Annotated in this window: 49 protein-coding genes and 1 pseudogene (1 of these 50 running past the window's edge); 10 read left to right on the top strand and 40 right to left on the bottom strand. The window is 38.2% G+C overall.

Features of this window, described 5'->3' with window-relative positions; all coding sequences use genetic code 11:
• From Q0590_RS23305 to Q0590_RS23285, 5 genes are all read right to left on the bottom strand, one after another.
• Nucleotides 1-1,590 carry the 5' portion of an efflux RND transporter permease subunit gene (locus Q0590_RS23305; RefSeq protein WP_302040024.1) on the bottom strand. The gene continues 1,494 nt to the left of window position 1, outside the view, so only the first 1,590 of its 3,084 coding nucleotides appear in the window; its start codon is at nt 1,588-1,590; its stop codon lies beyond the left edge, outside the window.
• A gap of 21 nt (nt 1,591-1,611) precedes the next feature.
• On the bottom strand, nt 1,612-2,676 hold the full coding sequence (locus Q0590_RS23300; RefSeq protein WP_302040023.1) for an efflux RND transporter periplasmic adaptor subunit: 1,065 nt from the start codon (nt 2,674-2,676) through the stop codon (nt 1,612-1,614).
• A 141-nt stretch (nt 2,677-2,817) separates the two neighbouring features.
• Nucleotides 2,818-4,215: a hypothetical protein gene (locus Q0590_RS23295; protein ID WP_302040022.1), complete on the bottom strand. Its 1,398-nt coding sequence runs from the start codon at nt 4,213-4,215 to the stop codon at nt 2,818-2,820.
• A 74-nt stretch (nt 4,216-4,289) separates the two neighbouring features.
• Nucleotides 4,290-4,502 (bottom strand): heavy-metal-associated domain-containing protein, encoded by a 213-nt coding sequence (locus tag Q0590_RS23290; protein ID WP_302040021.1) that lies wholly within the window; start codon nt 4,500-4,502, stop codon nt 4,290-4,292.
• Nucleotides 4,503-4,531: 29 nt separating this feature from the next.
• Nucleotides 4,532-4,738 carry a heavy-metal-associated domain-containing protein gene (locus Q0590_RS23285; RefSeq protein ID WP_302040020.1) on the bottom strand — a complete coding sequence of 69 codons (207 nt, stop codon included), beginning with the start codon at nt 4,736-4,738 and terminating at the stop codon, nt 4,532-4,534.
• A gap of 233 nt (nt 4,739-4,971) precedes the next feature.
• Here Q0590_RS23285 and Q0590_RS23280 point away from each other — a divergent pair, with 233 nt between their 5' ends.
• The gene (locus tag Q0590_RS23280; RefSeq protein WP_302040019.1) at nt 4,972-6,030 is read left to right on the top strand and encodes a class I fructose-bisphosphate aldolase; all 1,059 of its coding nucleotides are present in this window, start codon (nt 4,972-4,974) and stop codon (nt 6,028-6,030) included.
• A 273-nt stretch (nt 6,031-6,303) separates the two neighbouring features.
• Here the strand turns inward: Q0590_RS23280 and Q0590_RS23275 are convergent, their stop codons facing one another.
• The 15 genes from Q0590_RS23275 to Q0590_RS23205 form a co-directional block, all read right to left on the bottom strand.
• The gene (locus Q0590_RS23275; RefSeq protein ID WP_302040018.1) at nt 6,304-6,873 is read right to left on the bottom strand and encodes a MarC family protein; all 570 of its coding nucleotides are present in this window, start codon (nt 6,871-6,873) and stop codon (nt 6,304-6,306) included.
• Nucleotides 6,874-6,999: 126 nt separating this feature from the next.
• On the bottom strand, nt 7,000-7,695 hold the full coding sequence (locus Q0590_RS23270; protein ID WP_302040017.1) for a DUF8832 domain-containing protein: 696 nt from the start codon (nt 7,693-7,695) through the stop codon (nt 7,000-7,002).
• A 97-nt stretch (nt 7,696-7,792) separates the two neighbouring features.
• Complete coding sequence (locus Q0590_RS23265; protein ID WP_302040016.1) at nt 7,793-10,063, bottom strand: heavy metal translocating P-type ATPase; 2,271 nt, start codon at nt 10,061-10,063, stop codon at nt 7,793-7,795.
• A 221-nt stretch (nt 10,064-10,284) separates the two neighbouring features.
• A complete protein-coding gene (locus Q0590_RS23260) occupies nt 10,285-10,839 on the bottom strand; it encodes a helix-turn-helix domain-containing protein (RefSeq protein ID WP_302040015.1) in 555 nt (184 codons plus the stop codon).
• Between the two features lie 88 nt (nt 10,840-10,927).
• The gene (locus Q0590_RS23255; RefSeq protein ID WP_302040014.1) at nt 10,928-11,500 is read right to left on the bottom strand and encodes an AraC family transcriptional regulator; all 573 of its coding nucleotides are present in this window, start codon (nt 11,498-11,500) and stop codon (nt 10,928-10,930) included.
• A 58-nt stretch (nt 11,501-11,558) separates the two neighbouring features.
• Nucleotides 11,559-13,592 carry a copper-translocating P-type ATPase gene (locus Q0590_RS23250; protein WP_436714349.1) on the bottom strand — a complete coding sequence of 678 codons (2,034 nt, stop codon included), beginning with the start codon at nt 13,590-13,592 and terminating at the stop codon, nt 11,559-11,561.
• A gap of 492 nt (nt 13,593-14,084) precedes the next feature.
• A complete protein-coding gene (locus tag Q0590_RS23245) occupies nt 14,085-14,999 on the bottom strand; it encodes an alpha/beta fold hydrolase (RefSeq protein WP_302040013.1) in 915 nt (304 codons plus the stop codon).
• Between the two features lie 347 nt (nt 15,000-15,346).
• A complete protein-coding gene (locus tag Q0590_RS23240) occupies nt 15,347-15,805 on the bottom strand; it encodes a hypothetical protein (protein WP_302040012.1) in 459 nt (152 codons plus the stop codon).
• 11 nt (nt 15,806-15,816) lie between these two features.
• Complete coding sequence (locus Q0590_RS23235; protein WP_302040011.1) at nt 15,817-16,365, bottom strand: DUF3347 domain-containing protein; 549 nt, start codon at nt 16,363-16,365, stop codon at nt 15,817-15,819.
• Nucleotides 16,366-16,420: 55 nt separating this feature from the next.
• The gene (locus tag Q0590_RS23230; RefSeq protein ID WP_302040010.1) at nt 16,421-16,630 is read right to left on the bottom strand and encodes a heavy-metal-associated domain-containing protein; all 210 of its coding nucleotides are present in this window, start codon (nt 16,628-16,630) and stop codon (nt 16,421-16,423) included.
• A 183-nt stretch (nt 16,631-16,813) separates the two neighbouring features.
• Nucleotides 16,814-17,146 (bottom strand): thioredoxin, encoded by a 333-nt coding sequence (gene trxA / locus Q0590_RS23225; protein ID WP_302040009.1) that lies wholly within the window; start codon nt 17,144-17,146, stop codon nt 16,814-16,816.
• Between the two features lie 353 nt (nt 17,147-17,499).
• Nucleotides 17,500-17,940, bottom strand: coding sequence for a DinB family protein (locus tag Q0590_RS23220; protein WP_302040008.1), 441 nt, complete (start codon nt 17,938-17,940; stop codon nt 17,500-17,502).
• A gap of 216 nt (nt 17,941-18,156) precedes the next feature.
• Nucleotides 18,157-19,032 carry an RNA polymerase sigma factor gene (locus Q0590_RS23215; protein ID WP_302040007.1) on the bottom strand — a complete coding sequence of 292 codons (876 nt, stop codon included), beginning with the start codon at nt 19,030-19,032 and terminating at the stop codon, nt 18,157-18,159.
• Between the two features lie 142 nt (nt 19,033-19,174).
• Nucleotides 19,175-19,951, bottom strand: a complete 777-nt coding sequence (locus tag Q0590_RS23210; RefSeq protein WP_302040006.1) for an SDR family NAD(P)-dependent oxidoreductase — start codon at nt 19,949-19,951, stop codon at nt 19,175-19,177.
• Between the two features lie 137 nt (nt 19,952-20,088).
• Entirely contained in the window at nt 20,089-20,760 is a 672-nt protein-coding gene (locus Q0590_RS23205) for a YHS domain-containing protein (RefSeq protein ID WP_302040005.1), read from the bottom strand.
• A gap of 1,291 nt (nt 20,761-22,051) precedes the next feature.
• Here Q0590_RS23205 and Q0590_RS23200 point away from each other — a divergent pair.
• The 4 genes from Q0590_RS23200 to Q0590_RS23185 all read left to right on the top strand — a co-directional run bounded on the left by Q0590_RS23200 (nt 22,052) and on the right by Q0590_RS23185 (nt 26,146).
• A complete protein-coding gene (locus tag Q0590_RS23200; protein ID WP_302040004.1) occupies nt 22,052-22,831 on the top strand; it encodes an alpha/beta fold hydrolase in 780 nt (259 codons plus the stop codon).
• 132 nt (nt 22,832-22,963) lie between these two features.
• The gene (locus Q0590_RS23195) at nt 22,964-24,097 is read left to right on the top strand and encodes a right-handed parallel beta-helix repeat-containing protein (protein ID WP_302040003.1); all 1,134 of its coding nucleotides are present in this window, start codon (nt 22,964-22,966) and stop codon (nt 24,095-24,097) included.
• 248 nt (nt 24,098-24,345) lie between these two features.
• Nucleotides 24,346-25,314, top strand: coding sequence for a zinc-binding alcohol dehydrogenase family protein (locus Q0590_RS23190; protein WP_302040002.1), 969 nt, complete (start codon nt 24,346-24,348; stop codon nt 25,312-25,314).
• Nucleotides 25,315-25,366: 52 nt separating this feature from the next.
• The gene (locus Q0590_RS23185) at nt 25,367-26,146 is read left to right on the top strand and encodes an alpha/beta fold hydrolase (RefSeq protein ID WP_302040001.1); all 780 of its coding nucleotides are present in this window, start codon (nt 25,367-25,369) and stop codon (nt 26,144-26,146) included.
• Between the two features lie 6 nt (nt 26,147-26,152).
• On the opposite strand, the gene Q0590_RS23180 is transcribed toward Q0590_RS23185, so the two are convergent.
• The 12 genes from Q0590_RS23180 to Q0590_RS23125 form a co-directional block, all read right to left on the bottom strand.
• A complete protein-coding gene (locus tag Q0590_RS23180; RefSeq protein WP_302040000.1) occupies nt 26,153-26,827 on the bottom strand; it encodes an alpha/beta hydrolase in 675 nt (224 codons plus the stop codon).
• Nucleotides 26,828-26,898: 71 nt separating this feature from the next.
• Nucleotides 26,899-27,732, bottom strand: coding sequence for a 4,5-DOPA-extradiol-dioxygenase (ygiD, locus tag Q0590_RS23175; RefSeq protein ID WP_302040102.1), 834 nt, complete (start codon nt 27,730-27,732; stop codon nt 26,899-26,901).
• Nucleotides 27,733-27,873: 141 nt separating this feature from the next.
• Nucleotides 27,874-28,530, bottom strand: coding sequence for an NADPH-dependent F420 reductase (locus Q0590_RS23170; RefSeq protein ID WP_302039999.1), 657 nt, complete (start codon nt 28,528-28,530; stop codon nt 27,874-27,876).
• Between the two features lie 135 nt (nt 28,531-28,665).
• The gene (locus Q0590_RS23165) at nt 28,666-29,247 is read right to left on the bottom strand and encodes a Crp/Fnr family transcriptional regulator (RefSeq protein WP_302039998.1); all 582 of its coding nucleotides are present in this window, start codon (nt 29,245-29,247) and stop codon (nt 28,666-28,668) included.
• An 82-nt stretch (nt 29,248-29,329) separates the two neighbouring features.
• Nucleotides 29,330-29,914, bottom strand: coding sequence for a 3-keto-alpha-glucoside-1,2-lyase-like domain-containing protein (locus Q0590_RS23160; RefSeq protein WP_302039997.1), 585 nt, complete (start codon nt 29,912-29,914; stop codon nt 29,330-29,332).
• Nucleotides 29,915-30,147: 233 nt separating this feature from the next.
• Nucleotides 30,148-30,720: a PPC domain-containing DNA-binding protein gene (locus Q0590_RS23155; RefSeq protein WP_302039996.1), complete on the bottom strand. Its 573-nt coding sequence runs from the start codon at nt 30,718-30,720 to the stop codon at nt 30,148-30,150.
• Between the two features lie 62 nt (nt 30,721-30,782).
• A complete protein-coding gene (locus Q0590_RS23150) occupies nt 30,783-31,139 on the bottom strand; it encodes a nuclear transport factor 2 family protein (protein ID WP_302039995.1) in 357 nt (118 codons plus the stop codon).
• Nucleotides 31,140-31,195: 56 nt separating this feature from the next.
• Nucleotides 31,196-31,726: a DinB family protein gene (locus tag Q0590_RS23145; RefSeq protein ID WP_302039994.1), complete on the bottom strand. Its 531-nt coding sequence runs from the start codon at nt 31,724-31,726 to the stop codon at nt 31,196-31,198.
• Nucleotides 31,727-31,748: 22 nt separating this feature from the next.
• The gene (locus tag Q0590_RS23140) at nt 31,749-32,423 is read right to left on the bottom strand and encodes an NADPH-dependent F420 reductase (protein ID WP_302039993.1); all 675 of its coding nucleotides are present in this window, start codon (nt 32,421-32,423) and stop codon (nt 31,749-31,751) included.
• Between the two features lie 121 nt (nt 32,424-32,544).
• A complete protein-coding gene (locus tag Q0590_RS23135) occupies nt 32,545-33,117 on the bottom strand; it encodes a Crp/Fnr family transcriptional regulator (RefSeq protein WP_302039992.1) in 573 nt (190 codons plus the stop codon).
• 332 nt (nt 33,118-33,449) lie between these two features.
• Entirely contained in the window at nt 33,450-34,355 is a 906-nt protein-coding gene (locus tag Q0590_RS23130; protein ID WP_302039991.1) for a YybH family protein, read from the bottom strand.
• A 38-nt stretch (nt 34,356-34,393) separates the two neighbouring features.
• Nucleotides 34,394-34,885: a YybH family protein gene (locus Q0590_RS23125; RefSeq protein ID WP_302039990.1), complete on the bottom strand. Its 492-nt coding sequence runs from the start codon at nt 34,883-34,885 to the stop codon at nt 34,394-34,396.
• A 290-nt stretch (nt 34,886-35,175) separates the two neighbouring features.
• Here Q0590_RS23125 and Q0590_RS23120 point away from each other — a divergent pair, with 290 nt between their 5' ends.
• Nucleotides 35,176-35,739: a recombinase family protein gene (locus Q0590_RS23120; RefSeq protein ID WP_302039989.1), complete on the top strand. Its 564-nt coding sequence runs from the start codon at nt 35,176-35,178 to the stop codon at nt 35,737-35,739.
• Nucleotides 35,740-35,919: 180 nt separating this feature from the next.
• Here the strand turns inward: Q0590_RS23120 and Q0590_RS23115 are convergent, their stop codons facing one another.
• The 8 genes and pseudogenes from Q0590_RS23115 to Q0590_RS37780 all read right to left on the bottom strand — a co-directional run.
• Entirely contained in the window at nt 35,920-36,627 is a 708-nt protein-coding gene (locus Q0590_RS23115) for a hypothetical protein (protein ID WP_302039988.1), read from the bottom strand.
• Nucleotides 36,584-42,856, bottom strand: a complete 6,273-nt coding sequence (locus Q0590_RS23110; protein ID WP_302039987.1) for a P-loop domain-containing protein — start codon at nt 42,854-42,856, stop codon at nt 36,584-36,586. The genes Q0590_RS23115 and Q0590_RS23110 overlap by 44 nt, the downstream gene beginning before the upstream one ends.
• 798 nt (nt 42,857-43,654) lie before the next feature.
• Entirely contained in the window at nt 43,655-46,066 is a 2,412-nt protein-coding gene (locus tag Q0590_RS23105; RefSeq protein WP_302039986.1) for a TonB-dependent receptor plug domain-containing protein, read from the bottom strand.
• A 193-nt stretch (nt 46,067-46,259) separates the two neighbouring features.
• Complete coding sequence (locus Q0590_RS23100; RefSeq protein ID WP_302039985.1) at nt 46,260-46,568, bottom strand: integrase core domain-containing protein; 309 nt, start codon at nt 46,566-46,568, stop codon at nt 46,260-46,262.
• Nucleotides 46,569-46,598: 30 nt separating this feature from the next.
• Nucleotides 46,599-47,921, bottom strand: a complete 1,323-nt coding sequence (locus Q0590_RS23095) for a hypothetical protein (RefSeq protein WP_302039984.1) — start codon at nt 47,919-47,921, stop codon at nt 46,599-46,601.
• A 669-nt stretch (nt 47,922-48,590) separates the two neighbouring features.
• Nucleotides 48,591-50,450, bottom strand: a complete 1,860-nt coding sequence (locus tag Q0590_RS23090) for a hypothetical protein (protein WP_302039983.1) — start codon at nt 50,448-50,450, stop codon at nt 48,591-48,593.
• A 646-nt stretch (nt 50,451-51,096) separates the two neighbouring features.
• A complete protein-coding gene (locus Q0590_RS23085) occupies nt 51,097-54,399 on the bottom strand; it encodes a WD40/YVTN/BNR-like repeat-containing protein (RefSeq protein WP_302039982.1) in 3,303 nt (1,100 codons plus the stop codon).
• A 746-nt stretch (nt 54,400-55,145) separates the two neighbouring features.
• Nucleotides 55,146-55,315: pseudogene (locus Q0590_RS37780) on the bottom strand (IS3 family transposase); the annotation flags it as partial.
• Nucleotides 55,316-55,429: 114 nt separating this feature from the next.
• On the opposite strand from Q0590_RS37780, the gene Q0590_RS23080 reads away from it, so the two are divergent.
• From Q0590_RS23080 to Q0590_RS23065, 4 genes are all read left to right on the top strand, one after another.
• The gene (locus Q0590_RS23080) at nt 55,430-55,855 is read left to right on the top strand and encodes a hypothetical protein (RefSeq protein ID WP_302039981.1); all 426 of its coding nucleotides are present in this window, start codon (nt 55,430-55,432) and stop codon (nt 55,853-55,855) included.
• A gap of 318 nt (nt 55,856-56,173) precedes the next feature.
• On the top strand, nt 56,174-56,536 hold the full coding sequence (locus Q0590_RS23075) for a hypothetical protein (protein ID WP_302039980.1): 363 nt from the start codon (nt 56,174-56,176) through the stop codon (nt 56,534-56,536).
• 43 nt (nt 56,537-56,579) lie between these two features.
• Nucleotides 56,580-56,861 carry a transposase gene (locus Q0590_RS23070; RefSeq protein ID WP_302039979.1) on the top strand — a complete coding sequence of 94 codons (282 nt, stop codon included), beginning with the start codon at nt 56,580-56,582 and terminating at the stop codon, nt 56,859-56,861.
• Nucleotides 56,861-57,631 (top strand): IS3 family transposase, encoded by a 771-nt coding sequence (locus tag Q0590_RS23065; protein WP_302039978.1) that lies wholly within the window; start codon nt 56,861-56,863, stop codon nt 57,629-57,631. The genes Q0590_RS23070 and Q0590_RS23065 overlap by 1 nt, the downstream gene beginning before the upstream one ends.
• Nucleotides 57,632-57,671: the final 40 nt, after the last annotated feature.

The raw sequence follows: 57,671 nt of genomic DNA, 5'->3' as shown, positions 1-57,671 counted from the left end.
AAGCCATCTGGCTTGCAGAAAAAGAGATAAAAGGGCTGCATAGCCATTATTTAATTTAATAAAGAAAGGTTCTGTTACTCTATAAAGCCAGTTTGGTTTATTCTGTTTCCTTAGCAAATAGGCACTCAGCATGGGAGAAAGCGTAAGGGCTACAAAGGCTGAAACCAGTACAGATCCTGATACAACAATAGCAAATTCTTTGAATAATTGTCCGCTGATACCCCCCATGAAAATGATTGGCAGAAAAACAGCAGCAAGTGTAATGGTAGTGGAGATAACAGCAAAATAAATTTCTTTTGAACCTTTTAAAGCTGCCTCTACCGGGCTCATGCCTTTCTCAATCTTTTCGTAGATGTTTTCCAGCACTACAATGGCATCATCTACCACAAGGCCTATGGCTAGTACTAAACCGAGTAATGTAAGTACATTGATTGAAAAACCGGCCATGTACATAATGAAGAAGGCAGATAAGATCGATACCGGAATGGCAAGTACCGGAATAAGCGTGGAACGCCAATCTCTGAGGAAAATAAAGATAATGAGCACGACTAAGCCAAAAGCAATCAGCAGTGTTTCTTCCACTTCTTTGATAGAGTTGCGCACTGGCTTTGTAAAATCAACGCCCACGATTAGTCTAAAATCAGAAGGTATTTCTTTTTTTAATAATTCTAAGCGGTTGTAAAACTCGTCTACTACTTCTATAGCATTGGCTCCCCGCTGAATTTCAATGGCCACACCCACACCTATTCTATTAATATTATTTGTATTATTTACAATCGCATTACGTTCATTGAACTCTCCTAACTCAGCATATCCTATATCTTTCAGACGGATGATGTTCATGCCGCTTCCCTTGATAATCATATTATTGAAATCTTCTGGGGAAGTAAGGCGGCCAAGGGTCCGTACGCTAAGCTCTGTGTTATTTCCTTCAACTCTGCCAGAGGGCAAATCTATATTTTCTCTTAGCAGTGCTGTACGAATGTCTTCTGGGGTGAGGCTGTAAGCAGCCAGTTTCACTGGGTCAAAGCGCAGGCGCATGGCATATTTATGCTCACCTACAATATTTACCCGGCTTACGCCAGGAATGGACTGCATCCGCTCTTTTACTACTGTAGAAGCAATGTGGCTTACTTCTTTGATATCTTTACTGTCACTTTCCACCTCTAAGAAAGCGACAATGTTATCTACTGAACTTGCTTTTTCTACGATAGGTGGATCTACATCTACAGGCAGTTGATTGCGCGATTTGGCTACTTTATCCCGTATATCATTGAGTGCATCCTCTAAATCGGCATCTCTATTAAACTCAATAGAAATGGCACTTACTTGTTCTCTGGAGACAGAGGAAATGGTGCGCACATTACTTGCTTCGGCTAGGGCTTCTTCTAATGGTTTAGTGATTTTAGAAGCAATTACATCGGGGCTTGCACCTGGGTAAATCGTAGTAACTGAAATGACAGGCGCTTCAGTTAAGGGGAATTCGCGGACACCTAAGTAATTGTAGCCCACTAACCCTAACAGTACAATAACAGCGGAGAAAACACCTGCCAGTACTGGTTTTTTAATACTTAATTCTGATAAGTTCATCGTAATATAGTTTTAGGGTTATTATTGTGCACTCACAATCTGAACAGGTACACCATCTCCGGCGCGTAAGACATTTGACACCATGATGGTATCGCCGGATGAGAGCCCCTCTAGAATCATTGCTTCGCTTTCTGTTCTATTTTGCACTTTTACTGCCTGTGCCCTGGCTGTTCCATTTTTGATAGTGAACACAGTATATCCTTGTGGGGACGGAATTAAGGCTTCTGACGGAATCATTATAGCCTGAGCATCTGCTGAAATAGTTGGAAATGATACTTTTGCGGAAAGTCCTGCTCTTAATTCATTTTGCGGATTATTTGCGATGGCTTCAACAAGCAGGCTACGGCTGCCAGCATCTACATGGGGTTCAGTGGCAGTAATTTGGGCAGTATAGCTCTCCTCTGAGAAATCTGTTTTGAAAGTGATTTTAGTGCCCTCTTTTGCTTTGCCAATGTATTTTTCAGGGATGGCAAAATGTATTTTTACCTTGCTGACATCCTGTAAGTTGGTTAATACCATATTTGGACCAACAAGTGTTCCTTCATGCACTTTAGAAATACCGATACGGCCAGCGAATGGGGCTCTGATTTCTGTTTTTGAAAGCTCTACTTGCAAAAGTTCTTCTTCCGCTTGTAAAGCTTGAAGAGTGCTTAGTACCTGGTCATATTCTTGCTCTCTGACAGCCTGTGTCTTTAGAAGTTCTGACAGCCTCTTTTCATCCGTCCGGGCTAATACTAATTGTGCTTCTATCTTTTTTAACTTAGCCTTTAAATCAGCATCATCTAGTTTGTAGAGCAATTGACCCTTTTGTATATAGGTTCCATCTTTAAATGTAATTGATATTACCTTTCTTGGAATTTCACTGACAATCTCTACTTGTCTATTAGCGACAATGGTTCCTACGATTAATTCATCCTGCTGGTAGGATGAGGCTTGTACTACCTTTACATCTACTGGTAGTTTCTGCATGGGAGCCTGAGTAGCTCCGCTGTTAGTTTCTGCTTCACTTGTCTCACAAGAGGAAAGAAGCATGGTGAGTAAAATAGTGGCTAGTATTATTTGCGACCACATAAGTATTTTTTTCATAGTTGTAGGGATTTAAGTATGAATTGCTTCATTTGTATTCAATTTTTCAAACAGAGAGGGCAAACCTCTTCCACTCTCTTGATCAGGCATTTTTTAAAGCCTGATCAAGAAACAGTTTATTGTGTATGTAGGAAAGTAAGATTAGCGGCTTGCTCCTGAGCTCATTAAGCCTGGATAGAAGCGAATATAGGTTTCAAAGGAAAGCGGATTTTTGCCGTATAAGTTTTGCAGCTTGTTATCCACACCATACCAGGTGCCCTGTACCCCTACGGAAAGATGGGTGTTAACTACCTTAAAGAGGTTCTGATTGATGCCTACCGTGATGGCATTCACAGGGAAAACTGCTCCATGCCCAAATGTTTCTTCATCTAATAACAACTCTTCTGCTGATTTCTCTACCCATTCATATTTTCCATAAATGGCTGTATTGTTTAAGGTAAGGGCACTTTCTACTAAAGCGGAATGCTGCGGTTCATGATGGCCTTTTACGGCTTTGTTATAGCCCCATACAGCGGCTGAGTTTAAGAAAGTTTTAGCTCCCAGTTTTTTAGCATGAATCACTGAAGCAGTGGTTTTATTGACATCTTCTCTTTCACCTATTTCATGTACATCTTTCACCCAGGCTTGAGATACTTGTAAAGCCCACTCGGGTGTTGGGTTATAAGATAATCTTGCAGACCAAGAATCAAATCTGGGTTTGTCAAAGCCAAATCTTTCCTCATTGGGCTCTCTTCCAGTGAAATTAGAACCTTCAATTTTAAAGTTCTTGTAGCGGAAACCTAAAGTAGTTACACCAAAAGTGATATGGGTAGCATCCTGCCAGTGATGCCCAATAGGTGCATCCGGATTATATAAACTGGAAGGGCGGTGCATGAAAGCGACAGGTCCAAAAGCAGGTTCACCTGGATAGCCTAAGTACACAAAAGCATCTACATCCCTTGAGAAAGCATGCGTATAGGCTACAGAGAGTTCAGAAAAAAGATCATGTGGATGTTGTTTATCAACCAAGGGTTCACCTTTCCAAGTTTCTCCGGATTGGAAAAGTAAGGGATAGCCTCCTCCGCCTACGGTTAAGCGGTCTAAAGAAACCATGGCACTGAAACGGAACAAACCATTATTTCCTACTTTTCTTTGGCCCATGCCCATAAACCAGTTAGGGGCATCAAACTTAGATCCACCACGAGAACCCTTGTTGCTGATATCATGATTAGTATAGCGTAAAAACAGATTACCATGCAGCATGTACATCCATTTTTTGGAGTGGATCATGTAGCCATACATAGGAGCGGCATCAGGTAGCCAGCCAGTACCCGAACCATTGCGATTCATCGGCAAGTTCAGCGAAAAAGCATTCGACATCGGCACATCATGCATTGATGAATGTTCTGATTCAGATTGTTCATCCCTAAGCGTATCACTTGAGGTAATTGAAGTATCTTTTTGAACCGGAACAGCTTGATGGTGTCCTTCATGTTGAGCAAGCGTAGTTTGAGCAAAAAATATTATAGTTACCCATACTAGTATAGAAAGAGTTTTCATAAATTTGTATATCGTTTTTAGTTCACAATTTCATTTTAGAACAGGCAGGGATTCGGCCCTCTGCCTGTTCCTTTTTATACTTGTTCAATCGTAAATCCGGCTTTTTGTACCGCTTCTTTAATTTGACTTGTACTTACTTTATCTGTTTCAACTGTTAATAACTTATTAGGATTATAGAAATCTATTTGCCAGTTTCCTTCAATACCTTCTACTTGGTTCAGGTGTGGAGTAACTTTGGCTACACAGCCTGCACATTTGATGTTGGTTTTAAATTTGAGTGTGTTCATAAGTATATAAGTTTTAGATAAAAAATTTCTTATGCCCTTTTGGCATTATAGCCGGCTTTTTCTATAGCTCCAATGATCTGATCAGGGCTTGTTTTACCCTTATCATACTTGATTTGAGACTTTCCTACTTCTATAGTTAAGATTTCTGTACCTGGAAGTTTTGAGATAGTATTCTTAACTATCATTACACAATGTGCACTTCCCATACCTTCGATATTTAATTGCAGCGTTTCCATATTCTACTTTTTTATTAATGATTAATTATATATCAAAGGTACACTCTCTCTACTGCTTAGGCTTTACACAAAAACCGGTTTGATTCATATAATTTTTAGGTTGAATAGAATTTTAGGAAATGATTTTTATTCCCATCATAGACAAATGAAAATTAGTTAGTTATAAATGAATCTTTGCTCCAACACATACGCTTTCCTTGCGTAAAAAATAAGATTACTAAATCACCTTGATTATGGCAGACCAGACAATAATTGACTTACTCGGGGAAAGTGCAGAGGATCTGCTGCAGTACCGATCGACTACTGTTTCCAAAGAATTGCTTCATGTGCCAGGACCGGATTTTATAGACCGCGTATTTGTGCAAACCAACCGGAGCATTCCAGTGCTGAGAAGTTTAGCCACCTTGTTTAATTATGGCCGTTTAGCTGGAACAGGCTACGTTTCTATCTTACCCATCGACCAGGGTATTGAGCATACAGCCGGATTTTCTTTTGCCCCAAATCCTATTTACTTCGATCCTGAGAATATTATCCGACTAGCTATAGAGGGAGGTTGTAATGCGGTAGCTACAACATTTGGTAACTTAGGGATGATTGCTAGGAAGTATGCGCACAAAATACCTTTTATTGTTAAAATCAATCACAACGAATTGCTTACCTACCCTACCAAGTATAATCAAATCATGTTTGGTTCTGTAGAAGAAGCCTGGAACCTGGGAGCTGTTGCTGTAGGGGCTACTATTTATTTTGGCTCTGAAGAGTCAAGCCGGCAAATTATTGAAGTCTCACAGGCATTTGAAAGAGCACATGAACTTGGAATGGCTACGATCTTATGGTGCTATACCCGCAATTCAGCTTTTAAAACAAAAGATAAAGACTACCATGTGGCAGCAGATATTACTGGACAGGCTAATCATCTGGGCGTAACTATCCAGGCCGATATCATCAAGCAAAAAATGCCGGAAACCAATGGAGGCTTTGAGGCTGTAAATTTCTCTAAGTGGCATAAGGATATGTATAATAAATTAGCCACTGATCACCCCATTGACCTATGCCGCTACCAGGTATTAAACTGTTATATGGGCAGGGCGGGACTTATTAACTCTGGAGGAGAATCTGCTGGAGATACTGATCTGGAGCAATCCGTTAGAACAGCAGTCATTAATAAACGAGCGGGAGGCATGGGGCTTATACTGGGTAGAAGGGCTTTCCAGCGTCCTTTTGAGGAAGGTGTGAAATTACTGAACTTAGTGCAGGATGTTTACGGCGACAGCTCTATAACACTAGCCTGATCTTGTGAAAAACAGTTGATCCTGTTCTAATGAATAGAAAAAGGGGTAGTACCCCTTTTTCTATTCATTAGAGAATTTAAGAGATTTGAATCAAAGCTTCACATTGCGCCACTGTTTCGCGAGCCAATTTCAAGGCTTTCGGTATCTGGTTTAAATCAGAAGTGATCAGGGGGAGGCAGCCTGTTTTAGGCTTATTTTATTGAAATCTAATTTGTATTTAAAATGCAGTCTATTAAAAATACTCTTCGTTACCTAACTATTTTTTTCTTTTGATTAAATAAACAAATTTGATTTGACAATTTTGATGGCTATGGCTAGCACTACTATACCAAAAACTTTTCTCATGATACTAAATCCTGTATTTCCAATTTTCTGCTCCAGCCAAGTACTGGAACGGAATACTCCATAGATAATGATTATGTTAAGAATAATACCTAACAAAATATTTGGTATTTCATAAACACTGCGTAGGGATATAATAGTAGTAAGCGTGCCTGCTCCTGCAATCAGCGGGAATGCTAAAGGCACAATAGAACTAGAGCAACTACTTAAAGAATCTTCCCGAATAAGGCTAATGCCCATAATCATTTCCATAGCAATAATAAACATAACTATAGCTCCTGCTATGGTAAAAGAGGAGGTGTCTAAACCTAAGAATTGTAAGAGTGATTCTCCCATAAATAGAAAACCAACCATTAATATTGCAGATATAACCGTTGCTTTTCCGGATTGAACGCCACAGTGACCTTTCCTGATTTTGATGATATAGGGGATATTTCCTAGAATATCAATCACTGAAAATAGGATCATTGTTGAAGCTGTTATTTCTTTCAAGCTGAGCATACTTATGGAATGTTAGAACTTTGGAACTGGGATAACAACTTAAGCAAATATTATTTAGGATGTAATACCACGGTTTAAAAAGCCTTTATCAGCATGTAGCTAAGAATATCTCACTTCTGCCGCCATTCAGTGATGATGCCCAGATAGGGATAACTCTTTCATTGACAGTACGAAGTCAAAAGTGTACAGCCTGTCTTCCAGCAGGAATTGGAGCCAAGTCCTAAAGATTCCCTTTGCCTTAACATCAGCATGTAACACGAGCTCATCTTTATGCACCATTGGATGAACATGTAAGTACTCCTTGCTCTCCTGAGATATCATGACCACGTGCGCCTTTGCACCCAGAAAGTCGCCAAGCGAAGAGGCTGGAATAAGAATGCCATTGCGCTGAATATGTACTTTGATGGCACTTGAATCATTTACATCCAGCTGCACATATACACCCTCGATACTGGCACTTAGCACTTCATGCTGATAGTGCTGAGCTTCTTTCTGCTCTCCGGCCACTACAACCGTTTTTTGGACTACAACAGGAAAGCCGCCAAGAGGCTTGATGTCACTGTAGAGAAAGAACTTACCAGCGAAGGGAAAAGTTAAATTTACCGTATACCCTTTCCCTTCTTTTTGTTGATGTTCATGAGTAAAAAAGGAAAGATCTTCGGATACAACGATTAAATGAATATCCTTTGTATGCACTTCTTCTAAACTAAGAGGTGTAGTACTCTCTTCAGAGCTAATAGGGATAAGCAAAAGGGTAGTTGGTTCCTTTGCTCTTAAAGTGTTATTATTAAATTCTAGCTGTATATCAACTGTATTTTTCATTTTTTCTTAAGCTTTGTGTAACTATAAAAAATGTAACTATTAAATAAAGAGAAGACTTTTCTTGTATGCCTCAACTCCTTTAAACTTGTTGTTTGACTTACAACTTAACTTTGCGTAAACGTAAGCTATTAGTTACCACAGACACCGAACTCAAAGCCATAGCTGCTCCTGCAATCATCGGATCAAGCAGGAAACCAAAGGGAGGATATAAAATACCTGCTGCTATCGGAATCCCTATGATGTTATAGATAAAGGCCCAGAACAGATTTTGCCGAATGGTTTGTACAGTCTTGCGGGATAATTTTAAGGCTTTTGGAATCTGGTTTAAATCAGAAGTAATCAGTGTCATTTTGGCTACATCCATCGCAATGTCTGAACCTTTCCCCATGGCAATACTTACGTCTGCCTGTGCTAAAGCATGTGAATCGTTGATGCCATCGCCCACCATCGCTACTACTTTACCTTCTCCTTGCAGTTGCTTTATAAAGTCCGCTTTATCTGCCGGCAATACTTCTGCTTTGTAATGGGCTAATCCTACTTGTGCTGCCACTGCTTTTGCCGTCTGTTCATTGTCTCCTGTCAGCATATATACCTCGATACCTTGGCTTTGGAGGTTTTCAACGGCTTGTTTGGAAGTAGCTTTGATACGGTCTGCAATGGCAAATATGGCGAGCACATGTTTGCTGCTGGCAAAGAAGATTACTGTTTTAGCTTCTTCTTGCAAGGCTTTTGCCTGGGATACTATGGAATTACTAAGGGGTACGCTGTAATCTGTTAATAATTTCTTATTACCTACCAAGTAAACCTCATGCTGATAAGTTGCTTTTACGCCTTTTCCGGTAATACTTTCAAATGCAGTTAAAGTAAGGGAATCATTTTCTTTGGTTCTTAATTGTCTTACTACTGCTTCGGCAAGCGGATGTTCTGAACTTGCTTCAATCGCTAATAGTATAGACTCGAATAAAGCTTTATTTGAGTCTTCCACTAACCATATGGCATCAGTTACTTCCGGTTTACCTTCTGTAATAGTTCCGGTTTTATCAAGGACTATAGCATTTACTTTATAGCCTAATTCGAGGCTCTCAGCATCTTTAATCAAAATGTTATTCTCAGCACCTTTCCCCACACCAACCATAATGGCTGTAGGGGTAGCAAGGCCTAAGGCACAAGGACAAGCAATGACAAGAACAGTCACAAATGCGAGTAAGGCATGAGTAAAGGCATTATCTCCACCTAGTACCATCCAGGCAAGTGCACTCAAGATAGCTATTCCAATGACTACCGGCACAAATATGCCGGCTATTTTATCTACCAGTTTCTGCACCGGCGCTTTACTTCCTTGCGCTTCCTGCACCATTTTTATAATTTGCGATAGAATAGTATCGCCACCTACTTTTTCTGCCTCGAATCTAAAGCTACCTTTTTGATTCACTGTTCCGGCAAAAACTTTTTCTCCCTCTTTTTTCTCTACTGGAACTGGCTCCCCGCTGATCATACTCTCATCTACATACGAACTACCCGAAGTTACTTTGCCATCTACAGGAATCTTTTCTCCCGGCCGCACCACCAGCAGATTACCTATACCCACCTGGGCAGTAGGAATTTCTTTTTCTACGCCATTTTCAATAATTCTCACCGTTTTTGGCTGCAAACCCATGAGTTTTTTGATAGCAGAAGATGTATTGGATTTTGCCCGTTCTTCCAACAGTTTGCCCAGCAGGATAAAAACAATAATCATGATGGCTGCTTCAAAATAGACATGAGCATGTAACCCCCGCTCATGGAAGAAATGTGGATTTAAAGTATTGAATAAGCTAAATAAAAAGGCAATACCTGTACTTAAAGCCACTAGGGTATCCATATTGGCTTTACCATGCTGCGCCTGTTTTTTAGCATTTATGTAGAAGTTCCGTCCTAGCCACAACACAGGTAAAGAAAGCACCAGCATGATCCAATTAGCATAAGGCATATCCATAAAAAACATGCCTATCACCACCACTGGTGCTGATAATATAGCTGCCCAGATGGTTTTGCTTTTAAGCTGCTTGTAATGCTTTAGCTGTGCTTCCTGTTGCTTTTCATTCGCATTCTCCTCATCAATGATCAAATCATAGCCAATGGATTGTATGACTTGTTGAAGCTTAGGAAGCGTTACCTGAGAAGGATTAAAATCTACCCAGGCAGTCTGATTGGCAAAGTTTACTCCTGCATCCTTTACACCTTCTTGTGATTTAAGTATAGATTCCACACTCACGGCGCAAGCTGCACAGGTCATTCCTGTTACAGGAACAGTGATCTTATTATCTTTTGCTTTATTTTTAGTGTTCAACCTTGCACTTTTATTTAAGGTTTCTGTAGCTATATTCATAACTCAATATATTTAATGACTTACTATTAATCTAACTATACAAAGTTACTCCTCTACTCTTTCAAACGTTTTACACAATTCCGGATATGATTTATATGATTTTTAGGTATTGACTCAATGAATGCGTTTTTTCCGGACATTCACCAATTAGAAGTATACTAACAGAAAATAAAAAAGCTAAACCTGTTAAAGTTTAGCCCAAGGAATAAATTGTGCGAAGCTTACTTTACTGTTTCTTCTATAGCAACTTGCAATTCTCTAAAATGAGAAGGAGACATACCTGTAATTTTCTTAAACTGATTGGATAGGTGATGTACGCTGCTATAGCCTAATTGAAAAGCAATATCTGTTAAAGAAAAATGGGTGTATTTAAGAAACTCCTGTACTTTTTCTACCCGCTTGCCTATAACATATTGTTCTAACTTAATGCCTTCGGTATTTGAAAAAAGTGTACTTACGGTATCATAATCCATATGAAGGTTTTCGGTAACTAGGGAGGCAAAATTTTTGGTATGGCTTTCACTATTGATAAGCTCATTTTCAATAAGTTCCTTTACCTTGGTTATGATAGTAGATTGTCTGTCTGTTAAAATTTCAAAACCTTCCTCTCGTAGCAATTCATCCAATTTTTTCAAAGCAGAAGCTTCCTTTTCCTGATAAGTAACTTCCCCTAGTTTTATTTTATACACCACCAATCCCTGGCTTTGAAAAATATCTTTTACAATTGATATGCACCGTCTGCATACCATTCCTTTGATTTTTATTGTCTTTTCCATACGAAAACTGTTTTATGGGTATGCTATAAAGATCGTATATACCCTTAGTTTAGCCTTTACACATTTCCGGAAATAGTTTATATAATTTTCATCTTACGTCATCTAAGGAGTTGCGTTTGTCTTCTTTAATCTCTTTGAAGTGGGAAGGAGTTAGCCCTGTCACTTTTTTGAACTGATGGGAAAGATGTTGTACACTGCTATAGCCCAGCTGCCAGGCTATTTCACTTAACGTTAACTCATCGTATACCAGGAGTTCTTTTACGCGTTCTATCCGCTGCAGGATGATGTATTTTTCAATAGTTATACCTTCTGTAGCTGAGAATAAAGAGCTAAGGTACGTATAATCTAACCCTATTTTTTCTTCAATGAGATAGGAGAGCTTTTTATGTTCTTTCGATTCTTGATAATGTATGAGCTCAATTACGGTGCTTTTAATCTTTTCAATTATATGAGATTTTTTATCATCAAGCAGCTCAAACCCATGTTTAGCAAAGACTTCATTAACCTTCTTCTTATCTATTTGCTTGTCACTTTCATGCAGCAGCACTTCTCCCAATTTTACCACCTCCGGATGTAAACCCAGGTTCTCAAGTTCTGTTTTTACCACTTTCATGCAGCGGCTGCACACCATATTTTTTATATGTAGCGTAGCTTTCTCCAAAGTATTTTCAGTTTTAGGTTAAAGACAAAATAATTTTCAAACGGGCGTCACCAAGCTTTTACTTTCTAATTTCTTTTTTCAATAACTGCGCATTGATGGCTACAATGATGGTAGATAAACTCATAAAAACAGCCCCAATTGCAGGTGAAATCATAATTCCCTGGCTATAGAGAACACCTGCAGCTAATGGTAGGGCAACTACGTTATAGGCTGTAGCCCACACTAGGTTCTGGATCATTTTTTTGTAGGTAGCTTTTCCAAATAAAATCAAAGAAGCGATGTCTTTGGGATCACTGTTTACCAGAATAATATCAGCCGTTTCAGCAGCAATATCGGTTCCTGAGCCTACAGCAATGCCTATATCTGCTTGGGCCAAAGCCGGAGCATCATTCACCCCATCTCCTGCCATGGCTACAAATTCTCCTTTTTGCTGCAATTCTTTTATTTTATCCAACTTTTGATGGGGAAGTACCTCTGCAAAAAAACCCTCCATACCTAACTCTTCACTTACACTTTTAGCTACTGTTGCGTTATCTCCTGTGAGCATAATGGTTTTTACCCCATTTGCTTGCAGGGTTTTGATTGCTTCTTTTGATTGCGGCCGGACCTGATCAGCTAAAGCAATAAAGCCAGATAGTTTATCATCTATCAAGACAAACACGACTGTTTCTATAATTTGAGAAGATGCCTTTTCTGGTATAGGTACATTTATTTCCCTTAAATAGCCGGGACTAACCACTTTTATGCTTTTTCCTTCTACCATTGCTTCAATTCCTTTTCCGGTAATGGCATTGAATGCCTGTGCCTGCGGTATGCTTAATGATAATTCTTTTGCTTTTCTAATAATGCCTACAGCTATCGGATGCTCTGAATTTTGCTCTAAAGCAGTGGCTACGCTAAGTATATATCCCCTTGAAAATTGGTCAGAAAGGCTTTCATACCGCGTTACACCAAACTCTCCCGTGGTGAGTGTACCTGTTTTATCAAACACCAGTGTAGTGATTTTACGAGAGTTTTCGAAGGCTGTGCGGTTGCGGATCAATAAACCGTTTTTTGCTGATACGGCAGTAGAAATAGCTACCACTAATGGAATAGCCAGTCCTAGGGCATGCGGACAGGAAATCACCATTACAGTTACCATTCGCTCTAAAGCAAAAGCAAAATCTTTACCTAAAACAAGCCACGTAAACAAGGTGCCAAAACCGGCGGTTAAGGCTACAATAGTAAGCCAGAAAGCGGCTTTATCAGCCAGGCGCTGTGTACTTGATTTTTTATCCTGTGCTTCCCGTACAAGGGTAATTACTCTGGACAGATAGCTATCTGCGCCGGTGCCCTGTACCTGAATTTTTAAAGAACTATTGCCATTAATGGCACCTCCTATTACCGAATCATTTGCCCCTTTTTTCACAGGCTTTGACTCACCTGTTAACATAGATTCATTTAGATGGCCTTCACCCTCTGTAATTACTCCATCGGCTGGTACTTTCTCCCCTGGCTTGATGAGCAAAATATCTCCTTTTTTTACTTCTTCCAGCTTTACATCCATTACGTGATCGCCATGTACTACATGGGCTTCGGAGGGCATCATTTCCACCAGTAGTTCTAAAGCTCGGGATGCACCCATCACTGACTTCATCTCCATCCAGTGGCCCAGCAGCATAATCACAATCAGCGTAGCCAGCTCCCAGTAGAAATCCATGCCTTCTAAGCCAAATACGGTAGCTGTACTGTACAAATAGGCAACAATGATCGCCACACCTATCAAGGTCATCATTCCTGGTGCCTTGGCTTTAATTTCATCTACAAGGCCTGTAAGAAATGGCCAGCCTCCATAAAAGAAGATGATAGAAGAAAGGCCAAATAGTAAATATTGATCTCCCGGAAATGTAAAAGAAAAGCCAAATATATTCTGCACCATCGGAGAAATGATGAGCACTGGAATGGTTAAGGCAAGCGATATATAGAAGCGTTTCTTAAAATCATCAATCATCATAGCATGATGATCGTGTCCATGACCGCCATGTGCCCCATTGGTATGTGCCATTTGGGAATGATCTTGCTGCCTATGCATGGCATGGCCATCACCTTTCATCTCTTTTGAATCATGTCCGTGAAGAGTAGTTTGAGTTAAATCATCTTTCAGCGATTTAACTTCCTCTTTATTCTTTTTTACATTGTCACCTTTGTGATGAGCCTCATGGTTATGCTCCTCTTGAGGTACATGCTCTCCTTGAGAATGATTGTGAGGCTTATGGCCTGGGTGGTGATTATCTGTATTGTCCATCATCTTATGTAGTTTAAATGCCCTTTCTCTCAATGAATAGAAATCCATGGTCAAAAATAGCTTTTATACCACCAATCTCTGTTACACAATTCCTTATATGATTTATATAATTTTTAGGTTCCTTCCTGAAAAGGTAGAAAATCATAAAGCCTTCATTTCATTCGACTTAATGAAATAAAGGCATACTATTTCAGTTTTTGATAATACTGTATAAAGTGAAAAACTGACGAAACTTTATGGCTGTTAAGCAGTAGGCTTTGTTATCAGTTAGCCGAAATCCAGGAAATTAAAAAGAGATATTTATTTACGCGGCACAGTATTGATGAGGAAGTTGCGGATAATTGGGGCAAAAATCCGGGCAAAGTCATCAGCTGTTTGAAGATCCGTTGAGATGGTTACTGGTGCAAGGTGCCCATTTGGGAGAATATGGGCAATATGCTCAGCAAGTGCCGTTGGGTGTCGATCATCAATACCAGGAATAATTAGTGTAGGAACGTCTATGTTTGCTAGCTCGTCAACACTACGAAAAGAGCGATCATGGACAATTGCTGCTGCTGTTGCAATACTTTCTGGATTGGAACGTGGAATGGCTTCCCGTACCATGTTGCCAATGATTGGAGGGAATTTTTCTAGGATGGGTTCCCAAGCTGCCATAATACCTTCAGCCTGAACACGTGCTGCAAATGCGTCAAGAAAAACAATTTCTTCTTCCTTTGCATTATCGTCCTCTATCTCTTCGATGCTTATCAGTACTAAGGCATGCACACGGTCTGGATGTGTAATGGCCGTACGTAGGGCGATGGTTGTACCAAGACCAGCTCCCCCAATAATGGCCTTAGAAGCACCAATATGGTCCAAAAGAGCGATAATGTCATTGGTATACTGGGTCCATGTGTGGAGGCTGGGATCAGTGCAGACAGAGCGGCCATAACCTCTAATGTCTGGTAATATCACTGTGTGGCAGTCAGCGAGTTTTTGTGCAAGTGGCACCATACTATGATGATCTGGCCCTCCGCCGTGTAGCAGGATGAGTACTGTGCCTTCATGAGTACTTTCAGGTGCATTATTGAGCTCTATTGAGGTTGCATGTAGCGGACAGCCATCAATATTATGGTATATAAATTCAGTGATAGTGTATGCACTTTCCTGGTATTTGTTAATATTGTTATGATTAAGATTGGAGGAAGTAATCTCAAAAGGATTGAGGTTTTGCATATGATTAAGGCGGTTTTTGCTATGGTAAAGGGATTCAAGGAGAGGAAGGGTATTACTTCCATTTGTTAAAAATTGCCCTCACCTATTCTTGCTCAATAGTTAGTAACCATTACTAAGCTGTAGAGGAGATTTTAAATAAAATTGGCTTTGGAGAAGTAAATCCCAAGAATAACCTACGTATTAGTTAACCACTTAAAAGAAATCTTAATACATGAATAAATAAAAATGAAGTAAATTTCTAATGTTTTTGAAAATTACTCTTGTGAAACAGAAATTTTGTCCTTCAAAAAATTTGGTTAGCTATAGCTTTATAAATCAACTGTGCTTTAAGCTAAATCAACATTACATTATTGAATTGAGCGTGTTGCTTTGAATTTTTTAAAGCTTTCTTCAGATTCAAAGTAAAACACAGCCCCATCATGGCTAGCAGGATTCAAAGCAATAAAAGCAGTGGCTTTATCTACTTCCTTTCCTGTCAATGGATCAGAGGCATATCTAACTGCTTTATTCGTTTTTATTTTATCTGCGCACATTTCACAACAGCCATAATAGGTTTTATTTTCAAAAGCTACAGGAATTTGTTTTTTATCCATATAGGCGTTATTTACCATGCACACCTGATCTTTGGAGAGTTCTCCTTCCGGAAGCTGAGGGCTATGATTTTGGTCTTCCACCTGCATCACCATTGTGTTAGCATCATTTTGTAATGCCTCACTGTCATTACTTGCCGAAGTACAGCCAAATACAAAAAAAGAAGCAATGACAATAGTAACAAACGTCTTAACTAATAAAATATATCTTCTCATATTGGGTTAAATTATTTTAAAGCTTCTTTTGTGGAGCCGCACGTAAGCATATTATCTCCTAAATAAGGATTTCTGATCTGCTTGCTGTCACTGAGCCAGTAAGCGCCTTGCCCATCTAAAGCCATCGGGCAATGTTGGTAATACACTGTTTCTTCTATTCCGAATGCTTTTACACTTTTATATAAAGCATCATTAAACTGAGCAAAGTACTTCCTTTGCGATTTTAGCTTATTTTCACTTTCTATCTTATCCAAACTGCTATTCAAAAGATTTTGATAGCTCATCCACTCCGCATATGCTTTATCTTTTAACAGAGTCTTGTCTACTTGTGTGAGGGCTTTTTTTACCCCACCTGCAGCTTGCTGTGCTTTCTTTGCATCAGAAGATATTAATGCTTCTTTTAAATGCAGACTGCTCTTATAAAGAGCTGTGAGCTGAGCCTTAAATTGAGGGCTGGCTTGAGTATAAGTAGTTTTTTGTACTGCACCATTGGGCTGTGTCTGCAAGGTAAAAGAGAGCAGGCTAAAACCTGTTAATAGAATCAATATTGACTTAAGCATATGAATAAGTTTTAAAGGTAATGCAGAGCAGGGCAGGAATATTCCTGCCGGCCTTTTACAATTTCTCTGCTTTGAATCCTGCTTGGGTGACAGCCTCTTTAATTGAGTTGACTTTTGCACCATCAGCTATTACTGTTAAGATTTTATCCGGATTTTGAATATTTACTTCCCAGCTTCTTACTCCTTCAAGTTCATTCAGGTGCGGTGTAACTTGAGCAACACAACCCCCACATTTTATATTGGTTTTAAATTGAAATTTGTCCATGGTTTTAATAAATTTTAATTGTTACTTTTTTATAATTACAAAGTTATGGACAGCCTCTGGTATTACCCTTACATAATTTCCGGTAAGATTTATATAATTTTTAGCAGACTGAATTTTACTTAAAAACTTTTATTCTCTACTGTAGAAGTAATTAACTTCTTCTACAGTAGACTCTTCAGCAAATTATACATATTGATTAAGTTTATCTGCCATTACTCTTTTAGGAACGGCACCTACAATTTTATCTACCGGTTTACCATTCTTGAAAAACAGTAGTGTCGGAAGATTTCTGACCCCATACCTGGACGTGATATAAGGGTTCGCATCTACATCCAGCTTGGCAATTTTGGCTTTGCCTGTATACTCTGTAGCAAGCATATCTACAATTGGACTAATGGCTTTACAAGGAGGACACCAGTCTGCACCAAAATCTACTAAAACAGGCGTTGTAGATTGTAATACTTCTTCATCAAAGTTACTATCTGTAACCTCGATTGATTTTGTTTCTGTTACCATAACATTATTACTTTTGTTTACACAATGCAAACATACATACCGATTCATCTTACAGCTTTACAGTTAAACCGGTATTATTTATATAATTTTCAGGTGTATTATCTACTGATAATGCCTTGAAGGCGAATATGGCAAATAGGCTAAGCGTCAGGCAAAACTATGTATCTGTTTCTTTAGCTTAGATAGTAGCCTATCAACAGAGTAAGACCACTACCATTGGTTACTATTTCCACAGCAAGGCCTATACCTAAAAGGAATATTTCATGCGTTCTCTTTTCTGCATGCTCTTATGTGAAACGACAGGCTAATATTTGAAGAGAGTCCGTATTAGGCTGGGTGAAGCTAAAACCGGTTTATTCCAGGATTCGCCTGAGGTAATTCACTTGACCTAAATGGTAAGACAAATGAGCTAATAAGTGCATCAGGAAAAAGCCAGTAGTCATTTTATACCCCAGCACTTCTTCCGGATAGCCCTGCGCTAAGTCTTCCGTCTGCAAAGCTTTCAGACTGGTAATCACTACCGCTTTTGTATGTTCTATTTGCCGAAGTAGCTCCTGCTTAGGAAGGTTCTTGGTAGCAAATTCCGCTTCGCGGTTTCTCACATAAGGCTGCTTACCTAGGGTGTTGCCAATGTAAGTAGATAAGTTTCCTACTAGATGTAATGCCAGATTGCCTGCTGAATTTGGGACGTGGCCGCTCTTTTGCCACAGATGCGCATCCTGCTGAAAAGAGTCAATTTCAGTATGCAATCTCTGAATATCCCTCTCATATAATGTCCTTAATTCTTCTATCATGTATTTATAAAATTTGGGTTTATTGTTACTATTTTCCAGATAACAGCACCATACTCAGCAAGTGAGTTTAGTTGCAATTGAGCAAGCAGAATGATCTTTTCATTAGTCAAAGAGATATGTTTACAGATATTTTTTATCAGAAGCTAATACATAAGTCTTAAAATCTACCACTCTTTAACTTATAAATACAAATACCCTCCTCAAATGAACACACCTTTAGTTAAGCCTAAATAGGTTTTTGATTTCTCTGTCAAGTAGCAGGGAGTCGAGTAGCCTATTTCCGGCATCAGAATGCTCATATGGCTGTTCCATAAAAAATTGGAGGTATTTCCCTTCTATGAGTTGATCCAGCAGGTGGTTGGCTTGTGGAGAAACATTATGCATCTCTTGTATGGTTTGTGTTGTAAATTTCCTGTCTCTAAAGTCAACTTTACCTTCCTGAATAAACCCTTTCGTTTTTTTAGAGCATCGGCAGGGGTTAGCAGGATTAACCAATCCACATTTATTCTCCATGAACTGGAATAAATCTGCTTTTGCTCTCGATAACTGCTGCCTGAAATTCTCTGCCGTTATATTTAATATCCTGGATGCCGAAGCTGATTTTATTTTAAAGATAGCCCCCAGAATAAATACCATTCTTTGCTCCTTATTCAGGCATAGCAGCATTCCTGCCATACAGCGGTTGCGGGTATCAATAATCATGTCGTTATACTTGATGTGTTCTTCATCAGTCATTTCTTCGCTATTATATGCCTGATCTAAAAACTCACCATACTGCTCAAAAGAACTTACCTGTAATTCAGATTTACGCTTTTTGCTCTTTATAAAATGGTTGGCAACAATACGGTAAAGCCAGGTTCTAAAACTACTGTTCCCCTTGAACTGTGTAAGCTTAGTTACCATTATGATTAACACATCTTGTGCAAGGTCAGCTGCCTCATCTTGGTCATGGACAAACTTTAAAGCAATGTTATAAATAAACCGCTGATGGTTTTTAACTAGTTTTTCTAAAGCCTGCCTGGAACCTTCTTTTGCTTGTTTGAGTAGTGATAAATCCTCAGATTCATCATATTTATTTGAAAAGAGTAGCATATTAGAGAAGAATGAAGAATCTGAGATTGATTTATTACTTCACTTTCAGAAGCGTACTGAAAAATACTGTACTAAGGTTTAAATCTCTTTACACAATTACAGCTATTGTTTTCATAATTTTTTGAAACGCTAGCAGAAGCTTCTAATTTCTTCCTGCCATTACTCCCCCATCTACATCCCAATTAGCTCCTGTAACCCAGGAGGCTTCCTCAGAAAGTAAAAAAGCAATAACTTTAGCTACATCCTCTGGTTGTCCGTTTCTGCCAATGGGTTGAAAACTATTAAATCCATGTAAAGCTTTGGCAGCTTGCTCTTTCCCACCAAATACTTTATCATAAACAGGTGTTTGTACAACTGCTGGAGATACAGCATTAACCCGGATATTATATTCGCTTAACTCCATAGCCAGGTGTTGTGTAAGGGCATGTAAACCTGCTTTTTGCATAGAATAGGCTGAAGAAGGGGTAGCTTTTACTGCTTGTTTAGCCCACATAGATCCAACATTAACAATAGCTCCGCCTCCGTTTTGTTTCATCTTTTTAACTATGGATTGAGTAATAAAAAAGAAGCCTCTGTTTAAATCCAGATAGGAGTTATAGTCTTCAAGGGTATGATCTAAAAAAGGTTTTGGAGCAAAAATACCTGATGCATTTACCAGGTAATCTATCCTGCTAAAGTTTTGGTTAATAGTATTGGCAAAGAATTTTACTCGATTAAAATCAGCAATATCTACCTGATATCCTTCTACTTCTCCATAAGAATTTAATTCAAGAACAACTGTATCAACTTTGGTTTGATGTTTACCAATAATATGCACAGTAGCCCCATTTTCGAGTAGTATTCTGGCTGCAGCTTTACCGATACCACTTGTGCCACCAAGGATAATGGCGATTTTTCCTTTGAAAGATTGTATTGTCATGGTCTGATAGTTTTAAAGTTTACCTATTCGACCTGAGTTGAAAAAACTGTGACAGAAATTTACTAACTCGATTGAAAATATTTTTAGTGGTGCTCCCTTTCTATAACTAAGGAACTAAGGCAACTTCTAACCTAAATTCAACTACCAATAGTTTCATCTTCATGCGCTGAAGCAAAGTCTTTAGGTGAAGAGACAAAAAGAGTTTGGCACTCGCCAGAACAGAAATAATACATCTTCCCTTCATGCTGGCAATGGATAGCTTGGTTGGGCAACACAAGCATTCGACAGACCGGATCAATATGTGGAGGTAGTAAGTGGGGTTCAGCCTTAATTTCAAAAAGCTCTATCTTAGTTCTCAAGTTCTTAAATGATACCTCTCCCAAACATGTAAATTCGATATTCGATGCCTCTGCAACTTCTTTAATGATGGAGGCAGAACAAAGAATTTGGCCTCCTTTAGAGATGGAAGCTATTCTGGATGCTAGATTGATGGCTGTTCCAAAAAAAGAGCCATTCCGTTCTAACAGATCACCTATATGTATTCCAGCATGGATGGCTAGAAAGTTATTCTCTTCATTTGCAAGCTGACGCAGTCTAAGCGCTGTTTCCACCAAGTCACGGGCTATTTCTGCTATAATAACTACCTCATCTCCAACACGTTCCACAAGCCTGCTCGATCCTGTCAATGAATTATTTACTATTTGGAGATACTTATCCACTATCTGGGCAGCGGAAAAGCTTCCATGTGCTTCGGTTAAAGCAGTATAGCCGGCCAAGTCTGCTACTAATATGGCTAGTTTTCTTTCCATAACCTGCTTTTCTAATTTAATAAATGTAGTGTTGTTACTTTATTTTTTTTAGAAATTAGAATAATTTCCTGAATTTTCACAATACTTAAAACTTAAATATTAGTTGCCCTGAAGTTTTAGAATTAGTATCACAGGATAAATTTTCTAAGTAAAAATATTTAAGAATTGTCTACTCCTGCTTTCTTTAGGATATATTAGATTGGAATTAGTATTTTAGCACCTCCCCTTTTGTGCTCAAGTAGGGATAAATCACGCATGTGCCCTTTCAACACCATTGCCTAAAATAGTAAGAATCGGTTCTTTTTCTCGATTTGCATTTTGATTATCATAAATTCCTGCCCACTTGATCCCAAATTGGGAATGTTGGATGTACCAATAAATCCTGTTGCGCTAGTACTCGAATCCATTCATAGGTTCCTTCTGTCCAATGAATTTGGAATAGAAATCCTGTTTTCTGGTAATGGTTTGTTGTGAATAGTAAAGAAAATAATGGTAGTATATTCCGATTTAGCTATCTACCCTTACAGCACTTAGTGAATGTAGTTAGTAGAAAAATTAGATCATTTTTAAAGTTAATAGCGAAAAGCCAAATAACACCCCTTTTCAATTTTAAAAAAAATCTCAAAAAAATCTCTGCATTTTGGGTACTGAAAATTTTAAAAACAAAAAACCGCCAAATTTGCGAAATTTAGCGGTTTTTACTGAGCCCCCAGTTGGAATCGAACCAACGATCTATTGTTAAAAAGGAAGCCGCTTGTCTGCTGTCAATCAATTACTTAAATACCACAGGCCTGAAATAGGTCCGACAACTAATTTTTAAATTAGCTTTTTTAGCACTTTTCGCTAGAAAAAAAATCAACTAAAGGTATGAAGTTGTATACAAGCAGTACCCCTTGAAAGATAGCTCCTCCCCCACTTTCTTATTTCCCCAATCAAAGGTAACAAGAGCATATATAATAGAAATGACCGACTATAAACTGAATCTTGTAAATGAAAACCTGATCAATAATTTACCAAGTTTTATAGGCTCTGTTCTTGCTTTGATGCCTACAGAATTTTTTGTTGAGATACCCATTCGTTCTCAGGCGAATTGTGTATGATACTGCTCTACCCTTAAACTATCTTAAGGGTATTTCTTAAACTATCTTATAGGTCCAGTCGCTACCGTGTGTCTAATTTTGCATTGAAATTAAGCAATGCACGAATGAAAACGAGGTTACTCTTCTTTTTTTTATTGATTTTTTCCACAGCTTTTAGCCAGAATCCGCCTTCTGAGTCAATTCGACGCTTTATGCAGAAGGCCCCCTCACCGCCTCATGCGATACCCTATGGTAATAATCCCAAAGCAGGCCACTATGTAAAGGCAGGGGATGCACGAATCTATTATGAGCTGTATGGGAAAGGCAAACCATTTGTTATTCTCCATGGTGGAATTTTTGGGTCGACCTATGAAATGGCTCATTTTATTGATAGCCTCTCTAAGACTTATCAAGTAATTGCTATATCCACACGGGGGCATGGAAAATCCCAGCTGGGAACCAACCCAATTACCTATGAACAAAAGGCCAATGATGTACTGGCGGTAATAAAGGCGGTAACCAAAGACAGTGTCATGGTCTTAGGCTTTAGTGATGGAGGATATGCTGGTTTTAAGCTAGCCAGCATGTACCCGGAAAGAGTAAAGAAACTAATAGCTATTGGTGCAAGCGAGTTATACCCTGGTGTACGCAAGTTTGAGTTTGATGCCAAGCAGGCAGTAGCTTTAGACAGCTTGTATTGGAAGCAGCAATTTACATTGATGCCCGAGCCACAAAGGTTACAGGAAATGTTCAGTAAGCTAGGTGGTATGTATAATCGTCTTACTGTTGGAAAAGAACTGTTTACTACTATCAAATGCCCCGTTCTAGTGATGGCAGGCGATCGTGACCCCTCCAACCCGGTTGATCGTGTAGTGAACACGTCACAAATGATACCTAGTAGTCAGCTTAGCATTGTTCCTAATGGCACACACGGTGTTTTCTTAGAGAACTTTCCGGCTGTTTGGACAAGCATAGTGCCTTTTCTAAAGTAATACTAGTAGGCCAATACTGCATGCAAAGCTGGGAAAGGGTGCAATTTAAAAAGATCACTTTGGCAAATGTATAGATACCCTTTCAAAAGTAAATGAGGAATAATCATTCATAAATAATTCAATTCAACATACATGATGGATAGAAGACAAACTCTTCGAAGTATACTAATCCTGTTGGCCGGGATATTTGTATTCTCGTCTAATTTCTCTTTCGGACAAGGAAATTATAATACTGCTTCCATACCAAAAGATGGGAATATGTATATAAATCCAGAGTTTGGGAAGGATATAAATAGTGGTACAAAAGAGAGTCCCCTCCAATCATTGCATGAAGCAGCCCGTAGGATTAATCAAGCCAATGGGAAAGGAGCTATTACTATTTTTCTTTCTGAAGGGATTTATAGCCTAAATGCAACGGTTACCTTTCACCCGGTAAACTGGTGGTTCTCACAAACAGATAGGCTAACCATCCAGGCAGAGGTTTTACCAGACGATGCCGAGTGGAATCCTGCCAAAATGCCGGTTATCGTGTCCACTATGCCACTCAATTTCAAACCTTATGGAAATGAAGACCCATTTAAAGGCGCTTCCTATGGTATTCAGATTGAAACCAGTCATGTAACTATTCAGGGGTTGCGAGTGCTGGGAACACCCATTCATGAGAAGCCTGCCGAGGGATTTGTTAGAAGGAACTATCCGATTGTACGAGAAGGCCGCAACCTAGATGACCTGAGGATTACACAATGCCTATTTATTGGCGACAGACACGCTATTCCCAACCACGTTGCCATTCTTGCCAGCGGCCATGGGGTTGTTGTTGACCACTGTGTTTTCTATAATGTGAAAGATGCAGTCGTTTATTGGTTTTCAGACCGTCCTGCAGAGCGTTGTGAAATGCATCATAACTTGGTAGTAGGCAATTATGGAGCTGCCGTATGGACATGGTCTGCCGCAGAAGATTTTAAGTATTACAATAATATAGTAGCTAGTGCCAATATTTTTTGGGTATTAAATAAAGATGAACAAGCCTCATTCAAGCTATCAAATTCATTGCTTATAGGCTACAATGAACTAGTTAATAAAGGAGGGGGACCACATAATTTTGGAGTGAAAGCTGACCCGAAAAAATTAAAATTTGGAACCGATGTAATTATCAAAAAAGAAGGTAAGGTAGAAATAGAGGAAGACCAGACGAAGCGAAACTATCTTCACCTAAAGCCAGGCACACTGGGCTCTAATCTAGGAGCCGGATTATTTACCAAGTAATCTAACCAGGCATCTTCTGTATCAACTTATATAAAGGGACAGCAATCCTATTGCTCAGATGGGTAAACATGCATGTGTGCACTATTAAAGTAAACTACTCTATTACCCAAATAGGGCAGAAAGCATGCTTTAAGCCAGTCCATATGTTTTTTGACCGAGAGCACTCTTTTGCCGCTGTGCTTTGGCAAAAGAGTGTATAGATCACAAGTATTTTCCCGTTAAAGGGCTTATAAATTAACCTATTTCTTATGAAAGCTGCTGTGTTATATAACCCTGGCGGGGCAGAAAATTTCAAACTGGAAGAAAGGCCGGTACCTACTCCAGGGGAAGGGCAGGTATTAGTGAAAGTGAAAGCCTTTGGCCTAAACCGCTCAGAACTCATGACCCGTAAGGGATTATCGCCTAATGTGCGATTTCCAAGGGTATTAGGCATTGAATGTGTAGGGGAAGTGGAAGCTGACCCTTCAGGTGAATATAAGAAAGGTCAGCAGATCGCTGCATGCATGGGAGGTATGGGCAGAGAGTATGACGGGAGTTATGCCGAGTATACCGTTCTCCCCAAATACATTCTCTATCCCTTTCACAGCAAGCTTTCTTGGGAGCAGCTCGGAGCCATTCCGGAAATGTTTCAGACCGTACATGGTTCACTCTATTTGTCGCTTCGCATTCAGAAGGATGAAACCTTATTAATACGGGGCGGCAGCTCATCTATTGGCATGCTTGCTACGCAGATGGCTAAAAACGCAGGAGTTACTATAATTGCTACCACTCGAAACCTTCAGAAAGAATCTTTGCTTCTATCCAATGGAGCCTCGTATGTACTCATTGATAATGGCCATCTGGCACCAGGGGTGAAAGGGATTTTTCCAGAAGGCGTAGATAAGGTGCTCGAACTCGTGGGTACACTAACCCTGCAAGATTCTTTAGCCTGTGTTAAACCTGGGGGAGTAGCTTGTATGACTGGCATGTTATCCGAGCAATGGTCCATTCCCGATTTTGCCCCCATGGAGTTTATACCGGCAACCGTTCATCTGACAATCTATGATAGTGGACAAATCAGAAGTTCTATCGGGGATTTTCAAGCATTCATCCAAACGGTGGAGTCAGGCCAAATAAAACTTTCTATAAGTCAAGTCTTTAGCCTAGACGATATTGCTCAAGCGCATCAATTGATGGAAAGTAATACGGCAGGCGGGAAAATTGTGGTTCTAAGTTAGTTAGTAAGATTTCCAATTTTCTCCATTAGCCCAACTAATTTCATTATACACTATGCAAGAGGAGTATGTTTACATAGGAGATAATCAATTAATGGTTGCTCGCTCGAACCCATGGGAAGGTAGGCCAACTATTATTTTCTTGCATGATTCTTTAGGTAGCATCAAGTTATGGCGAGACTTTCCTAGCAAATTAGGTGAAGCTACTTGCTGTAACGTGCTTGTGTACGACAGGCAGGGCTACGGCAAATCGGGTCCTTTCATCAGTAATAATAGAATGAATAATTATCTGGAACTAGAAGCAGATATAGTATACCTGTTAATCAAACAATACGCAGTTAAGCAAGCCATCTTATTTGGCCATAGTGATGGGGGGTCTATCGCCTTAATTACTGCTGCAAAATACCCCTCTCCTATACTAGGCGTTATTACCGAAGGCGCACACATATTTGTAGAAGATATCACCCTACAAGGTATACGGGAAGCAGTAAAAACCTACCAAACGACGAACTTAAAGGAGAGATTAGAAAAATATCACGGAGATAAAACAGATGCCCTAGTCTGGGCATGGGCAAAAACCTGGTTAAGTGATGAGTTCAAAAGCTGGAATATCGAACATTTCTTACCGGAGATTCAATGCCCGGTGTTAGTCATCCAGGGAGAAAAAGATGAGTATGGCACACTCCACCAGGTAGAAGGCATTACTAGCCAGGTAAGTGGGGTAGCCTTCCAATTCATCGTGCCCCAGGTAGGACACACCCCTCACAAGGAGGCCGCCCAGGAGACGCTTACAAAAGCGGCAGAGTTCATTATGAAAACGCTATATTTATTTTAACACAAATTATTTAAGCCAATCAATCATATCTTCTAATACCACCTCATTGATTTGATGGCCAAGTTGATACTCATGATAGCTTACAGGTAATTTTAAGTCAAGAAGGTATGCTTGTGCCCCTCTAGCGTAATGAATAGGTAAGGTATTGTCCAATAGGCCATGTGCCACAAATACTTTCAATCGCCCAAACTCCTCACGCTTCTTTACAAAGGGTTTGATTTCATCAAGTACCCTACCACTGAGCGCGATAATGCCATTCACTTCTTTGGGAGTTGTCAGGCCTATACTATAACTCATGATTGCTCCCTGACTGAATCCACCCAGGTAGACTTCTTCTAGAGAGTACTTTTGCTTTATTTGCCTAATAAACATTCGAATGAGATCTCGGCTATAAGCTTCTTGCCCAGCATTAATAACGGGTTTACCGGTAGAAAAATCAACTCCGTACCAGGCGTATCTACCTGGACCTGCTGAAAAGGGACCTCTCGGCGAAAGTATCCAAAAATCACCTGGTAACTGCTGGGCGAGCCTAAATAAGTCCTCTTCATTGCTACCTACCCCATGAAGCAGAATAATGGCTTTCCCTTTTCCGGCTTTTGCTGTTGGCTCCCGGACTAGGTAAGATAATTCGGTTTCATCCCTTGTCGTAGAAGCCGTATTTTTTATCATGGTTGTTTTCATAGAAAAGCTTATTGCTGTAAATAAATAGATAGAAATAAAAGGTATTAACAAATACTTCATCTAAGTGCTTGTTATCCGATTTTTATAGATGTCATGGTAAGTGATCCTCCCACTGCTTTATCATTAAAGAAAGATACTTTGTCCTTCGCATTTTTTAAGCCAAGTGTATACATCAGGGGTAGGTAATGTTCTGGAGTAGGGATAGCAAGTAATGCTTCCTTGCCCAAACTACTGTACTCGATTAATGGCTTATGGTCTCCTGCTGTGATCAACTCCTTAAACTTGTTATTGATATTCACTGCCCAATCATACCCATAGTTTGAGTCATTGAGTCTGTCCCAGGCTACCATGCGAAGATTATGCACCATATTACCACTTCCCATAATTAACACTCCTTTCTTTCGTAAAGCATACAACTCTTTGGCTAGCTCATAATGATACTGTGGGCCTTTGGTGAAATCAATACTCAATTGCAGCACTGGAATCTTCGCTTCCGGATACATGTGTCTGACTATGGTCCAAGTACCATGATCCAGTCCCCAGTCGTGATCTAATTCTACATGGGCGGAATGAAGCAACTGAGCAGTTTCTTTGGCCAGTGCAGGATGTCCAGGTGCCGGGTATTGTACAGCAAAAAGCTCTTTGGGAAATCCTCCAAAATCATGAATTGTTTGGGGAAAGTCCATAGCCGTTATCTTCGTACCTTTAGTGAACCAGTGAGCCGATACCACCAGTACAGCCGTTGGCGTAGGAATTTCCTTTGCCATTTGGGTCCACCTACGGCTGAACTGGGTGTCTTCAATGCCATTCATAGGTGAGCCATGACCAACAAATAATACAGGCATCAACTCTTCTTGTTCTTTCAATTCGCTTGTAAAGCGAATAAATGATGATAAACTTGTCATACCTATTACTCCCACTAAAATTGATTGTATAAATTGTTTGCGCTCCATAATTTACAGGGTGTTTATTGCTCATAAATCCTATTTTATCCTTTCCATAACTAAAATTGTAGCAAGGGAAAATATTTCTCTCACTTACAACTGTTAATTATGTAAGACTTTCCAGCCTGCTACCCAGTTATAATTGTATTTGATAGTTAATCCTATTAACAAAGCGGCCATGTTTTCCAGTGTTCTGCTAACTGGTAACTCACCGGCTATAATTGGATTAAAGCCTGATGTACTGACTAGCTCCGAAACAGTTTGTAGCGCTTGCCCATCGTTTCCTGCAATGAAAGCATCTACTTGTTTACCGGCAATGACAGGGGATGAAAAATCAGCAGCAAACGTCGTATTAAACGCTTTTACTACTTTTGAATCTGGCAACAGCTTTTGCAATTCTTCTGCAGCACTCGTGTCAGGAGAGGTCACTAGTCCAGAGTAGGTTTCATTCAACGGATTTGAGATGCTGATTACGATTTTATTGCTAGCTATACCTTTAATTCTTTGGGCTACTTCCTTTTCAGCCCCATACGGAAGGGCCAGAATGATCACATCGGCTTCCCAACTTGCATTGGCCGAATAATCGAATGTTTTCACATTGGCAGCAGGATTACCTTTCTTAATATCCCCTAGTACCGCCCCAAGTTTAGTCTCGTCTTTGGCATTAAGCAGTAAATGATAGTTTCCTTTTGAAAGACTTTTTGAAATGGCAGAGCCCATATTTCCGGTGGCTCCAATCACAGCAATGGTTGTTGACATAGTTGTAACGCGTTTAAAATGTTCTTTTTATTTATGTTACAAAGATACCATCGCCTGATAGGAAAAAACGATGACCTAGTACAACAAGGAAAGTTATACTAGGTCAATTATGTTCGGTTGAAAGTGTTAGCCAAGTTATTTTTGATGAGCTTTCCGGTTCAGCAGCCGGCTTAAGAAGGCAGGGGTAATACCCAGGTAAGAAGCGATCATATGTTGGGGAACACTTTGAATGATTTGGGGGTAAGTGGCAATGAGTGCTGCGTATTTTTCCTCAGCCGTTTGGCTTAAGCTACCTTCTAGTCTACGGTGAGTAGCAATGTAGTTCTTTTGCAGCAGCTGGCGGAAATAGCGCTCCATTTTGGGTACTTGTTCAAACAACTGCTCTTGGGAATGCCCATCTAACAATAATACCTGGGAGTCTTCTAATGCTTCAATTGTATAGATACTAGGCTCCCCGGTGAGAAAACTAAACATATCTGATATCCACCACCCTGGTAAGGCAAACTGAATAATATGTTCTGTTCCTCTAGAATCCACTGTGAAGGAACGGAGTAATCCCTCTTCTACGAAAGCTAAGTATTTGCACACTTCCTGCTGCTGTAATAAGTAGTGTTTTTTACGAACAGGCTTGGAAAGAAAAGCACCCTGGCAAACAGTCCACTCGTCAGATGTAAGGGTAACATACTTGCTGATATGCTGCTGTAAGTGATGATACATAGAGTTATTGGGATAAGCGTCCAAGGATACTACGTATGCTGCAGGGGTGGGTTCACACTTAATTCATTCTAGCAAAACAAGATTAATCTTTAGCTATTTTCAGATCAGTGAAATAGCCTTCTGTTCCTACATCCACCCATAAGCCAATAGCTCCTGTAGCATTCGCACCAAGCTTCAGATCATTCACGATCAAGGAGGGCTGCTTATTATCGTTTAAATAGAGTTTGGCTTGTGGCCCGTTTACGACTATTTTCATAGTAATCCATTCATTCAAGACCATGTCCGCATAGGATTCATACTTCTCTGGGGATTCTTTTCTAAGCCGGTCAAATTTGTTGTCAGGATAAGAGTAATACTGAATGGAATGGTTGCGCCTCACCTGGTCTTCTGCTCTCCCATTGGTCGGGCGAATATAAATACTCTCATATTTGGAATTACCTTCATTGATGCGAAATGCAATACCAATAAACCCGCGGGCAAACTCAGGTGCATTCTTTAGCAGTCGGCTCAGCACCTTTACCTCGATGGTTCCATTCGAAAAGTCAATTCCTTTAATCTTGACAAAGGTAGGTTCGTCAACCTCTTTTACAGTAGAGTCTTTGATCACTTTTACTGCCTCTTTGCCCATTACTTTCTCCATGGACATCGATACCTGTACCGGCTCCAATCTTGTATTCTCAAGCTTTACAGTTTGAGAATACAATGCTGTTGAACCAAGTAGAAAGCAACTTAGGATTACGAATATGATACTTTTCATCATTTCATTTTTTATTTAAAAGAGTATACTGTCTAGATCAGTTTGTAAGCATGGTTTCAGAATTTGCATTGGAAAGAGACTGTTTGAAAGAAGCCTCTTTCTAAAAACACTCAACCATTCAAAGTCATTTATAGCTAGCAGGTTTATTTATCCAGCGATGGATCAATCACTCCGGCATTAAATTCAGGATTGAGTTTTTTATATAAAGGCGTTGGCTCCACTATAACAAACACCTCTAAGGTAGGCCCAACAAACAACTCAAGCAGGTGGCCGCCGCGGCTGATACCATCTGAAGTAGAAACGTTTAGGTGTGTATGAGCCACTGGTTTGCCATTATATAGGGCTACATCACCGGTAAGCGATGAAACCTCTGATGGTTCACTAATAGGGATTACTTTAAACATTTTACGCTCGTAGTCATACCACCCCACTTTGGCAGAGGTAGCATCACCAATAGCTGAATAGTGGGCACTCTTTACATTATATTTTTGAGCAAATTCTGTTAAGCCTGATACTACCTCATCTCCCTTTGCAAATATGAGCACATAGGTTTTCGTTTCCCCATTGGTACTCAGCAGCTTCACTTTTACACCCGGTGACCTACCTGTTTGGACAGGAGTAGTCGGAGATACATATTCCTGTGCTTGGGTAGTTACCCCTACACAGGCTAGAAGTACTAGGGAAGCTACAATGCTTTTGATGAACTTTGCTTTCATAACGATTACTTTAGTGTTTTATCAAAGATTTTCTAAGATTTCTGCTTATTGCCACTTTGTGCTTAGTTAGCAAGAATGTAAGCAGCCACCGTGTGCAGCCGTATTTTATCCCCTTCCAAGAAAAACGAATCGGTTCCCAAAGGGATTTTAGCAATATTAGATTCACTTGTCCATAGAATATAAGCGGCATTGCCTGCAACAAGTAGTTGCTTCATTTCAAATGCTGAACCTGTTGGAATAGTTACAAAATAATCTGCAAAAAACTTTCGTATAGCAGCTAGCCCCTTCAAAGCTCCATCAGGTGTTAGTACAACCGATTCTTCTGTATAATCTTTCATTATCTCGGTGAGATCATTATTGCCAAAGGCTGTTAGGTGATGATTCACTATTTGTTTTGTGAGTGTTTCGCTAGCTGTCATGTGTTTCGTGTTTTATTTTATTAAATGAATGAAGCCCAGCTTCATTTATATTAGAATTAGAATAGTTTTTCCTGCGGTGGTTTCACTCCTGCTAGTCGCAGATAAACCGTTGTTTGCCCCCTATGATGTGTCTGATGCTCAAAAAGCTTGGTCAGGGCCGTACCTTTACTCATATCAAACTGTCCGAATAATTTGATTTGTTCGCTTAGTTGAGCTGGTGTCATTTTCTTTACATTGTTGATCACAAAATCATAGCCTGCCATCACCTGCTTTGTTACATTGGCTTTGGACTTATCGGCTGTCTTTTCTGATTCTCCTTGGCCTATTGGGCTTTTTGCACCGGTTGCCGCGGAGGCAAAGCCATAATTACCATCTGTCAGATGGAGCATTTGCTCGGCAAATGAACGCATGTCAGGCGTAGGTTTGGAGGCATATCCTGACTCAGGCATGGCATCCAGATATTCTTTGGTATAGGCTTTGGCTCTTTCCCATTCTTTTACCATTGTTTCAATGGATGTTTGTGCCTGAGCAAAATGGATAGTGCCTAAAATGAAACCTAGAGTAGTGAAAAATTGGATAGTTTTCATGCGTAGATTAATAAGGATTAGATTAGTTAGTTAAAGGTTGTTTTACATATGCTTTTATTCCGGCCTGAGCCATCGTAACAGTTTTGCCTAGTGCGCCAAATTCATGCAAGTCGCCAAATACTTCTATGCGGATAGATTGTTCTATTCCTCCAATTTGTAAAGGGTCAAAACCTGTATCCCGAATCAGTTCTTCCACTTGCTGATTACTACTCCTATCAATGCTAGCATAAAACAGCACTGCCCGTTCCGGTGATTGGAAAGCAGCTTTTTCTAAAGAGGCTGCTCCGAGTGTACCTAAGGCTTTTACTAGCTTTGCATCTTTTGGCAGCATTGCAGAAAGGATCTCTCCGGCTGATTCTTTTTCACCTATTTTCTTGACAAAACCTCCCTTGCCATCCGGTGCAATGGGATTGGAAGGATCTATGATGATCTTGCCTTGAAGCTCTGAAGCATAGGTAACTAGTATTTCCTTGATGGCATCAAACCAGATTGCCAGTACAATGATATCTGCTTTTTTAATAGCCGCCGAGATTTCCATAGGCTGAGCCAGGGCTCCTAACTTTTGGGAAAGTTCTTTTGCTTTGCCTACGTTTCTGTCAGCTAGAATAACACTACGGTTTCCTTTTGTAAGATTGGTGGCAAGTATCCTGCCGATCGTACCTAGTCCAATAATGGCCACCTTTGCTTTCGTTTGCATATTGTTCTTTTACTTATTAAAGTTGATTGAATAACGATGCAAAGTTGGACTGGATTATTCAAAGTGACCCATAAGCTAGTTTAAGAAATAGGCTTAAGATAGTTTAAGGGTAAAGGCAGTGTTACTTGCGATCACTGCGGATTTCACTCAAATATTCAGGGGTGATGCCCAGGTAAGAAGCAATTTGTGTATTGGGAAGACGCATGGCTAAGGTAGGGTATTGTTCCAGAAAAGCTTGATAGCGTTCTTGTGCAGTAGAGCCGAAATTCTGTAATACCCGGTTCTGAAGCTCAACATATTTGTTCTCAATGATTACTTTAAAGATCCGGTCAAGCTTGGGAATGTTCAGATATAAAAAATAAAGATCTTGCCTTTCAATCTGCAAAATAAGGGAAGGCTCAATCGCTTCTATAAATAGCTTACTGGGCTTCCCGGAATGAAAACTGCCAATATCAGCAATCCAGTTATTTTCGGCTGCAAACAAGATATTGTGCTGATTTCCTTTATTATCCACTCCATACATTTTAAAGCATCCTTCCACTACAAAGGTGTAGTGTTTGCAGGGGAAACTTGGCTGCAAGAGGAACTGTCGACGTTTGATTCGTCGCTCGGTTACTCTGCCTTCCAGCAACTCTTTTTCCCTTTCTTCTAAAGGAAGATAGCTTTCAAAATGATCTATAAGTGGTTGAAGCATCAATTGGTAAATGAGTAAGACTCTGCTAATAGTTAGTCGTTACGTACAAAACTACTACTAAAAATGACTCATCGGTTAAAATTTTAAAATGGTTGCGTTTGTAAAGTTATTTTTTCCCTCTAAAAACTATTCTAAGATTAGACTACCTATTTTCCTCTAATTAAATCTTAACTTCATCATCTTAATCGACCTATGAGAAATAAGGGTTTAACTGCCTCCTCTTTAGCTCTCCAGGTAGGACATTATTACTTGTGAGAAAAAGGCTGGTAGAGGGAATTTGTTCCTTCTACCAGCCCTTCAACAGAAATCCATTTTCTAAAGTATTAAAGTTACTATTGGGGCTGATTATACTTATACCAGGCTATTTTCCAGTTCCCATCCACCTTTTTAACTACAAACATCTCTCTGTAGCTTGCAGGAACAGTCTGACCATTCGCGCGAATTAGAGTCGTTCCTGCAGAATGCGATCTTACATAGCCATATTCACCGTCAATAACCATTTCATCAATTGTAAATACAAGATCAAGTCCGATTGCACCAAAAACACTCTCATATGTACTTTTGATTGCCGCATTGCCTACCATAGTTGGAGCATCGGGAGCCATTAAAACACCATCTGTGGTAAATATATTTGATACAGCTTGTGCATCTGCAGAAGCGATCGCATTAGCATAGGATGAATTGATAAGTGTGCTAATATTTTTGCTATCCTCATCAGTATAACTAATAGACTTGTTCTCAACAGTTTTTGTATCAGTAGCTTGGCTTAAAGTACCCATTTTATTGTAGATGTATCTGGCTATTTTCCATTGGTCATTTACCTTTTGTACAACAAATAATTCCCTGTTTTCTTCAGGAGCAGAGCTTCCATTAGCCTTCATTGTTGCCTTGCCTGCAGAAGTAGATCTTACAAACCCATATTGATTGCCAACTATTATTTCATCGATCTTGAAATTAAGATCAAGTCCCACAATACCAAATATGCTCTCATAGGTATTTTTAAGCTCGGTAGTACCTGCAGCAGTGGGTGAACCATGGCCCATAACAACTCCATCGGTTGTAAAGGCTGATGTTACAGCATCCGGATTTGAAGCCGCCAAAGCGTTGCGGTAGGTTTCTGTAACTAAGCTTTTTATTGCATCACCTTCTTTTTGAACCTGGATTCCATCACTGGCATCATCATTATTGCAAGAGACAAGCGCTATAGCGACTGTCAATAATAAAAACATTTTTTTCATTTTGTTTACTTTAAATTAGTATGCTGGTTGAACCTTCCTTATTTTGTCTTATTATACATATACCGGGCAATTTTCCACTGGCCGTTTACTTTTTCAAATACAAACAATTCGCGATTTTCATCCGGAACCTTTTGTTCAGTCTTTTTAATAACAAAAGAACCTTGTGAAGTTGATCGAGCAAATGCAGTATTGCCCTTTACTTCTATTTCAAGAATGGTAAATTTTAGAGAGTAGGTAAAATTGTCAAATACATATTGATAGGTGCCTTTTACCCCTTCAGCTCTTTCGGCTGTAGGTGCAGCATTTGCCATTAGTACTCCATCAGTCGTGTAAAGGCTGATAACCTTGTTTACATCAGAGGCATTAAGCGCATCCTGATAGGTATAGATAAGCTTTTCAATAGCTGCTTTTTCTGAAGTTACTGTTGTCTGTACTTTTTTACTTTTTGGGTTGTTGGATTGACTTTTAGCTTCCTGTTGGAAGGTAAGCATGGATGCAATTATTGCAAGGGTTAATAATGATTTTTTCATTGTCTTTGTATTTAAATTACAATACAAAATTGCCAATGATTGAGCGCAACGACCTATAAGCTAGTTTAAGAAATACCCTTAAACCAGTTTAAGGGTCAACACATCTTAGGACGAGTCAATTCAAATGTAAGACGGCACATTTAAATAGCTTGATCTCAAAAAATGAACATATTATGAGACAAAATACTTTTGGTTAATTTTCATTGTCTCCTTCCTGAAATATGTCTCAAAAATTTATCTCATATATCAAATAATGATTATATTTATGAGACTGAATTAATGAGACAAATATGAAAATTGGTTATGCCAGAGTAAGTACCCAGGATCAGAATTTAGAATTACAACTAGACGCACTAAAAGCTGCTGGTTGTGAGCAGATATATAAGGAAAAAGTATCAGCTGCCAGCACTGACCGGTTGCAGTTACAGAAAATGATGGATTCACTACGTAATGGGGATACAGTAGTGGTCTGGAAGCTTGATAGGTTAGGACGTTCACTAAAAGAACTAATAGAGCGGGTTACAAACTTTCAGCAAAAAGGGATTGGCTTTATCAGCCTAAATGATTCCATTGATACTACTACTCCTCAAGGCCGATTAGTATTTAATATATTTGCTTCTCTAGCTGAATTCGAGCGAGAAATCATTCGTGAGCGTACCAAAGCAGGTCTTGCTGCAGCTAAAGCCAGAGGGCGCCAGGGTGGACGGCCAAAAGGATTAAGTAAAGAGGCCATTTCAAAAGTTCATGCAGCAAAAGCTCTGTTTGAGCGAAAGGAAAAGTCAGCAATAGAAATAGCTAAAATACTGGGCATTGGAAGGGCTACTCTTTATCGTTATCTGAATTATATTGAATAACTCAAATATTTTCTTGTAGTAGCGACCATATAACAGCTTCTCTTACTTAATAAGGGCAGTCCATTTCCAAATTACCATAAGATATCTTCCTAGAAGAGTGACCATCAGCCATAATGTTTATGGAATTGCTGGATAAAGTAAAACTAGACCATCTCAATCCCTCTATACCTCATCAGACGCTTACAATCTTAAAAGATCTGCTTTATAATGATTTAGCAGAAACGTGTTTAGCTCTGCGAATTTTTCTAGCTCTTCAATTCTCTTTTTTATTTGAGATTTCTCCCATGAGGAAATGAGCTGCTCTTCCTTAAGCTCTTCCGAATCTATATCCTCCAAATCCTCCAAAATAATTTTGATTGCTTGTACATCATCATTATCAGGAATATCACCTGCGATGTTAAGCCATCCTTCTGTATTCTCGTCACTAGCTTTTATAGCAGCTTGGTTTAAAAGATACTCTATCCAAATTTTTGCAACCCGATCAATTTGCAAAGTATTTTCAAGGTAATCCTTTATTTTGTGATAGATGGGGTTATCGGTTTCAATTTCTAATAATTTGTTTTTAGTAAGCTTATAAAAAAAAGGCTCACTACTTTCCGGATCAAGACTCTTTATTACCTTAAGAATTGGTTCAAAATTCTCCAATGGCCTTCTACCATTGGGAAGGAAGCTTCTATGCTTCCATAGCTTTAATATTGTTTCAAAACAATCCTTTTCAGCATCGTCTTTCTCTTTACCTGAAGGTAAATTTTCAGCCAGAGTCATCTTCTCTGCAATATAATGGGCCATCCACCGGGAAAAAGTATCCACACCTGGCTCAAGCCCAAGCTCTTTTACAAATAATTTACCTAAGTTGATAACTTTCGTGAGTAGTTCTGAGTTTTCCATCCTCTGATAAAATAAAAATTCGGTATTGTGGTTCTTCATACTCTCTTTTGCCTTCTCTATATTTATAAATGATTTCTCTTTTAATAGAGACCTTAAAAATTAATTCACAATTAAGAGCTTTACAGATATGTTTAAGAAATTTTAAACTCGCCTTTAATCGCATACCAGATTGGGCTGGCTCTTCGTCTTTAGTTTTCCTGGAGCTATTCCATGTTTCGCAAATTAGAGAGACTTCTTGAGAACCATTAATAGACCAGCACTTGCCTTCACTATTCAAAGTTAAACCTAGAATCTCTTTTATTGAACTTCCGACAGAGTAAGGGGGGTATTCAACTTGGTTAGCATATGGATCAAATTCGTCAATCCCTTCAGATCCTGAACGTTTATTAATCCATCCCTTCAAACTAAAAATTCCAGAGTCTATCTCCATTCCATCTTCATCGTAATCTGGCAGTTTATAATCATGGGGATCGCTACACGTAGCCAATGCTCTTAAAAGTGCATTGGATGCTCCTTTTGATACTAATGCTGAAGAAATATGAAAAGACTCACTTCTTTCACCCTGCTTCTCATGCCAACCTCCTTTTACAGTGATCCAAGCGTCCTTCTTTTCTTGATCATTAAGGCAAGTAAGAAAGTCTAGATCTGTAATTGCCATTTTCCAATTATCATTCCCATCAACCCTGTTAAAAATCCATTCTGGTCTTTTCAATGGTAAAGGATCTCTGCAGTCAGCCAACCATTTTCCGTCTTCCCGTGTTAGTAAATGCCGTGACAACCATTCACTCCATTCATCGTCATACCAATCTCTCTTTGAAATAACCGGCATCTTCTCAATAAGTCTTGCCGCCACTACAAGCATTGAGTGATAAGATAAATAAAAATCCAGATCATCAGTTCGTGGATAACTGCTGTGGTCATGCCATGTTTCTCGGTCTTGACTAGAGCGATTCCAAAGAATATTTCTGGGATCTTTATTGTACCCATCCCTATACTTTAATCTCCATTCTTTAACAATAATATTTGCGGCTAAGTCTTGAATTTGTTCTCCCGAAACTCCAAAAACATCTCCAAGAGGCTTATACCAGTATCTGTCAAAATCCCAACCAAAATGGAAATTAATATCAGTATCTACTTCCCCTTTTTTATGCCAATAACTATCTGTACTAAAATCAAAGTCCGCTTCCTGAATGGGCATTTTACTCTTCCCAACGCCTTCAATGGCTATTAGTATACCGCTATCATATGTCAATGGAAAAACCCTTTCTATATTTAACGCAACATTAGAAGCAAACTTTTGTATTAAAATATGAGGTTCAGTTAAAGCATATTTTGCAAATACACTACTGTACTTCTTTACCAATTCGGGTTGATCCAAAGAAGTTCTAGATAAAGCTATTAGTAAGTAAAGCCTTGCATGGAGATTGTAAAATGGAAACTCTTTGCTACCAAATGCATCTACTTTATCATATTCCAACCATCCAATCAAGGAATCAAGAATATCTGTACAATTTAGGTCAGCAAGTTTTCGTATACAATGTGCTGCATTCCATCTTTCAGCTGACTTAGGGGAACCAAGCGCAGACCAGATAAAACCAGCAATGTTTTTATTGATATCTTCTGGAACATCTAGCCAGTTACTCCATACCCCATCTCCGAAATCTGCCTCTGTATGTAACTCAAATCGGGAAAGTGAAAATTCTACTAAGTCACAAGCATCTTGCACTTCAATAAAGGATGATGCATGATCAACAAATCCAAAAAAAATATTTGCATTAGCAAATTCATATCCATTTGCTAAGCCGGAAAATATTCCCAGCTTCAGTTTCGAAACTAAATATTCGTCAGCGTTTACTTCTTTAATAAATGAGTCAAATGAGTACTCATCAGTTAAATCGTGTGCATATCGCTCACCAAATCGATACACAATACCTGGCCACTTCTTTTTGAAACTTACTTTATTTGTCCATTCTTTTGGGATAGAGCTGAGCACATATTGAACATCATAGCGGTCGATGGTTTCTGACGTTAGTAGCATATTAATAAAATCCCAAAATGATTCTAAGGTTAGTCGGTCTAGACATTCTTTTAATAAACTTTGTATGGGCCGCCCATATATATGATTATTAAGTGTTGCTTCAAATCTTTCAATCAACTTAACAAAGCTCTCCGGGTTAGTAATCGTAAGCCCATTGAAAATATCATCCCAATCTTTTTCAGAATACTGGGTTGTAGACGAATTACTTAACGTGCTACCTTGTTCCTCTTCTAAAGTATTCTTTTGATCCGCATAAAATTTAATAATCACATTTAGTGATTCATTATTTAGATTAAACCTATTAGCAACGCTATTCAACTTTTTCCAATATCTTGGGTCTGTACCTTGTATCTGGAGTAAATGGACAGCATCATTCAGAATTTTCTGTCTTACATTATGGGACAATTCATTTTCCAAACAGATTGACAGATAACGATTAAGGCGATGATTGGAGAAAAAACGGGTTAACGCCCATCCAACAGCAGATGTAATTACTTTGGAATTCACTAGTTCGTATAGGGCTTCCTCAAACTGATATTCAAATCTTCCAATATCTCTATCTCTCCATCTACTTAGTGCTGATATGCCTATGCCAGAAGACATTTTTGTACAAACGCGCATTGCTTCGCTTCGATTCCAATGCTTTTCACGGTATACATTATCTCCTACTAATTCAGCACACCGAATGAATCGATATGCCAACTCATTTGGAGCAGCTTTACTATTGCACGATTGTTTGGCCAAAGAAACAATAGCCTCCCATCTGTAGACAAGTTCATCGCCAAATTTGGAAGCGATATTAATAGCTTCATCAAAATAAACACTTGCATCTTCAGCGGATGTAATCAAAACAGCGCGAGCAAGTGAAATATATCTGTTGGCTATCTCCTCAGGCCCGTCATCACGTAAGCTTTTTATCAGCTGGAAAGTAGAAGGTTCAAGTTGCTGAATTATAGATGTAAGATGATCTGTTCGATAGACGGCTCGCAACATATTTAGTCTACTATGTACCTTGAATGCATTATCATTTTGCAGGTATTTTTCGTAGAAGATCCTCACATCCTCAGTACTTGCCTGATTGTAAAGTATAATGATGGAAGCACAAATTTCGGTTATCTCGCTTGGCAAAGTATCATACCTACGATACCTGCTCGTTCTTGCTATTACAGATTTTTCATTAATTTGATATGCAGCTTCAATTAACTTAATATCTTTAATGTACAATATCTTAGTACGAAGTAAAAACCAGGGAAATAAACCACCAACAATTTCCTTAAACTCTGTAATCTCGCTTTCTAATTCATAGTTTTTTTTCTCAGCAGTAAACTCTTTCGGTAAAATCTCCTCTAGATCTACTTCTTCCTTACCTAAAAGCAGACTCCTAATCGCTAAGGCTTTTAGGTATATCGTTCGCTCACTTGAAAAATGAGAATTATATACCATTCGTGAAGCTCTAATAGGAATATAGTGCCTCAATACACGTAAAACCTTTTGTGTTGACAAATTCAGGGATAAGCATGCTTCAACAAAGGAGACTATAGCAGGAGTTATTTGATCTCTGTGAGAATCATTCGGTTTTAAAATTCTAGATCTAGAGTGGCAAAGTAGTTCTAAACATGCTTCGGCTAGAGACTTCTCAGGGAATCTTCCTATTCGGATTAGTTCACTGGTTACAGCAACTGTAAAATAGACTTCAGATCTACTAGTTTGTAAAAATTCATAAATATCCTTAAAACGTCCAAAATCTATAAGTCTTCTTGTAAGATCTTGTACAATTCTAAAGATAGCCTCCTTGGGTTTTAAAGTTAGTAGAAAACCTACCGAATCTTTTACACCATGAAGATTTAAATGGGTATAAGCCAACTCCAAAATATCACTGTCATTTACACCATCATCTCGATTTGTATCTTTATTTTTCCTAGCCTCATCGAAATAAATATGTAGCCAATTCAGACCGGCGCGTAAATAACCTCTTGCTTCTCCATGATATTCCTTTATCCCGGATAACAATGAGGCTGCATAGACGTTTTCAGAGCCATTCCACGTGCTACTCAACAGTCTCTTGAATGCAATTTCTTGTACTTTCTCTTTACTCTGTAGTGAAGTAAGCAAGTCGATATTATTTTGTAAGAGTGATAATTGTCTCTGATTTCCTGCTACCTCTTCTCCTGCCCTCATAGCTAACTTTATTGCATCTTTATAGTTTCTGGCCTTGAGGGCAGCTTTAAAGGCAAATTGTAAGCGATAAACACGAATATTTCGTGCATCTATAGGGTTGTTTTCAGGTAAATACTCGTCTGAAAGAGCTATATCAATAAGTTTTCGATAATGTTCGGCTTGTAAGTACAATTGAGGAAGGACCTCTGCTACATAGGATAAAGTATTTGCTAAAGGTTCTAATTTTACAATATACTTCTCGTAATCGCTTTTACTTGCTAAAAATGTATTTCTGAACCACGTCTCCGTTGGTTCATCCCTGAATTGTATAGATGTATCTGATAACCATAAAGAACGACCTATATCTGCAACAAAGCTTCTAACATTCTCAACACTAACGTCCGCAGCTCTTGACAATACATCTATTGGTATATGTGGAGGTAAGCTTGCCAAGCCTAAGCATATTGCATTAATATGATCCTGAAACTCATTTGGGAGCAAATCCTTTATTTTAGATACCGCCCTATTCAACTGCAACTCAATTTGCTTTTCAATTGATGTGCCGAATGGTCCTAAAGAAGAAAGTAATTCATTAACAGAATCATGCTTTACATCCAAGGCGTTTGCCTGAACCCTAGGATTGCCACCAGTCAATCGATGAAATTCTGCTCCGTCTTGTTCCATTGCATTCGGAAATCGTTTCCATAAGTTTTGTAATGTTTCTTGTTCGGAAAATGAGTCCAGCTCCAGTTTTAGAATAAAACTTTGAGGTTGCAATAAAGAGATTCGTTCTGTCCTACATAAAAATACAAGTTTGCATGCTTCGGGCATTTGTTCTCTTATTAGTTCGTGAGCAAAGCATCTATGATTTAGCTCCCTAGCAGCCATTTCAGCATTGTCTGCAGCGTCAATTACTATAAATAGTTGAGCCGATTCCACTATCTTTTTCAGAGATCCAACTGCAGTTGCAACTCTTAATAGAAAATTTCGAATGATATTCTCATCCAACGAAGTATCTTGGACAAGCAAAGGATCGCATAAACCTTTTGTGGCTAATTCATTAGCAATCTGTACCAACGCATGACGATGCCCATGGCGCGGCTCACTGGGATTTCTATATTTCCCTGCTCCAAAGCAATCATAAACTATACCTACAGAACCTTCTGGTAAGGAGTTAACTAGCTGGCGGCAGAAAACAGATTTTCCTACTCCACCCGCTGCATGAACAATAACTGGGTAAGAGGAATTAATAATTTTCTCTTTAAGCGTGTTATGTTGTTCTCGCTCAACAATGTTACTTATTTCTTCAAGTATAGCAGGAGCAGGATATAACTGTCCTTCAGAACTTATCCCAAAACGCTTTAGAACCTCTTCTCGGTTAATACTGCCATCAGAATCTGGCAAAACTTTTTCCTGCACTAATGCAACAAGATTGTTAATCTGAGCATTATCAATTGAGCCTGCGATTAACTGAGATAATTCGCTTCTTAACTCATTCTTTTGAACATTGTAGTCTCCTTCACTGTCTTCCAACTTCGTTGCTGCGCAGAACAAACGCAAGTCTTCTGAAGTAAGACTTGTATATTTTTCAATTGTTTTTGTGAAAGTAGCGTCTGCCTTATTTTGTTGCACAATTGCTGACAGGTTCTCCTTAAATGAGTCAGCTATTTTTCTATTAGTAATAATAGTAAATGAAATGTTGGCGATTTCAGACGGGTTTTTTTGCTGATGTTGAAGAAATCTTTTTGCAAATCCTTCAAAAGTATCCTTCAAGTCACTTAAGGTGAAAGCTTCATCTTGTTGAACAGTTGTATGCTTTAATTGATAGTAATCAATTTTTTGATAGCCTGCTTTCTCTGCATACTCTGTAACATCAATTACATACTCACCTGCCTTTTCAGTTTCAGAAGATCCTTCAATGATTATTTTATTCAATGAAGAATTAGGATAGACAAGTCTTAAACACCGCCTTGCTGCCCATCTATAATGAAAAATATCGCCTGCACGAGAATATGCGACTAGATCATTTGCCATATTTAGACAGATATTCTGAACTCAGTATTGACACCTGCAATCTTTATGTGTATCAATATGTGTATCAAATAAAAAAGCAGCTACAATTTTTAGATTGTAACTGCTTGATTTTGAAGAGCCCCCAGTCGGAATCGAACCAACGACCTACTGATTACAAGTATAGCGCCTCTATGCTATAAATCAGCTACTTATACCATACAGGTCTCAAATAGGTCTCGAAAAATAATTTCAAAAATACCCTTTTTACCTCTTTTCGCTAGGAAAAATCAATGGCTTAGCCAGGCTGAAGAAGCGTTTTTCACGAGTAATACCCCTTGAAAGATAGCTACCTCTCCCCTGCTGGTTTTTCGCCAATCAAAGGTCACAAGTTCATTTATACTTGAAAGTACTGACTATATATTGGATCTTGTAAATGAATGGCTGCCATTTTTTGTAACTCAACCATTTACTGATCATAATCCACTCCTTATAAATGCAGCTGAATTGGCAGTAGTTACTTTTTAGTTTATTATTATGGTGTTACATATACCTCCTTAACTTGGGCGGGAGGAGAAGAATGAAGCTCACTAAATCTAACTCAGCTATCTTCTTTGCCCTTTGCCTTTGTTATTTCCGGAAAATATCTAAAGAGGTTTTGTCAACCTCTCGCCGGACAAGATAATTAAAAACCGATATACCTGAGAAAGGCTACATTCTAGCTTGAAATCCTGTATACCAAGATAAATGGAATAACTCACTAATGTTAAACTATTAGCTGCTTACTATTTTGTCAAATCTTTGTTACAAGTTCAAGCACCCTTATAAATTGATACGAAGTGTCAAGATCAGATTCCTGCTTGGGGCACTGATACCTGAGGCAAATACCCGGTAGTTATAGTCTAGTATATTTTCCAGGGCAGCCTGTAGCTGTAACTTCTGGTTAAACTGATAACCTGTCCGCATATTTAAAGTATACCAGGCAGGTGTTCCTTCAGGAGTAGCGTAGGCTAGGTTGTCTTCCCCTACAATGTTGTAATCTTTTAAATGTTTCCAACCATTGTACAAGGAGTAAAACTCAGCTCTGAATTGTTTGCTTGTGAAAGAAATACTTGTTTTGCCAAATAGAGGAGGAATATGATCCAGCGGATAATTGGTGCTGTCGGTGCGGATGCGACCATGCGTATAGTTGAGGGTACTTTGCAAAGAAAAGTGTGCATTGAGTTGTGCGCTTATACTAACATTGCCTCCATAGATAAATGCTTGCCCAGCGTTTACATTCCTGGTTACCCGGCTTACCTGTCCATCATAAAGCAGCGTGCTGGACCCATTGAACGTAGTAGGCTGTGTAGTAATTGCATTGGTATACCAAGTATAATAACCGGTAGCCGCTACCTGTATTTTTCCGGCAATTTCCTTTCCAATACCCACTTCCCCATTATAGGTATACTCTGGTTTAATGCCAGGATTAGGCACAATAACCTGCCCGGGTACTGACTCAAAAACTTTGCTCAGATCATCTATATTGGGTGCCCGGAAACCGGAAGAAGCAACCGAAGATAAACGCCAACCTTTGGTTTTAAACAGCAGCCCAATATTACCATTAAGGGCTCCATATTGCTGGTTCACCTCATCCATCAAGAAGGAAAAGAATTCTTTATTGTTGAACTTTGCTACTAAGTTTACTCCTGTGTAGCGGATACCTTCTGAAAAGATCACTTTCGGGCTGATCTCCCAGGTATGAGTCAGGTAAGCAGCCAAAGTCCGCATAAAACTGCCTCCATCCGGATAGCGGGTATCTAAAGAAGAGTACTCTCCACGCTGTTGGTGATAGGCAAAAGCCCTGGACTTAACTTGGTTATCTGTAGCTTCTAGCCCATAGCGGATTTCATGGCTGGCTATATTGCGGTTCAAATCTATATTTAGGGTATAGATGTCCAGATTTTCAATCCGGTGGTTTTTCACTGGATTCTCAAAACGGCGATCCATGCGGCTTTCTTCTATATTCTGGTAAGCAGCAACAAACCGGGCCTTGTTATACAATCCTTTAGTTGCTTTTAGTTCCAGCTGATAAGAACCAAACAGGCGTTTCTGCGGCCCGTAGTACCATTCCGCAAAACGAGGGTTGCTCCTGTCATCAAGCAAGGTTAGCCGGTCGTAGCGGGGTATATCTGACGAGGTAGAATATTGGATATTCAGCTGATGACTTATGAATTCTTTTGGCCGATATACCACTTTCTGCATCAGGTCGAGCTGTGTGTAGCCAGAGGGAGATTGAATATTTACATCTTTTAATGGAAGCGTCTGGTCTTGACCATCAATCGTTTTTACCTTGAATGTGCGTTTTCCCCAATCCTCATATCCGTGCCGCCGGATGGTTCCCTGCCGTAAATCATCAAAATCAGAAGCAGTAATAGCACTTAAGAAAGCCCACTTTTTAAATCCAATATTTACGTCTGCATGGGCTGTTTTTTCTCTGGCGGCTGTCGCATACCGTATAAAAGCATTTCCCGAGACTGCATTTGTGGCAGAATCTATTTTGAGGCTCGGAGATTTTGTAACAAAGTGCATGACTCCCCCTAAAGCATCACTGCCATATACGACAGAACCTGGTCCAAAAATTACTTCTATACGGTCTAACATTGCATTATCCAGCGTAATCACATTTTGCAGATGGCCTCCCCGGTAAATGGCATTATTCATGCGTACACCATCTACTACCAATAATACCTTGTTGGCTTCAAAACCCCGGATAATGGGACTACCTCCCCCCTGCTGACTTTTTTGTACCAGAATATTGCCAGAGTTCTGCAGTACTTCAGCCGATGTCTGACTATTCATAAAAGCAATTTCTCGTGCCTTCAGCACCTGTACTTGTCCTAGGAGATCAGATTTCTTCTCTTCAAATTTGCTGGCTGATATTACTATTTCATCCAGGTTGTATATTTTTTCTGTTATCAACACTCTAAATTTGGCTTCTGCCAACTCCTGATACGATATTGTTTGTAGCTGGTAGGCAGGATGGCTAATGAGAATCTTTGGTGAATCATTGAACAGACTAATATCGGCTATGCCTTGGATATTGGTATTTACATAGTTATTTGTAGCTTGTGTATAGATCATTACGTTTTCAATGGGCTGGAGACTAACCTTATCCAATACCAGAATGGATTGAGCTGTTGCTAGGCAACTAACACAACAAAGAAATACAAGCAATCCAGCAGTTCTACTCATATATGACTACTAACGAATGATTGAATAAAATAAACAGTGAAAATATGGCTATATAAGACCTTAGTTTACTGATACTTGGTTGCTGCCAAGTTTTTGGGTCTAGTGCTAAAATAGCTTTACAGAATTGAAGATAAATTATTTGTATTAATAATTACTATTTTTTAGTACTATTCATAGACCATCTTTTAGTAAGTCAGCCTTCTATGAAATGCGCCTGAGCAGGCATTAAGTAATCACAACCGGCATGTGGACGCAGATAGTTATACGAATGGATGGCTCTTGCTATACGTTCGTGGGCCAAAGGGAAAGTAAGGAAACCCCGACAATAAAATTCATTCTTGATTGTGCCATTTACTTGTTCAGAAACGGACCAGCAGACGATGTCATCATCGGCCCAATTAATATGGACATAAATACAATATTGTAAACTACAATTAATTCCATGGTTACTGGGTTCTAATGTAGAATCAATGACAAGTGTTACAAAACACGAATTTTTCAACTTTTTAATCGATGTAGTTATGACATAGTTTTATAATTTTATTCCAGCGATGGCAATCGTAAAAACTACTGCAGGTTTTCTTTGATAGTCAATGACATCTTCAATATTGGATATATTAGGGGGAAGTGGAGCATCTACTTTTGCTCCATTTGTTAATCCAACAGGAGACAAATTGTATCCAAACCCAAAACCAAACCTAACAATGTCTTTGTATGATAAAGATGGAATAGCAAAAAAACTACTTGCCTTACCATTTGGCTGTATTGAATATCCAATTCCAAAACCTACGCCATATTCTTTGAATTCACCGAAAGAGGCGAAATTCATCAATGCCATTGCCCCTATATTAAACTTGGCATCGTCATCAGAAACACTTCTGACCAAATTATTTTCAATTGAAAATTTTTGACGATTAGCTTGAAAAACTAGGTTTACAACAGGAACTATTTCAAATCTTTTTCTTACATATAAAGGGAGTATCGCGGCGACCTCTTCATTTAACAATTCCCGAACGGTGTTTGCTTCTGCATTTATTTTTGTGATGATAAGTTTGACATTTGTCTGTTTATTATCTTTAACTGGTACTGTAAAACGTATAATTCTATCTTTCTCAGTAACTTTTAATATCTCTTTCACAGCTGTGGCCAATTGATTATTTAATCCTAAAAAAGCTGATTTGAATAGTGCTATTAAAGTAGCATCCCCTCCTAAGGTGAGGGAAGCATCAAATGTACCATCACTGACTGCTTGTTCAAGGATGTCATTTAAATCTTTTTCAAGCGATTTGCTATTAAAACGGCCTTTAACTGAAGGCAGATTCTGCTGAATTTTAGCAACTGCTGCTCTAAATCCATAGCCAGCATTATTGCTTACTCTTTTTAACGCTTCTTCAACTGTTTCGGGTCTGTCAGATGCTTCTATGAAGCTCTTGGCATTAGTAAGGTCTGTATTGAGAAGTACTAAATAGGTTTTATATATATCAAAGCTTGATGGCCCACCTCCTACAGCAGCAGGTACTGGAATACTGTTCGCTAGCAGATTCGATACGTCGGGTAAAGCATTGATTAATTTAACCAATTCTGCAAATTGATCTGAATAATCGTCTTTGATATCAACGTCTTCGGTCTTTATTTCATAATTGTAGAAGAAGGGATTAGGGTTCAATATATGTATTGTCACAATGCCGTTTACCCCCCTCGTAATTTTGACACTTTCCCTACTTGAGTTTTCTAATTTATCGTTTTGTTTCAGAAAAACTGACTCAGATATTTCACCATGATAAATTCTTATATCTTGGCTAAACAGAACTTGATGAAAGAATGAAAAGAGTACAATCAGTAACAATTTTTTCATAAATATTTGGCTTTAATTTTAAGAATAAAGAGTTAGATAAATAATGGAACTACTTAATAATAAAGAGGATGTTTTAATAAGAATTTTTTAAAAGTTAAGGAAAACACTTACTGTCCGAAATACCTAATTTTAGATATTTTTCAGGCTAAATATGATTATTTACTCTCTACAGAATATCATCCTCAAGTACCCCATAAAGAAACAGATGGCTACCAAATCATCTAGCTCTTGTTAAAAAGCTGGCTACTGCTTTCATGTAGCCATTCCCCATTCTTGCACTGCCATGAGCCAGACTTGTTCTCTATGACCGCAAAATGGAAATGTTATTTGATAAGGTTTAAATAGATGTATTATTACTGGTAGCAACATAAGTAGCTGCAAAAGTGGTCAGACTGGATTATAATGTATAAATTCCAAAACCAGATTAGTAAAATTTGTAATTATCTTGTCACGTTAATCTATTAATGTAGAATCTTTCCATATCAACTTATATTTAAGTGGATTTAACCATTTAATGTAAATACTTATTGAATTTGGTTTTGTGGCTGTTATAGGTTAAATCTTTGTTTATTTCTCTGATTTTAATTTATAGCTTAATCTATTTTATCCACTTACTTAACTTCTTTCATTTGAATTTTTATTTTGAGATTAATGTTAATCTCATTAAGTTTATTTAGATTCGAATGTTGTTGAATTTAACTTCCTATTCAAGTTCTTTCTTACGACTTCAATAGTATAATTGCCTTCCGGAAGTTCTTTAGTATTAATTTGAAACTGGTTTTCTCCTTTTGCAGCTTTACCATCAAAAATTATCTGTGTTTTTTCTGCTGTTTTGAGCAATACCTGAATGTTAGCCTCAGAGGCCAAAGAAAAATTTACAGTAGCTGGACTGTAGAGCTGGTTTGCAAGTATTGTATCAGCTGGTATTGCCGGTTGAGTAAATGATACTATATTACTTATATAAGTTTGCCTCTCTTGATTTTTTCCATAACTAGAACTTAACCATAAGTTATTTTTTAAGTTCTGTTTTTTTGACACACATGAATAGTCACCCCATCTATCATATCCATTAATAATGGATTCTCCTGTTTTGATAATTGCTTCTTGGCTACAATTGAAGTTATCATCGCAGGTTTTGCATCTAATATCTGGATATGATTGGTTTGACGTTCCATTGTATTGAATCATTACTGTAGTTGATTCATTCTCATCAGAGAACATATGCAATGAGGGATAAGCATAACTTACATTTGATTTATCTCCTATGAGAATACTTTTATTCTGTAAAGTGGGGATATCCAAAATATTGAAATTAATACGACTAAAATTTCTATCATTCCCTGAAGTAAAAACATAATAAATTTTATTTCTACTTAGTATCGCATCTTGGATACGTATATCACCGTTATCGATAGGTGTATTAATTTGAACAGCTTTTGCAAAAAAGCCATAGGTTGTTGGATTGCCATTAATATCTAATACAGGTACTTTATAAAAATTCATAGTAGTTGCATTATTATAAATATCTCCTGTTATGTCATATAATTTAATATAATCAGCATTTCTTTGAAAAGTTGTACTTAAAAGAAATGCTCCTTGATCATAGGTATTGTTATATGCATAACTAACAGGCATGATCGTAACTGGAGTATCATTTATATCATACCAAACACGATATTTTAATTGTTGTCCATTAAACCCCAAATTTTTATCAATTTGATAAACAACTGTTTGTGCAAACCCTCCAGAACCATTTTGTCCAATAAATATATTTCCACTTATAAAAAGTCCATCTCTGGTAATACCAAGTTTTGGGTAATCAAACCAATGATTTTGTTTGTTCAATGGATTTCCTGAGATCTTATAAAAATTCCAACCATCTAACGGATTATCTGATATTGAAAAGGCAATTAATATCTCAGAATTTATATGAATTGGATCTCCACACTTTTGCATAAATAGAATAAATCTATTTGCTAAAGGATCAAAAAACACTTTAGGGTCGCAAGGATACGATATTACATAATTTATAAATGAACGTAAATCTTTCTTAAATTTAAAAGCGGGAGAATCGTCTCTATAATATTCTATGCAGTTGTTTGTAACACTAACTACAAAGTTGTTGCTAGCACTACTTGAACATGCAATAGTATTGTCTAATGGAGGGCTACTATCGTTAATACTACCATCAAATCCTTGTTTTATTATAAATGGAATAGGGATTCTTGGTTCAAATTCAATTTCATTCTGATTATAAACAAGCTTTGCTGTGTCCTTATATGCTTCAAAAACTTCAATATGTGGTTCAACATTTGGGGTAGGATTTACTGATGTAACCACAGGAGAAAAAATAGTATCAATACCACTTATAGTAGTTGGAATAATAACTCTGTTAGCTGTTAGAATGCCTGTCTTTTTAGCTGCATTTTGAATTTGTGGCTGCTGCCCAATTACAGGTTTAGTAATTACTTGAGAAAATGCAAATGAGAAAAAAAAGAATAGTAATAATGAAAATGACATTGTTTTCATAGCATTCAAATATCAAATTTTAAATAGATATATATAGTCTTAAGTGTAGATATTCAATTTTAGATCAAGGTACAGATATAGAAATGTATGTAATTAAGCGATGACATATAAGTAAGCGTCAATATGGATTTACCTATATTTTATCAAGTGTAGTTAGATTTTTGATAAAGGAATAACTATTTAATTATATTTGCAATACCTAGTTTTAGGTATTTTTTGTTGAATAACCTACTCTTTATACAAGAAATAAACAAGGAGTTGGAAGTTCAACGCAAAAAACTTGTTGAGCAATGAAAATCTATAAAATATTAAAATATAAAGTTTGAAGCTGTTTAAAGTTATTTAAAATATTACTGAACCTTAAGTTATACCATATAGCTTTAACTGTACCTTCTTACTTTTTTGTCATTGCCACAGGGCAAAATGCACGTTTTGAGCCAGTCCTATGCCTTGAGTAACAAAAAAAGTCTAGGATTCTCGAGCCGAAGGGCAAATAGATCCAACGTAGTTGATAAAGCTTCTGTGCACATGGCTTATGCTTGCCCTGCTGTTTTTCCAGGCCTACGCACTATTTCACTGCTTTTAGCAAAGCTTTAAATAGGTTCTTTAACAGACCTTTGAGTAAATAAAGAATTGTAGAATTTATTTAAGGTGGAAGTATCTTTTGTGAGGTAGTATCACGAATTTGTCTACTCCATAATACTTTATTAGTTTTCAAATCATAAGCTCGAATCTTAAGGGGTTCCTCTATTATGCCCTTAGGTGTTCTGCGAGTATAAGGCTGGGTTACATAGAATATGTGCGACCCTATTACAATAAATGGAATAAACGAAAAATGGCTTTTAAATTCACCGATACGAGTGTTTGTTTTACGTTCAAAGATTATCAGATTATATTTTTCCCAACTTTGATTATCAACTTGCTGACTCACTAAAATATGCTGTTCATTTGCAGATAAGAATTGATTAACAGAAATATCTCCAGTATTTTCTAAATTTGTAAGTGCCTTAACAGGCGAAATATTTGTTTCTATAGAATCATTAACCACTATATTCGTTGATACATTACCCGTTGATAAATTTATCTGGAACAAACCACTTTTAGTAACAATAGTATCTATTGTACTTGGTGCGGCCATTGAGTTATCTTCTTGTCCATGAATTCTTTCTTCTGTACCTGGTGGGAGTCCTTTTTGGCTCATTGGATCTTCAAATTGAGCAAATTGCCAGTTTACTTGAATATTTCCATCTACAGACTCAGCGATAGCAGCAAAAGAGTGGCTAAATGTATCAACTACTGAAGCTTTAACCCCTTCAGGTAAAGTTAATTTCTTAGAAAAAGTTTGTGTCCCTGTTGTTGCATTGAGAGCTGCAATTTGAAGAGTGTTTTCAGCAAAGATTGATGCTGTCTGACTAATCAGATAATTCAAAGCAAATCCTATAGGTTTATCAGTTGATTTATTATTCCAAATCTTTTTTCCAGTTTCTAAATTTATCGCATCAATCCCACCATTTGGGCTCATAATATATGTTGTTTTTTTATCAATATTGATAACCACACCTGGACTCAAGGTTACACTATTGCTATCATTTTGGAATTGGTTCGATAAATTTTGACTTGCTAATGATTGCATTAGATCTGATGGAGTTGTTGGAGTTGTTGGAATATTTGCCAAAACAGCAGGAGGCGGGGCTTGGTCAGAAGTAGGAAAGTTAATAGAAAATGCGCCTCGACCTAATGTTCCTGCAACCAAGATTCTGTCTGCATGATCGTACTCTAGACTAAGCACAGGTACTCTAGGGAATGTCTTACCCAACTTATTCCAAAGTGAAAAATCTGGTCCCATAGCTATGAAAATACCTATATCGCTTCCAATGATAAGTGCGCCTTCATTAGAATAATTACTATAGGCAACAGAGCGAAGATTACCTGGAATATAAGTTGCTAAGTTACCAGTTATATCGCTCCACATTACACCTGCATCAGTAGTTTGATATACTCTATTAGTTGAAATCACAAAAGCATTATCAGCTTTATTAGGATTGTTCGCTATACCCATTACCCTTCCACCATTATAAGAGTTTGATTGTGACAATACATCTGGGTACTTTTCTTTTCTAACATACACTCTATTGTAAGAACCTACATATAATATATCTTCATTATCTGTTGCTCCATAGGCTATCGGATTTGCACCTTCATCATTAACTTTTATCCCATATCCAATCTCCATAATAGTTGTACCTTGATCTATAGATTCATAAACAGAATTTTGAGCTCCAATGATAAGGCGTTTTGGTATTTTCGAATTAAGTTTAATTGGAGTGTAAAATTGAGCAATGAGATTAGATCCACCATTAAGAACTTGTAAGCCTGGAAAATCTCTGCTTTGAAGTACATTAGCTCTGTTATAAACGTCTCGCTTAAAATTACTTAGATTATAATAACTTGAGTAACGAATAGAAGAATTAGGTATACTGATATCATCAACAGCAACTACTCCGCCATCTCCCGTTGAAACACTTTTCCATTGTTGATTAGAACGCAGCTTCTGAACTGGAGTGCCTGTATCCTGAGCTCCGCCAATAATGATATCAGAGTTGGCATCCCATGCTATAGAATGAAATTCAGATATCTTTATATTTCCATTCATTGAAAACCAGTCACCATTATTATTCTGTGGATTAGTACGTTTATAAATTCCGCCATCATTCACCTCAATTAGAACACCATTAATAGTTACTGCCATATCACGAGAATCAGCATGAGGGGCGGTACTATTAAGTGTTCCCCCTCCAGTTGGGCCTTTATCTTTTGAATGTGTTAAATGTACCCATTGTTGACCAAGTGGTTTAGATGCGTCTCCCCTAAAAAGAATTCCGGAATAATCCTTAGCTCCTATGAAGTTAGGTATGGGTTGATCGCCGTTAAAATATACCCTTTGACGATCACCTCCAATATAAACAACATTGTGATTACTAGGATCAGCTACAAGAGATAGATGAATATTACCTTGTGATCCAGGATGTATCCCTCCTTCATTATTATTTGGTATGCTCATTGTCACCCAATTATTTCCACCATCAGGAGATCTAAAAACACCTGCTAATCTCCCTGATCTTACTGCGGCGACATAGACATTATTAGTACCAACCGTTATTTTTATATTACCAGCCCCGGCCATAATTCCATCCATAGTTGGATTACTAACCTTAGTCCATGTCTCGCCGATATCAAGGCTACGATAAATTACTCCTGAAATATTAGTAAATAATATGTCATTATTAGAAGGATCGCTTGCGAGATCAAAACTTATTCCCTTTGGTAAGCCTGTATTGGTGTCACCGGACATCTGATGCCAGGACCGACCCATGTCAGTACTTCGCCAAACACCTATTTTATTTCTGTCATTAGCGTTGTTAGAACTAACAATAATAATAGGTCCACGTGCTGCAGCACCGGATATGTTAATATCTGTTAATATGCCTCCACCATCAATTAAACTCCAATTTAATCCTCCATTTGTAGTACGTAATAATCCTGATCTTAGGCCTCCATATCCATAAAAGCTGCTAAAGCGGCCATTACCTGCAATAAGAGTTTGGCCGGCTACATCAATAGGATCAAACTTAATTACGCTTATTGAAAGAGATTTTTGGTCATCAGTTTGATTAATCCATACTGGGTTTGTAGCCATTGCATTATTTGTTTTCCAAATACCGCCATTAACAGCACCAACGTATACTATATTAGCGTTAGTTGGATGGACAGCTATAGATTTGATTGCACCTACAACTTCACCGTCTTTAATATTTTCTACTTGTCCTCCTGTAATTGGTCCTGGTGCTTGTATTACCCAATCAAATTGTTGTGCAAATAAATTATCATCAACAAAGAGCCAGAATGTTATCATAAGACTTACATTCAGTAAAACTTTAGAATATCTCATTTCACAAGAACTTTTTGTGTGGACAAGTTTTGTATTAATCAATACTGTGAACAGAAATTAACATAATGAAAACCGCTTGAAAGGCAGATATATTAATTAATCCCTATGTGAAAATAATTTTTATAAAGTCAGGTTGACAGCTGAGTTGCTAATAATTCAATCAATTTATCTTTATTATATAAATGGAGCATATTTACTATCTAATTTCTGTTCACAGTATTGATTAATATGACTTATAGATATATGGGGCGATGTGAATATTTCTCTTTAAGCAGAAATATTTTTTAAGATTTACAATATGTAATAAATCTTTTTGATCGTTTTTCCAGGTTCTATCATTCAAAATCTGGCTCAATGTTTTATAGCTTTGCTCCAGTATAGATTCTAGAAATATTTAGTTAAATTTTATAAATTAAACCAAGCATAACTTCTGATAGTAAGTCAATTGAACATATTCTAATTTACTTTCAATATGCTTGTATAGTTAAATGATTAACAATTAGTAAACTTATGTTTTGCTTTACAATATAGAGGAGTTAATATTTTATAAATACTAATAAAAAAGTTGATTTTTGTTGCTACTACTTACTTAGTTTGATGCACTCAATTTGAGTAAAATTTTTTTATAAAAAAATACCTAAAAATAAATATTTTTTTATAAAAAAATTCAATAAATGCATTGATAACTAAAATGGGTTTGTCCCGATATAGTGGATACTAAGTCTAGATCAAGCAGCCATTGTGTACTACCACTTTTTTTCAATTTGATCAGGGCTTAAATATCCCATTGAAGAATGTCTTCTCTTGGAATTATACAAACTATGGATATCCTCGAAAATATCCTGCTTGGCCTATGTACTGCCGATTGTAAACCAGCTCCTTTTTCTAGGTAAAAAAACACAGCATTGTCATAACATGTGTTAAATATCACCATAACTCGTTCATCGACACATTCTGTGAACAGGCACTAAAAAAGAATTAATAGATGTTTTGCGGAAGTGATACATCTCTTTTATTACCCGCTTCCGGAATGAGTATAGCATCGATTGAGAAGCGGGAGCAAGTACTTGAAATTACCCTCTGTTTGCAGACTACTCTCGCCATCTGTCCGGATTGTAAAACAGGACAAAATTATGTGTATAGTAGCTATGTGCGAAATGCAGGTGACTTGCCAAGGTCAGACTTTAGGGTAAAACTATTGCTACAGACCAGACGCTTCTTTTACTACAATGAAAATTGTAGCCGTAAAACTTTTGCAGAAAGATTTTCTTTTTTGATGCCCTATGCGAGACGCACAACTCGCTTGAATAATAGATTAACTAACATAGCTTTTGCTACCAGTGCCCAGGCAGGAAGCAGACTTTCTACTTTGTTAGCTATGCTGGTTAGTAGTTCCACTATGCTACGCCTAATGCATAACTATACGTTGAATCTGCTCAGACCTCTACAGTGCTAGGTGTAGATGAATTTGCCTTTCTAAAAGAAAAAACCATGGCAATATCTTAGTAGATAATGAGTTAGGACAAGTAATTATTAGAGATTGAATCAAGCGGATTGTAGCAATTCGCTTTTTTATTTTATGTAAATACTTTTCCTTTAAATATTTGCAATATATTATTGTGCTGATAATGCTATAATATAGAAAGTCTGTTAAGTGTAATACTACAACATTTAAAACAGAAAATAGAAGAGATCCATGCTCAGTAATAAGCCAAAATCAAGGGTATATATTTAGACTATTGTACACAATTTTCTCTTAAACCAAAATTTAATAATGAGAAGACTAATCTTACTAATCTGCTTTTATTCATTTGTTACTATTAAAGTAAATGCGCAAAGCAGCCCACCGAGAACTACCTCGTTTGCAAAACCTGTAGCGGCAAATGCAAATGAGTATGCAAAACAAAATTTATTATGGATAAAGACGGGTAACGATTTTGACCAAAATACTTTGAATGCTGAAGCAATAGACCAAGAGATAGAAAGACGGATTAAGGAGTATGATTTAGAAACGGCAGTCATAACTTATGATGTACCGATAAATAGTAAAAGGTTGACTAAGCCTAATGGTAAAAGTTCTTATGGTAACTATAACTCGAATATACAAAGTGCTCTCTATGCTGCACCCCAAATTTAGGACAGGTTACTAAAGTATAATAGCCTGTTTAAATTTGATACTTATGAATAAGAAAGACAAACGCAAATTCACTGCCGCCTACAAAGTAAAAGTAGCTATGGAAGCTCTCAAGGGACAAGCCACGATTGCTGAGATCGCTAAAAGTCATCAAATACATCCCAGTCAAATTATGGATTGGAAAAAGATAGTACTTGAGCGCTCAGAGGAATTATTTAGTACTCAAGGGAAAAAGATAGTTTTACCCTTGGAGGACACCTCCTCTCTGTATGAACAAATCGGGCGGCTCCAAATGGAGGTTAGCTTTCTCAAAAAAAAGTTGGGATAATGAGCCTGTTGAAACGCAGAAAGATGATTGAACCTGGCCATACCTTAAGTCTGGTTAGTCAAACGGCTTTGTTGGGATTGCATCGTTCAGGCTTATATTATCATCCTGTAGCAGTGGACACTGAAGACTTACTGTTAATGTCTCTACTAGACAAACAATATTTGAAGACTCCCTTTTATGGATATCGGAAAATGACCGTGTTCTTGCAAGAGGGAGGCTATCAAGTGAACCACAAACGTGTGAGGCGTTTGATGCGGGTAATGGGTATAGAAGCCATTTACTGCCGTCCTAATACATCTCAAGCAAACAAAGCACATAAAATTTACCCATATCTGTTAAAGGGATTGTCCATTACAGGGGCTAATCAGGTTTGGGCTACCGATATCACCTATATTCCGATGAAAAAAGGCTTTATGTACTTGATGGCTATCATTGACTTGTATAGCCGCTACGTGCTGGAATGGTCTATTTCCAATACCATGGAATCGGAATGGTGTAGCCAAACCTTGAAAAAAGCATTAACAAAACACGGTAAACCAGTTCTGTTTAATACTGACCAGGGCAGTCAATTTACGGCTGATCTGTTCTTGGAAGTATTGCTTTCTAATGGCATTCAACCCTCCATGGATGGTAAAGGAAGGGCTGTTGATAATATATTTGTGGAAAGGTTATGGCGATCGGTCAAATATGAAGACATTTACTTAAAGGCTTATGAGGACGGCTGGCAATTAGAGCAAGGAATGGACAATTATTTCGTATCCGTCCGGTAGAGTAGCCTTGATTTGTGATGAGCAGTGCTCCTAACTTTAG

The sequence above is a fragment of the Rhodocytophaga aerolata genome (assembly GCF_030503435.1).
Lineage (GTDB): Bacteria > Bacteroidota > Bacteroidia > Cytophagales > 172606-1 > Rhodocytophaga > Rhodocytophaga aerolata.
This window is presented reverse-complemented; position numbering and strand designations above follow the sequence as displayed.

What these genes read in the sequence shown, in the direction of transcription:
- Q0590_RS23300 (WP_302040023.1), bottom strand. Translation starts at nt 2,676, where the DNA reads ATGAAAAAAATACTTATGTGGTCGCAAATAATACTAGCCACTATTTTA.
- Q0590_RS23295 (WP_302040022.1), bottom strand. Translation starts at nt 4,215, where the DNA reads ATGAAAACTCTTTCTATACTAGTATGGGTAACTATAATATTTTTTGCT.
- Q0590_RS23290 (WP_302040021.1), bottom strand. Translation starts at nt 4,502, where the DNA reads ATGAACACACTCAAATTTAAAACCAACATCAAATGTGCAGGCTGTGTA.
- Q0590_RS23285 (WP_302040020.1), bottom strand. Translation starts at nt 4,738, where the DNA reads ATGGAAACGCTGCAATTAAATATCGAAGGTATGGGAAGTGCACATTGT.
- Q0590_RS23280 (WP_302040019.1), top strand. Translation starts at nt 4,972, where the DNA reads ATGGCAGACCAGACAATAATTGACTTACTCGGGGAAAGTGCAGAGGAT.
- Q0590_RS23275 (WP_302040018.1), bottom strand. Translation starts at nt 6,873, where the DNA reads ATGCTCAGCTTGAAAGAAATAACAGCTTCAACAATGATCCTATTTTCA.
- Q0590_RS23270 (WP_302040017.1), bottom strand. Translation starts at nt 7,695, where the DNA reads ATGAAAAATACAGTTGATATACAGCTAGAATTTAATAATAACACTTTA.
- Q0590_RS23265 (WP_302040016.1), bottom strand. Translation starts at nt 10,063, where the DNA reads ATGAATATAGCTACAGAAACCTTAAATAAAAGTGCAAGGTTGAACACT.
- Q0590_RS23260 (WP_302040015.1), bottom strand. Translation starts at nt 10,839, where the DNA reads ATGGAAAAGACAATAAAAATCAAAGGAATGGTATGCAGACGGTGCATA.
- Q0590_RS23250 (WP_436714349.1), bottom strand. Translation starts at nt 13,592, where the DNA reads ATGAAAGGTGATGGCCATGCCATGCATAGGCAGCAAGATCATTCCCAA.
- Q0590_RS23245 (WP_302040013.1), bottom strand. Translation starts at nt 14,999, where the DNA reads ATGCAAAACCTCAATCCTTTTGAGATTACTTCCTCCAATCTTAATCAT.
- Q0590_RS23240 (WP_302040012.1), bottom strand. Translation starts at nt 15,805, where the DNA reads ATGAGAAGATATATTTTATTAGTTAAGACGTTTGTTACTATTGTCATT.
- Q0590_RS23235 (WP_302040011.1), bottom strand. Translation starts at nt 16,365, where the DNA reads ATGCTTAAGTCAATATTGATTCTATTAACAGGTTTTAGCCTGCTCTCT.
- Q0590_RS23230 (WP_302040010.1), bottom strand. Translation starts at nt 16,630, where the DNA reads ATGGACAAATTTCAATTTAAAACCAATATAAAATGTGGGGGTTGTGTT.
- trxA (WP_302040009.1), bottom strand. Translation starts at nt 17,146, where the DNA reads ATGGTAACAGAAACAAAATCAATCGAGGTTACAGATAGTAACTTTGAT.
- Q0590_RS23220 (WP_302040008.1), bottom strand. Translation starts at nt 17,940, where the DNA reads ATGATAGAAGAATTAAGGACATTATATGAGAGGGATATTCAGAGATTG.
- Q0590_RS23215 (WP_302040007.1), bottom strand. Translation starts at nt 19,032, where the DNA reads ATGCTACTCTTTTCAAATAAATATGATGAATCTGAGGATTTATCACTA.
- Q0590_RS23210 (WP_302040006.1), bottom strand. Translation starts at nt 19,951, where the DNA reads ATGACAATACAATCTTTCAAAGGAAAAATCGCCATTATCCTTGGTGGC.
- Q0590_RS23205 (WP_302040005.1), bottom strand. Translation starts at nt 20,760, where the DNA reads ATGGAAAGAAAACTAGCCATATTAGTAGCAGACTTGGCCGGCTATACT.
- Q0590_RS23200 (WP_302040004.1), top strand. Translation starts at nt 22,052, where the DNA reads ATGCAGAAGGCCCCCTCACCGCCTCATGCGATACCCTATGGTAATAAT.
- Q0590_RS23195 (WP_302040003.1), top strand. Translation starts at nt 22,964, where the DNA reads ATGATGGATAGAAGACAAACTCTTCGAAGTATACTAATCCTGTTGGCC.
- Q0590_RS23190 (WP_302040002.1), top strand. Translation starts at nt 24,346, where the DNA reads ATGAAAGCTGCTGTGTTATATAACCCTGGCGGGGCAGAAAATTTCAAA.
- Q0590_RS23185 (WP_302040001.1), top strand. Translation starts at nt 25,367, where the DNA reads ATGCAAGAGGAGTATGTTTACATAGGAGATAATCAATTAATGGTTGCT.
- Q0590_RS23180 (WP_302040000.1), bottom strand. Translation starts at nt 26,827, where the DNA reads ATGAAAACAACCATGATAAAAAATACGGCTTCTACGACAAGGGATGAA.
- ygiD (WP_302040102.1), bottom strand. Translation starts at nt 27,732, where the DNA reads ATGACAAGTTTATCATCATTTATTCGCTTTACAAGCGAATTGAAAGAA.
- Q0590_RS23170 (WP_302039999.1), bottom strand. Translation starts at nt 28,530, where the DNA reads ATGTCAACAACCATTGCTGTGATTGGAGCCACCGGAAATATGGGCTCT.
- Q0590_RS23165 (WP_302039998.1), bottom strand. Translation starts at nt 29,247, where the DNA reads ATGTATCATCACTTACAGCAGCATATCAGCAAGTATGTTACCCTTACA.
- Q0590_RS23155 (WP_302039996.1), bottom strand. Translation starts at nt 30,720, where the DNA reads ATGAAAGCAAAGTTCATCAAAAGCATTGTAGCTTCCCTAGTACTTCTA.
- Q0590_RS23150 (WP_302039995.1), bottom strand. Translation starts at nt 31,139, where the DNA reads ATGACAGCTAGCGAAACACTCACAAAACAAATAGTGAATCATCACCTA.
- Q0590_RS23145 (WP_302039994.1), bottom strand. Translation starts at nt 31,726, where the DNA reads ATGAAAACTATCCAATTTTTCACTACTCTAGGTTTCATTTTAGGCACT.
- Q0590_RS23140 (WP_302039993.1), bottom strand. Translation starts at nt 32,423, where the DNA reads ATGCAAACGAAAGCAAAGGTGGCCATTATTGGACTAGGTACGATCGGC.
- Q0590_RS23135 (WP_302039992.1), bottom strand. Translation starts at nt 33,117, where the DNA reads ATGCTTCAACCACTTATAGATCATTTTGAAAGCTATCTTCCTTTAGAA.
- Q0590_RS23130 (WP_302039991.1), bottom strand. Translation starts at nt 34,355, where the DNA reads ATGAAAAAAATGTTTTTATTATTGACAGTCGCTATAGCGCTTGTCTCT.
- Q0590_RS23125 (WP_302039990.1), bottom strand. Translation starts at nt 34,885, where the DNA reads ATGAAAAAATCATTATTAACCCTTGCAATAATTGCATCCATGCTTACC.
- Q0590_RS23120 (WP_302039989.1), top strand. Translation starts at nt 35,176, where the DNA reads ATGAAAATTGGTTATGCCAGAGTAAGTACCCAGGATCAGAATTTAGAA.
- Q0590_RS23115 (WP_302039988.1), bottom strand. Translation starts at nt 36,627, where the DNA reads ATGGAAAACTCAGAACTACTCACGAAAGTTATCAACTTAGGTAAATTA.
- Q0590_RS23110 (WP_302039987.1), bottom strand. Translation starts at nt 42,856, where the DNA reads ATGGCAAATGATCTAGTCGCATATTCTCGTGCAGGCGATATTTTTCAT.
- Q0590_RS23105 (WP_302039986.1), bottom strand. Translation starts at nt 46,066, where the DNA reads ATGAGTAGAACTGCTGGATTGCTTGTATTTCTTTGTTGTGTTAGTTGC.
- Q0590_RS23095 (WP_302039984.1), bottom strand. Translation starts at nt 47,921, where the DNA reads ATGAAAAAATTGTTACTGATTGTACTCTTTTCATTCTTTCATCAAGTT.
- Q0590_RS23090 (WP_302039983.1), bottom strand. Translation starts at nt 50,450, where the DNA reads ATGAAAACAATGTCATTTTCATTATTACTATTCTTTTTTTTCTCATTT.
- Q0590_RS23085 (WP_302039982.1), bottom strand. Translation starts at nt 54,399, where the DNA reads ATGAGATATTCTAAAGTTTTACTGAATGTAAGTCTTATGATAACATTC.
- Q0590_RS23080 (WP_302039981.1), top strand. Translation starts at nt 55,430, where the DNA reads ATGAGTATAGCATCGATTGAGAAGCGGGAGCAAGTACTTGAAATTACC.
- Q0590_RS23075 (WP_302039980.1), top strand. Translation starts at nt 56,174, where the DNA reads ATGAGAAGACTAATCTTACTAATCTGCTTTTATTCATTTGTTACTATT.
- Q0590_RS23070 (WP_302039979.1), top strand. Translation starts at nt 56,580, where the DNA reads ATGAATAAGAAAGACAAACGCAAATTCACTGCCGCCTACAAAGTAAAA.
- Q0590_RS23065 (WP_302039978.1), top strand. Translation starts at nt 56,861, where the DNA reads ATGAGCCTGTTGAAACGCAGAAAGATGATTGAACCTGGCCATACCTTA.